Source organism: Delftia sp. NA_296.1, from assembly GCF_052692095.1.
Map to the genome: position 1 here is coordinate 171,383 of NZ_JBQZGF010000010.1, position 55,797 is coordinate 227,179.

Annotated in this window: 52 protein-coding genes and 3 tRNA genes (2 of these 55 only partly in view); 31 read left to right on the plus strand and 24 right to left on the minus strand. The window is 65.6% G+C overall.

The genetic code is table 11. The features are described 5' to 3' along the window. Together ACUTR7_RS23200 and ACUTR7_RS23205 are read left to right on the plus strand one after the other, a co-directional pair. Positions 1–746, plus strand: partial view of an RsmB/NOP family class I SAM-dependent RNA methyltransferase gene (locus tag ACUTR7_RS23200; protein ID WP_313234491.1) — the 3' portion only. Its footprint begins 583 nt before the window's first position; the window shows 746 of its 1,329 coding nt (coding positions 584–1,329); the start codon falls outside the window, past its left edge; it ends in the stop codon at positions 744–746. A gap of 115 nt (positions 747–861) precedes the next feature. After that, on the plus strand, positions 862–2,085 hold the full coding sequence (locus ACUTR7_RS23205; RefSeq protein ID WP_319072651.1) for a DesA family fatty acid desaturase: 1,224 nt from the start codon (positions 862–864) through the stop codon (positions 2,083–2,085). On the opposite strand, the gene ACUTR7_RS23210 is transcribed toward ACUTR7_RS23205, so the two are convergent. Then, positions 2,060–2,428, minus strand: a complete 369-nt coding sequence (locus ACUTR7_RS23210; RefSeq protein WP_319072649.1) for a hypothetical protein — start codon at positions 2,426–2,428, stop codon at positions 2,060–2,062. The genes ACUTR7_RS23205 and ACUTR7_RS23210 overlap by 26 nt on opposite strands. Positions 2,429–2,640: 212 nt before the next feature. Here ACUTR7_RS23210 and ACUTR7_RS23215 point away from each other — a divergent pair, with 212 nt between their 5' ends. Then, entirely contained in the window at positions 2,641–4,125 is a 1,485-nt protein-coding gene (locus tag ACUTR7_RS23215; protein WP_445609914.1) for an aminotransferase-like domain-containing protein, read from the plus strand. 131 nt (positions 4,126–4,256) lie between these two features. On the opposite strand, the gene rpmG is transcribed toward ACUTR7_RS23215, so the two are convergent. The 3 genes from rpmG to trxB form a co-directional block, all read right to left on the minus strand. Continuing rightward, positions 4,257–4,427 (minus strand): 50S ribosomal protein L33, encoded by a 171-nt coding sequence (gene rpmG, locus ACUTR7_RS23220; RefSeq protein ID WP_012207164.1) that lies wholly within the window; start codon positions 4,425–4,427, stop codon positions 4,257–4,259. Positions 4,428–4,447: 20 nt separating this feature from the next. Further along, positions 4,448–4,681 carry a 50S ribosomal protein L28 gene (gene rpmB, locus ACUTR7_RS23225; protein WP_012207163.1) on the minus strand — a complete coding sequence of 78 codons (234 nt, stop codon included), beginning with the start codon at positions 4,679–4,681 and terminating at the stop codon, positions 4,448–4,450. A gap of 267 nt (positions 4,682–4,948) precedes the next feature. Beyond that, complete coding sequence (gene trxB, locus ACUTR7_RS23230; RefSeq protein ID WP_034396780.1) at positions 4,949–5,902, minus strand: thioredoxin-disulfide reductase; 954 nt, start codon at positions 5,900–5,902, stop codon at positions 4,949–4,951. A 261-nt stretch (positions 5,903–6,163) separates the two neighbouring features. Here trxB and ACUTR7_RS23235 point away from each other — a divergent pair, with 261 nt between their 5' ends. From ACUTR7_RS23235 to ACUTR7_RS23245, 3 genes are all read left to right on the plus strand, one after another. Next, entirely contained in the window at positions 6,164–8,527 is a 2,364-nt protein-coding gene (locus ACUTR7_RS23235; RefSeq protein ID WP_099732939.1) for a DNA translocase FtsK, read from the plus strand. A 29-nt stretch (positions 8,528–8,556) separates the two neighbouring features. Then, positions 8,557–9,192 (plus strand): outer membrane lipoprotein chaperone LolA, encoded by a 636-nt coding sequence (gene lolA / locus ACUTR7_RS23240; RefSeq protein ID WP_013800917.1) that lies wholly within the window; start codon positions 8,557–8,559, stop codon positions 9,190–9,192. Positions 9,193–9,361: 169 nt separating this feature from the next. After that, entirely contained in the window at positions 9,362–10,888 is a 1,527-nt protein-coding gene (locus tag ACUTR7_RS23245; protein ID WP_013800918.1) for a methyl-accepting chemotaxis protein, read from the plus strand. On the opposite strand, the gene brnQ is transcribed toward ACUTR7_RS23245, so the two are convergent. Next, on the minus strand, positions 10,875–12,188 hold the full coding sequence (gene brnQ / locus ACUTR7_RS23250; RefSeq protein ID WP_445609915.1) for a branched-chain amino acid transport system II carrier protein: 1,314 nt from the start codon (positions 12,186–12,188) through the stop codon (positions 10,875–10,877). The genes ACUTR7_RS23245 and brnQ overlap by 14 nt on opposite strands. Before the next feature lie 442 nt (positions 12,189–12,630). On the opposite strand from brnQ, the gene ACUTR7_RS23255 reads away from it, so the two are divergent. Next, the gene (locus tag ACUTR7_RS23255; RefSeq protein ID WP_012207157.1) at positions 12,631–13,935 is read left to right on the plus strand and encodes a replication-associated recombination protein A; all 1,305 of its coding nucleotides are present in this window, start codon (positions 12,631–12,633) and stop codon (positions 13,933–13,935) included. Positions 13,936–13,967: 32 nt separating this feature from the next. Here ACUTR7_RS23255 and ACUTR7_RS23260 read toward each other — a convergent pair whose 3' ends face one another. After that, positions 13,968–14,417 (minus strand): winged helix-turn-helix transcriptional regulator, encoded by a 450-nt coding sequence (locus ACUTR7_RS23260; protein ID WP_043825062.1) that lies wholly within the window; start codon positions 14,415–14,417, stop codon positions 13,968–13,970. 90 nt (positions 14,418–14,507) lie between these two features. Here ACUTR7_RS23260 and ACUTR7_RS23265 point away from each other — a divergent pair, with 90 nt between their 5' ends. Together ACUTR7_RS23265 and ACUTR7_RS23270 are read left to right on the plus strand one after the other, a co-directional pair. Further along, entirely contained in the window at positions 14,508–15,236 is a 729-nt protein-coding gene (locus ACUTR7_RS23265) for an SDR family oxidoreductase (protein WP_034396773.1), read from the plus strand. Between the two features lie 80 nt (positions 15,237–15,316). Further along, positions 15,317–15,952: a 2-hydroxychromene-2-carboxylate isomerase gene (locus tag ACUTR7_RS23270; protein WP_239972199.1), complete on the plus strand. Its 636-nt coding sequence runs from the start codon at positions 15,317–15,319 to the stop codon at positions 15,950–15,952. Here ACUTR7_RS23270 and ACUTR7_RS23275 read toward each other — a convergent pair. Beyond that, a complete protein-coding gene (locus tag ACUTR7_RS23275; RefSeq protein ID WP_445609916.1) occupies positions 15,931–16,278 on the minus strand; it encodes a GFA family protein in 348 nt (115 codons plus the stop codon). The genes ACUTR7_RS23270 and ACUTR7_RS23275 overlap by 22 nt on opposite strands. Before the next feature lie 305 nt (positions 16,279–16,583). Here ACUTR7_RS23275 and ACUTR7_RS23280 point away from each other — a divergent pair, with 305 nt between their 5' ends. The 7 genes from ACUTR7_RS23280 to ACUTR7_RS23310 all read left to right on the plus strand — a co-directional run bounded on the left by ACUTR7_RS23280 (position 16,584) and on the right by ACUTR7_RS23310 (position 22,603). Next, complete coding sequence (locus ACUTR7_RS23280) at positions 16,584–17,513, plus strand: branched-chain amino acid ABC transporter permease (RefSeq protein WP_012207152.1); 930 nt, start codon at positions 16,584–16,586, stop codon at positions 17,511–17,513. A 10-nt stretch (positions 17,514–17,523) separates the two neighbouring features. Further along, positions 17,524–18,603, plus strand: coding sequence for an ABC transporter permease subunit (locus ACUTR7_RS23285; RefSeq protein WP_013800924.1), 1,080 nt, complete (start codon positions 17,524–17,526; stop codon positions 18,601–18,603). A gap of 17 nt (positions 18,604–18,620) precedes the next feature. Beyond that, positions 18,621–19,415, plus strand: coding sequence for an ABC transporter ATP-binding protein (locus ACUTR7_RS23290; protein WP_445609917.1), 795 nt, complete (start codon positions 18,621–18,623; stop codon positions 19,413–19,415). Positions 19,416–19,418: 3 nt separating this feature from the next. Beyond that, positions 19,419–20,165, plus strand: a complete 747-nt coding sequence (locus tag ACUTR7_RS23295; RefSeq protein WP_012207149.1) for an ABC transporter ATP-binding protein — start codon at positions 19,419–19,421, stop codon at positions 20,163–20,165. 252 nt (positions 20,166–20,417) lie between these two features. After that, positions 20,418–20,780, plus strand: coding sequence for a DMT family protein (locus ACUTR7_RS23300; protein ID WP_012207148.1), 363 nt, complete (start codon positions 20,418–20,420; stop codon positions 20,778–20,780). A 142-nt stretch (positions 20,781–20,922) separates the two neighbouring features. Continuing rightward, positions 20,923–21,570 (plus strand): DUF47 domain-containing protein, encoded by a 648-nt coding sequence (locus ACUTR7_RS23305; RefSeq protein WP_012207147.1) that lies wholly within the window; start codon positions 20,923–20,925, stop codon positions 21,568–21,570. A gap of 22 nt (positions 21,571–21,592) precedes the next feature. Then, the gene (locus tag ACUTR7_RS23310; RefSeq protein WP_012207146.1) at positions 21,593–22,603 is read left to right on the plus strand and encodes an inorganic phosphate transporter; all 1,011 of its coding nucleotides are present in this window, start codon (positions 21,593–21,595) and stop codon (positions 22,601–22,603) included. An 89-nt stretch (positions 22,604–22,692) separates the two neighbouring features. Here the strand turns inward: ACUTR7_RS23310 and ACUTR7_RS23315 are convergent, their stop codons facing one another. Then, a complete protein-coding gene (locus ACUTR7_RS23315; protein WP_071956677.1) occupies positions 22,693–23,199 on the minus strand; it encodes a TM2 domain-containing protein in 507 nt (168 codons plus the stop codon). A gap of 7 nt (positions 23,200–23,206) precedes the next feature. Next, positions 23,207–23,731 (minus strand): GNAT family N-acetyltransferase, encoded by a 525-nt coding sequence (locus ACUTR7_RS23320; RefSeq protein WP_013800927.1) that lies wholly within the window; start codon positions 23,729–23,731, stop codon positions 23,207–23,209. Positions 23,732–23,877: 146 nt separating this feature from the next. Here ACUTR7_RS23320 and rpsP point away from each other — a divergent pair, with 146 nt between their 5' ends. The 6 genes from rpsP (at position 23,878) to ACUTR7_RS23350 (ending at position 27,982) form a co-directional block, all read left to right on the plus strand. Continuing rightward, the gene (gene rpsP / locus ACUTR7_RS23325; protein WP_012207143.1) at positions 23,878–24,132 is read left to right on the plus strand and encodes a 30S ribosomal protein S16; all 255 of its coding nucleotides are present in this window, start codon (positions 23,878–23,880) and stop codon (positions 24,130–24,132) included. 132 nt (positions 24,133–24,264) lie between these two features. Beyond that, a complete protein-coding gene (gene rimM, locus ACUTR7_RS23330) occupies positions 24,265–24,834 on the plus strand; it encodes a ribosome maturation factor RimM (RefSeq protein ID WP_013800928.1) in 570 nt (189 codons plus the stop codon). A 12-nt stretch (positions 24,835–24,846) separates the two neighbouring features. After that, positions 24,847–25,617: a tRNA (guanosine(37)-N1)-methyltransferase TrmD gene (gene trmD / locus ACUTR7_RS23335; RefSeq protein ID WP_034396764.1), complete on the plus strand. Its 771-nt coding sequence runs from the start codon at positions 24,847–24,849 to the stop codon at positions 25,615–25,617. A 110-nt stretch (positions 25,618–25,727) separates the two neighbouring features. Continuing rightward, a complete protein-coding gene (rplS, locus tag ACUTR7_RS23340) occupies positions 25,728–26,108 on the plus strand; it encodes a 50S ribosomal protein L19 (protein WP_013800930.1) in 381 nt (126 codons plus the stop codon). 87 nt (positions 26,109–26,195) lie between these two features. Continuing rightward, positions 26,196–26,924: a CoA pyrophosphatase gene (locus ACUTR7_RS23345; protein ID WP_012207139.1), complete on the plus strand. Its 729-nt coding sequence runs from the start codon at positions 26,196–26,198 to the stop codon at positions 26,922–26,924. 68 nt (positions 26,925–26,992) lie between these two features. Beyond that, the gene (locus tag ACUTR7_RS23350) at positions 26,993–27,982 is read left to right on the plus strand and encodes a CobD/CbiB family protein (protein WP_034398910.1); all 990 of its coding nucleotides are present in this window, start codon (positions 26,993–26,995) and stop codon (positions 27,980–27,982) included. An 88-nt stretch (positions 27,983–28,070) separates the two neighbouring features. Here ACUTR7_RS23350 and rsgA read toward each other — a convergent pair whose 3' ends face one another. The 3 genes from rsgA to ACUTR7_RS23365 are packed head-to-tail and all read right to left on the minus strand — an operon-like array spanning position 28,071 to position 30,708. After that, complete coding sequence (gene rsgA, locus ACUTR7_RS23355) at positions 28,071–29,039, minus strand: ribosome small subunit-dependent GTPase A (protein WP_013800931.1); 969 nt, start codon at positions 29,037–29,039, stop codon at positions 28,071–28,073. A gap of 18 nt (positions 29,040–29,057) precedes the next feature. Beyond that, positions 29,058–29,390, minus strand: a complete 333-nt coding sequence (locus ACUTR7_RS23360) for a 4a-hydroxytetrahydrobiopterin dehydratase (RefSeq protein ID WP_013800932.1) — start codon at positions 29,388–29,390, stop codon at positions 29,058–29,060. A gap of 16 nt (positions 29,391–29,406) precedes the next feature. Then, a complete protein-coding gene (locus tag ACUTR7_RS23365; RefSeq protein WP_238001976.1) occupies positions 29,407–30,708 on the minus strand; it encodes a M48 family metallopeptidase in 1,302 nt (433 codons plus the stop codon). A gap of 30 nt (positions 30,709–30,738) precedes the next feature. On the opposite strand from ACUTR7_RS23365, the gene orn reads away from it, so the two are divergent. From orn to ACUTR7_RS23380, 3 genes are all read left to right on the plus strand, one after another. Further along, the gene (gene orn, locus ACUTR7_RS23370; RefSeq protein ID WP_043825074.1) at positions 30,739–31,353 is read left to right on the plus strand and encodes an oligoribonuclease; all 615 of its coding nucleotides are present in this window, start codon (positions 30,739–30,741) and stop codon (positions 31,351–31,353) included. 324 nt (positions 31,354–31,677) lie between these two features. Then, complete coding sequence (locus ACUTR7_RS23375; RefSeq protein WP_445609918.1) at positions 31,678–33,726, plus strand: DEAD/DEAH box helicase; 2,049 nt, start codon at positions 31,678–31,680, stop codon at positions 33,724–33,726. Between the two features lie 151 nt (positions 33,727–33,877). After that, positions 33,878–35,347 (plus strand): sensor domain-containing diguanylate cyclase, encoded by a 1,470-nt coding sequence (locus ACUTR7_RS23380; protein ID WP_328511957.1) that lies wholly within the window; start codon positions 33,878–33,880, stop codon positions 35,345–35,347. A 22-nt stretch (positions 35,348–35,369) separates the two neighbouring features. Here the strand turns inward: ACUTR7_RS23380 and ACUTR7_RS23385 are convergent, their stop codons facing one another. Next, positions 35,370–36,602 (minus strand): multidrug effflux MFS transporter, encoded by a 1,233-nt coding sequence (locus ACUTR7_RS23385; RefSeq protein WP_043825077.1) that lies wholly within the window; start codon positions 36,600–36,602, stop codon positions 35,370–35,372. 266 nt (positions 36,603–36,868) lie between these two features. Between ACUTR7_RS23385 and ACUTR7_RS23390 the strand changes: the two genes are divergently transcribed. Beyond that, positions 36,869–37,867, plus strand: a complete 999-nt coding sequence (locus tag ACUTR7_RS23390) for a TRAP transporter substrate-binding protein (protein WP_445609919.1) — start codon at positions 36,869–36,871, stop codon at positions 37,865–37,867. Between the two features lie 36 nt (positions 37,868–37,903). Here ACUTR7_RS23390 and ACUTR7_RS23395 read toward each other — a convergent pair. From ACUTR7_RS23395 to ACUTR7_RS23410, 4 genes are all read right to left on the minus strand, one after another. Beyond that, positions 37,904–37,979, minus strand: a tRNA-Lys gene (locus ACUTR7_RS23395). Between the two features lie 46 nt (positions 37,980–38,025). Beyond that, a tRNA-Lys gene (locus ACUTR7_RS23400) sits at positions 38,026–38,101 on the minus strand. A gap of 55 nt (positions 38,102–38,156) precedes the next feature. Beyond that, positions 38,157–38,232: transfer RNA gene (locus tag ACUTR7_RS23405), tRNA-Lys, on the minus strand. 184 nt (positions 38,233–38,416) lie between these two features. Then, a complete protein-coding gene (locus ACUTR7_RS23410) occupies positions 38,417–39,394 on the minus strand; it encodes a GMP reductase (protein ID WP_013800939.1) in 978 nt (325 codons plus the stop codon). 352 nt (positions 39,395–39,746) lie between these two features. Here ACUTR7_RS23410 and ACUTR7_RS23415 point away from each other — a divergent pair, with 352 nt between their 5' ends. After that, positions 39,747–42,215: a UvrD-helicase domain-containing protein gene (locus ACUTR7_RS23415; RefSeq protein WP_071956674.1), complete on the plus strand. Its 2,469-nt coding sequence runs from the start codon at positions 39,747–39,749 to the stop codon at positions 42,213–42,215. A gap of 24 nt (positions 42,216–42,239) precedes the next feature. Here the strand turns inward: ACUTR7_RS23415 and ACUTR7_RS23420 are convergent, their stop codons facing one another. The 5 genes from ACUTR7_RS23420 to ACUTR7_RS23440 form a co-directional block, all read right to left on the minus strand. Further along, the gene (locus ACUTR7_RS23420; protein ID WP_445609920.1) at positions 42,240–42,875 is read right to left on the minus strand and encodes a hypothetical protein; all 636 of its coding nucleotides are present in this window, start codon (positions 42,873–42,875) and stop codon (positions 42,240–42,242) included. 283 nt (positions 42,876–43,158) lie between these two features. Then, complete coding sequence (locus ACUTR7_RS23425) at positions 43,159–45,111, minus strand: PhoX family protein (RefSeq protein ID WP_445609921.1); 1,953 nt, start codon at positions 45,109–45,111, stop codon at positions 43,159–43,161. A gap of 307 nt (positions 45,112–45,418) precedes the next feature. Then, positions 45,419–46,252 carry a BPSS1780 family membrane protein gene (locus ACUTR7_RS23430; protein WP_012207126.1) on the minus strand — a complete coding sequence of 278 codons (834 nt, stop codon included), beginning with the start codon at positions 46,250–46,252 and terminating at the stop codon, positions 45,419–45,421. Between the two features lie 146 nt (positions 46,253–46,398). Continuing rightward, positions 46,399–47,355 carry a homoserine kinase gene (locus tag ACUTR7_RS23435; RefSeq protein WP_445609922.1) on the minus strand — a complete coding sequence of 319 codons (957 nt, stop codon included), beginning with the start codon at positions 47,353–47,355 and terminating at the stop codon, positions 46,399–46,401. A gap of 126 nt (positions 47,356–47,481) precedes the next feature. Beyond that, positions 47,482–47,853, minus strand: a complete 372-nt coding sequence (locus ACUTR7_RS23440; protein ID WP_013800945.1) for a hypothetical protein — start codon at positions 47,851–47,853, stop codon at positions 47,482–47,484. Between the two features lie 72 nt (positions 47,854–47,925). Here ACUTR7_RS23440 and polA point away from each other — a divergent pair, with 72 nt between their 5' ends. The 3 genes from polA (at position 47,926) to ACUTR7_RS23455 (ending at position 52,860) form a co-directional block, all read left to right on the plus strand. Then, a complete protein-coding gene (polA, locus tag ACUTR7_RS23445) occupies positions 47,926–50,769 on the plus strand; it encodes a DNA polymerase I (RefSeq protein WP_063328164.1) in 2,844 nt (947 codons plus the stop codon). A 57-nt stretch (positions 50,770–50,826) separates the two neighbouring features. Continuing rightward, positions 50,827–51,723, plus strand: a complete 897-nt coding sequence (locus ACUTR7_RS23450; RefSeq protein WP_043825097.1) for a dienelactone hydrolase family protein — start codon at positions 50,827–50,829, stop codon at positions 51,721–51,723. A 303-nt stretch (positions 51,724–52,026) separates the two neighbouring features. Beyond that, positions 52,027–52,860, plus strand: coding sequence for a ZIP family metal transporter (locus ACUTR7_RS23455; protein WP_445609923.1), 834 nt, complete (start codon positions 52,027–52,029; stop codon positions 52,858–52,860). A gap of 28 nt (positions 52,861–52,888) precedes the next feature. On the opposite strand, the gene ACUTR7_RS23460 is transcribed toward ACUTR7_RS23455, so the two are convergent. Then, positions 52,889–53,551 (minus strand): response regulator, encoded by a 663-nt coding sequence (locus tag ACUTR7_RS23460; RefSeq protein ID WP_097201526.1) that lies wholly within the window; start codon positions 53,549–53,551, stop codon positions 52,889–52,891. Then, a complete protein-coding gene (locus ACUTR7_RS23465) occupies positions 53,548–54,960 on the minus strand; it encodes a cache domain-containing protein (protein WP_071956669.1) in 1,413 nt (470 codons plus the stop codon). The genes ACUTR7_RS23460 and ACUTR7_RS23465 overlap by 4 nt, the downstream gene beginning before the upstream one ends. 647 nt (positions 54,961–55,607) lie before the next feature. Between ACUTR7_RS23465 and ACUTR7_RS23470 the strand changes: the two genes are divergently transcribed. Continuing rightward, positions 55,608–55,797: the 5' end (the start) of a Rid family detoxifying hydrolase gene (locus tag ACUTR7_RS23470; RefSeq protein WP_012207118.1), read on the plus strand. The gene runs 281 nt beyond the window's last position; 190 of the gene's 471 nt are visible here — the first part of the coding sequence; its start codon is at positions 55,608–55,610; its stop codon lies beyond the right edge, outside the window.

Sequence of the window (55,797 nt, forward strand, 5' to 3'; positions counted from 1 at the left end):
ACTCGCCCTGGGGCCTGCGCGTGCAGGGCAAGCCTGCTCTGGCCCGGCTGGACGCCTTCACGCGCGGCGCCATCGAGGTGCAGGATGAAGGCTCCCAGCTGCTGGCGCTGATGCTGGACGCCAAGCGCGGCGAAATGGTGGTCGATTTCTGCGCCGGCGCAGGCGGCAAGACCCTGGCCATTGGCGCGTCCATGCGCAGCACGGGGCGCCTGTACGCCTTCGATGTGTCCGGCCACCGGCTCGAAGCCCTGAAGCCGCGCCTGGCGCGCTCGGGCCTGTCGAATGTGCACCCTGCGGCCATCGCCCATGAGCGCGACGACCGCGTCAAGCGCCTGGCCGGCAAGATCGACCGCGTGCTGGTCGATGCGCCCTGCTCGGGCCTGGGCACGCTGCGCCGCAATCCCGACCTCAAGTGGCGCCAGTCGGCCAAGGCCATCGAGGAGCTCACGCAAAAGCAGGCGGCCATCCTGGCCAGTGCAGCGCGCCTGGTCAAGCCGGGTGGGCGCCTGGTCTATGCCACCTGTTCGGTCCTGCCGCAGGAAAACGAGGCCATTGCCGAAGCCTTTGCAGCGGAGCACTCTGACTTCGTGGCCATGGATGCCGGCGAACTGCTGGCCCAGCTCAAGGTGGAGCAGGGTGATGCGCTGTGCAGCGGCGGCGAGACCGGCACGCAGTACCTGCGCCTGTGGCCGCAGCGCCATGAGACGGATGGCTTTTTTGCCGCCGTTTGGACCCGGAAGCCGTAACTTGCAGACGCAATAAGCTGTAAATCGCAGGAGATTGCCGAATGCCTTTGTAGGCGCATCGCCTAAAATTGAGGCATCGGTGCCACTGGGCGCCGCCTTGCCAAAGGCTTCGGTTATGTCGCTGGATTTCGGATCGGTTTGGAACCTCGCCGTGGATTGGATGGCCCATGGCCTGTGGCAGCTGTCGTGGTGGCAGCTGCTGCTGTACGCCCTGGTCACCACCCACATCACCATTGCGGGCGTCACCATCTTCCTGCACCGCTGCCAGGCCCACCGCTCGCTGGACCTGGGGCCGATTCCTTCTCACTTCTTCCGTTTCTGGCTGTGGCTGGGCACGGGCATGGTCACCAGGGAGTGGGTGGCCATCCACCGCAAGCACCACGCTAAGTGCGAAACCGAGGACGACCCCCACAGCCCGCAGACACGTGGCCTGGACACCGTGATGCGCCAGGGTGCGGAGCTGTACCGCGAAGAGGCGGCGAACGCCGAGACACTCAGAAAGTTCGGCCACGGCACGCCCGACGACTGGATCGAGCGCCATCTCTACAGCCGGTATTCGATCTGGGGCCCTTCGCTGATGCTGATCATCAACGTGCTGCTGTTCGGCGCCATCGGACTGACGATCTGGGCCGTGCAGATGGCCTGGATTCCGTTCTGGGCTGCCGGCGTGGTCAACGGCCTGGGCCATTTCTGGGGCTACCGCAACTTCGAGGCCCAGGATGCCAGCACCAACCTCGTGCCCTGGGGCCTGATCATTGGCGGCGAGGAACTGCACAACAACCACCATACCTACCCGACCTCGGCCAAGTTCTCGGTCAAGCGCTATGAGTTCGACGTGGGCTGGGTCTACATCAGCGCCATGCAGAAGCTGGGCTGGGCCAAGGTCAAGAAGACGGCGCCGCGGCTGGTCATGGGCGCCGTCAAGCCCGTGGCCGACGAAAAGACGCTGGAGGCCGTGATCGCCAACCGCTACGAGGTCATGGCCCGCTATGCGCGCGGCGTGCGCGCCGCCGTGCAGATCGAGCTCGATGCGCTCAAGCAGCGCAAGGCCCGGCAGGCCGACCTGTCCCTGCTCAAGACGGCGCGCCGCTGGCTGCACCGCGATGCCGACAAGGTGCCCGCCCAGGCACAGGGGCAACTGGCCCAGGCGCGCGCAGCCCACCCCGTGCTCGACCAGATGCTGGTCATGCGCGAGGAGCTGCGCCAGCTGTGGCTGAACACCTCGCTGTCGCGCGAGCAACTGACGGCCCATCTGCAGGCCTGGTGCCATCGCGCCGAGGCCAGCGGCATTGCCGCGCTCAAGGAGTTCTCCGTCAAGCTGCGCGCTGCCCACGCCTGAAGCCGCGAAGCCAGCCGGCAACCGACCATGCCCGGGGCCGCATCCCCTCTTCGGAGGCGATGCGGCTTTTTGCTGTGGGGCTCTGCCGCAGTTCCAGGCTTGCCATGGCCTGGGACAAGGAGCGGACCCGTATCTGCAGATCGGCGCCCGCACGCCAGCCCTGGCCCGGCTGCAGCCTGAGGGCCGGCGCGGGCACCCCATCCGCCCAGGCCTGTTGCGGGGCGGTGATTTCCAGCGGGCCGTGGCGGCAGAACAGTTCACTGCCCTCCAGCACATGCAGGTGAAGATCGTTGCCGGGGGCAAGATGGCGCAGTTCGAAGGAGCGGGTGTCGGCGTTGTGCATGGTCTGTGTCCTGTGATTCCAGGCCCTCAAGCGTAGGCAGGCAGCCTTCATCGGCACAGGCACAGCCCGCGCCTTGTTGCATAGCAGCAGTGCAGATGGCGGTGGATCTGTTCTGCTTTGTGGTCGATGGATCTGTATCTGTTGCGTAACAGCGCCTTGGGGCAAGATCGCGGGCAAGTGCTCTCGTCCCCGATTCGTTCTCGACCTGTTCCATGACCCTTGCTAGCGCCTCTCCGACCCTGTACCGCCGCCTGGCGGCCGACTACAGCCTGGCCATGGAGCTGGGCACGCTCAAGGCGGGCGAGCGCATGCCTTCCGTGCGCGAGCTGATGCGCCGCCATGAGGTCAGCCTGTCCACGGCGCTGCAGACGCTGCGGCATCTGGAGGACCTGGGCCAGCTCGAAGCCCGCCCGCGCGTGGGCTACTTTGTGCGCGATGCCCGGCCTGCAGGCCTGGCCCCGGCCAGCGAGCCCGACCTGAGTCAGCCGGTGCAACCGCTGCCGCAGCCGCACTTCGCAGGCATCAATGAACACATTTCCCTGATGCTGGAGCGCGGCCGCCAGGCCGACGTGCGCGTGGACCTGGGCGGTGCCACGCCGCCGCCCGAACTGTTCGATCGCGGCTACCTGAACCAGATCGCCGCCCGGCTGCTGCGCGAGCAGCCTGACCTGTTGGTGCTGGGGCGCTCCATGATGGGCAGCCACCCTGATTTCCAGCGCGCCATGGCGCGGCGCGCGCTGGCGGCGGGCATCCATGTGGCACCGGCCGATGTGCTGGCGACCACGGGCAACTCCGAGGCCGTGAGCCTGGCGCTGGCCGCCGTGGCCTCGCCAGGCGACATGGTGGCCGTGGAGTCGCCGACCTACTACGGCCTGCTGCAGGTGGTGGAGTCCTTGCAGATGCAGGCTCTGGAGATTCCCTGCAGCCCGCGCACCGGCCTGTCCATCGAGGCGCTGGAGCTGGCCCTGCAGACCCAGCCGCGCCTGAAGGCCGTGGTGGTCGTGCCCGAGCTGCAGATGCCGCTGGGTACGCGCATTCCCGATGAGCACAAGGCCAGGCTGGTCGATCTGTGCGGCGCCCACGGCGTGGCATTGATCGAGGACGACTCCTATGGACTGTTCGTGGAAAGCAGCCAGCCCGTGCGCCCCATCAAGGCCTGGGATCGCCTGCCGGGCCATGTCATCTATTGCGAGGCCTTCAACAAGAGCATGGCGCCGGGCCTGCGCCAGGGCTGGATGAACGCTGGCCAGTGGCATGGGCGGGTGCAGATGCTCAAGTTCGCGCGCAGCCGCGGCACCCAGACCCTGGCCCAGTTGCTGGCGGCCGCCTGCGTGGGCTCGCCCGCACATCTGCGCAATCTGCAGCGCCTCAAGCAGCAGTTGCGGCGCCAGCGTGAAGGCATGGCGCAGCTGGTGGCGCGGTTTTTCCCGCTGGGCACGCGGCTGAGCCTGCCGCCCGGCGGGCTCAGCCTATGGCTGGAGTTTCCGGCTGGCGTGTCCACGTCCGCGCTGTTCACGCAGGCGCTGGCGCGCGGCATCCGCACGGCGCCGGGCAGCATGTTCTCGAACTCGGGGCGCTACGAGCACTGCATGCGCCTGGGCTGCACCCTGCCGGTGGATGCCGTGATCGAGCAGGCCTGCCGCGAGCTGGGTGCCATGGCCTGTGCGCAGCTGGGTCAGCCGGCGCGCAGTGGGTGACAGGCGAAAAACAGACGAAAAACAGACGAAAAACGGACGCAAAGCGGGCACAAAGCCAACACAAAGCGGACGCAAAAAAACCGCCGGGCTTGCGCCGGGCGGTTTTTTGTCGGTACCGGGAACAGGCTGAATTACTTCAGCTTGATTTCCTTGTACGTGACGTGCTTGCGAGCCTTGGGATCAAACTTCATGATCGCCATCTTCTCGGGCATTGTCTTCTTGTTCTTGGTCGTGGTGTAGAAGTGGCCGGTTCCTGCAGTGGATTCCAGCTTGATCTTTTCGCGTCCGCCTTTAGCAGCCATGGTGTTTCTCCTTGAGGGATTTAGGCTTGGCCACGGGCACGCAGGTCTGCGAGCACGGAGTCGATACCGTTCTTGTCGATCAGGCGCAGAGCAGCGCTGGAAACGCGCAGGCGCACCCAACGGTTTTCGCTCTCAACCCAGAAACGGCGGTATTGCAGGTTGGGCAGGAAACGACGCTTGGTCTTGTTGTTGGCGTGGGAAACGTTGTTTCCCACCATGGGCTTCTTGCCCGTTACTTCACATACGCGTGCCATGAGGACACTCCGATAGTTGTACAGCCGCCGACGCTGATGCCCTGCATTTGCTGCATGGCTTGCCGGCAACCTCACCTCGCCATAAAGGGTGGCGGTAACCCCATGCTGAAAGTGTCCTGGCCATGCAAGCAAGGCGTGCTTCAAATTCAGCAAAGCCACGGATTATAGCGTCTCCATGAGAAAAGCCCCTGGGCCAGCCAAACACGGCTGCAGCCAGGGGCTTTTGCCGCCCTGCGGGAGAGCAGGGCGGGCAGGGTGGCGTCCTGCTTATTCCTGTTCGAGGAAGCGCTGGGCGTCCAGCGCGGCCATGCAGCCCGTGCCGGCGCTGGTGATGGCCTGGCGGTAGACATGGTCCTGCACGTCGCCGGCCGCGAACACGCCGGGCACGCTGGTCTGCGTGGCAAAGCCCTTGAGGCCGCCCTGGGTGATGATGTAGCCGGTCTCGTCCATCTCCAGGTGGCCCTTGAAGATCTCGGTATTGGGCGCATGGCCGATGGCGATGAAGCAGCCCTGCAGCTGGATGTCCTCGGCGTGGCCGTCCTGGGTGCTCTTGATGCGGATGCCGGTCACGCCGGACTGGTCGCCCAGCACCTCTTCGAGCACGAAGTGGGTCTTGAGCTCGATCTTGCCGGCCCGGACCTTGTCCATGAGCTTGTCCACGAGGATGGGCTCGGCCTTGAACTTGTCGCGGCGGTGCACCAGGGTGACCTTGCTGGCGATGTTGGACAGGTACAGGGCTTCCTCGACGGCCGTGTTGCCGCCGCCGACCACGCACACGGGCTGCTCACGGTAGAAGAAACCGTCGCAGGTGGCGCAGCCGGAGACGCCGCGGCCCATGAAGGCCTCTTCGGAGGGCAGGCCCAGGTACTTGGCCGAGGCGCCGGTGGCGATGATCAGGCTGTCGCAGGTATAGGTGCCGGAGTCGCCGGTCAGCGTGAAGGGGCGCTTGGAGAAATCGACGCTGTGGATGTGGTCGAACACCACCTGGGTCTTGAAGCGCTCTGCGTGCTCCAGAAAACGCTGCATCAGCTCGGGGCCCTGCACGCCGTTCACGTCTGCAGGCCAGTTGTCCACCTCGGTCGTCGTCATCAGCTGGCCGCCCTGGGCCATGCCGGTCACCAGCAGCGGGTTGAGGTTGGCGCGCGCGGCATAGATGGCGGCCGTGTAGCCGGCAGGGCCGGAGCCGAGGATCAGGACTTTGGCGTGTTGGGTAGAAGACATGGATGCAGTTCTTGAAAAAGGCGCACGCCGGCAGTCGGCGTGCAGAAAAAAAGATACATCGGGAACAGCAGTGGAGTATCGCTCCGCAGTCAGGTTCCCGTTGCCATATGGATCAATGGCCCGGATTGTCAAAAATGATCGACGTGGCGCCGTCATGCGGCGGTGTCATGCTCTGTTGCAAGTGCTTGCATTACGCTTGCGGGTCGCCCTGGCTGTTTTTGCGGCCAGTCCGAGGGGGCTGGGGTAAGCTCCCGCCTGCGTATGACTTACTCATTGAACGCTCTGAACGCTTCCACATCCGCCAAGGGCAAATCCAGGTCTGCGGCGCGCCCCGGCATGGTGGCGCGCTTCGGCCACGAAATGCTGCTGCTGGCGGGGCTGCTGGCCCTGGTGTTCTGGCTTGCCTCCATGCTCAGCTACTCTCCCCAGGATCCAGCGTGGTCCACCTCCGGGGCGGGACACGCGCGCCTGGTCGCCAACTGGATGGGCCGCGTCGGAGCCTGGCTGGCCGACGCCTGCTATTTCGGTTTCGGCATGTCGGTCTGGTGGCTGGTGCTGGCCTCGCTGCAGACCTGGCTGTCTTCCTTTGCGCGCTGGCTGCGCGGCGGCGTGCCGCGCGACGGTGTGCCACTGCCGCCCCTGTGGCGCCGGCGCCTGCGCTTTTGGGGCGGGCTGCTGCTGCTGCTGGGTGCGAGCTGCGCACTGGAGTGGACGCGCCTGTACCGCTTCGAGAGCGTGCTGCCCGGCCCGGCCGGCGGCGTCTTCGGCTACATGCTGGGGTACCACAGCCTGCAGTGGCTGGGCTTCATGGGCTCGGGCCTGATCGGCATCTGCGTGGCCGTGATCGGCCTGGCCATGGTGTTCCGCTTTTCCTGGGGTCATCTGGCCGAATCCATGGGCGCACGCCTGGACGGCTGGGTGCTCTTTCTTTTTGCGCGCCGTGAAAAGGCCCGGGACGAAGCCGCAGGCCGCCGCGCTGCGCGCGAGCGCGAGGAAGTGGTGCAGGAAGAGCGCACGGAAAGCGCCGTGCAGCACCCGCAGCCCGTGCAGATCATCGAACCCGTGCTCCAGGAGGCTGCGATACCCAGCGTGCGCGTGGTCAAGGAGCGCCAGAAGCCCCTGTTCTCCGAACTGCCCGACAGCAAGCTGCCCCAGGTGGATCTGCTCGATGCGGCGCAGCAGCGCCAGGAAAGCGTCTCGCCCGAAACGCTGGAGATGACCAGCCGGCTGATCGAAAAGCGCCTCAAGGACTTTGGTGTCGATGTGCATGTGGTCGCCGCCATGCCCGGCCCCGTGATCACCCGCTACGAGATCGAGCCGGCCACGGGCGTCAAGGGCTCGCAGATCGTGAACCTGGCCAAGGATCTGGCGCGCTCGCTGTCCCTGGTGTCCATCCGCGTGATCGAGACGATTCCCGGCAAGAATTTCATGGCGCTGGAGCTGCCCAATGCCAAGCGCCAGTCCATCCGCCTGTCCGAGGTGCTGGGCTCGCAGGTCTACCACGACGCCAAGAGCATGCTGACCATGGGCCTGGGCAAGGACATCGTGGGCAATCCGGTCGTGGCCGATCTGGCCAAGATGCCGCACGTGCTGGTGGCCGGCACCACGGGTTCAGGCAAGTCGGTGGGGATCAACGCCATGATCCTGTCGCTGCTGTACAAGGCCGAGGCCCGCGATGTGCGCCTGCTGATGATCGACCCCAAGATGCTGGAAATGTCGGTCTACGAAGGCATTCCTCACCTGCTGTGCCCCGTGGTCACCGACATGAAGCAGGCTGCCAATGGCCTGAACTGGTGCGTGGCCGAGATGGAGCGCCGCTACAAGCTCATGAGCAAGCTGGGCGTGCGCAATCTGGCGGGCTACAACGCCAAGATCGACGAGGCCAAGGCGCGCGAGGAATCCATTCCCAACCCCTTCAGCCTCACGCCCGAGGAGCCCGAGCCGCTGCAGCGCCTGCCGCACATCGTCATCGTCATCGACGAGCTGGCCGACCTGATGATGGTGGTCGGCAAGAAGATCGAGGAGCTGATCGCGCGCCTGGCCCAGAAGGCCCGCGCGGCCGGCATCCACCTGATCCTGGCCACCCAGCGCCCCAGCGTGGACGTGATCACCGGCCTGATCAAGGCCAACATCCCCACGCGCATCGCCTTCCAGGTCAGCAGCAAGATCGACAGCCGCACCGTGCTTGATCAGATGGGCGCCGAATCCCTGCTGGGCATGGGCGACATGCTCTACATGGCCAGCGGCACGGGCCTGCCCGTGCGCGTGCACGGCGCCTTCGTGTCGGACGAGGAAGTGCACCGCGTGGTGGGCTACCTCAAGGAGCAGGGCGAGGCAGACTACATCGAAGGCGTGCTCGAAGGCGGCACGGCCGAGGGCGACAGCGAGTTCGGCTCGGAGTCCGGCGACGGCGGCAACGGCGAGAAGGACCCCATGTACGACCAGGCCGTGGAAGTGGTCCTCAAGGACCGCAAGGCCAGCATCTCGTATGTGCAGCGCAAGCTCAGGATTGGTTACAACCGCTCGGCGCGCCTGCTGGAAGATATGGAAAAGGCGGGCCTCGTCAGCGGTCTCACGGCCAGCGGGCAGCGCGAAGTGCTGGTGCCCGCGCGCGCCGGGGAATGAGCCCGCTTCCCCGCAATCATGGAGAAAGAATGAAACGTCTGTTGACTGCAGTTGTGATCGCGGCAAGCGCGACGGCCTCGTGGGCCGATGGCCTCAAAAGCCTGGAAGCCTTCATGAAGAATTCCCAGGCCGGCCGCGCCGAATTCACCCAGGCCGTGACGGCCCCATCCAAGGATGGCCAGCCGCCGCGCACCAAGAACTCCAGCGGCCAGTTCGAATTCCAGCGTCCCGGCAAGTTCAGGTTCGTCTACACCAAGCCGTTCGAGCAGACCATCGTCGCCGACGGCAAGACGCTGTGGCTCTATGACGCCGACCTCAACCAGGTCACGCAGCGCCCCCAGGCCCAGGCCCTGGGCAGCACGCCGGCCGCCATCCTGGCGTCGGCCAACGATCTCAAGGCGTTGAGTGCCGACTTCGATCTGCAATCCGCGCCCGAGCAGGATGGCCTGCAATGGGTCCAGGCCAGTCCCAAGGACAAGAACGGCCAGCTCAAGAGCGTGCGCGTGGGCTTTGCGGCCGATGGCCAGCTTTCGGCGCTGGACATCCTCGACAGCTTTGGCCAGCGTTCGCTGATCCGCTTCAGCCAGCTGCAGACCCAGGCGTCTTTGCCAGCCTCGACTTTCGAGTTCAAGGTGCCAGCGGGCGCCGACGTGCTCAAGCAGTAAGCCGCGCTGCCGCGCGGGGCAACCTTTCAGGCCGGTCACAGGCTGCGGTGCGCAGTTTGTGAGGTTTTGTAATGGTTTTGCCTAATATCGTCGAGACAATGGCGGCCTGCGGCCAGCGATTGTTTCGACGTCCCTCCGAGGACATGCTGGCCGGCTCTCGCATGCCTTTATGAACCTCAGTCGCAAGTTGCCGCTCGCCATTGCCATGGCGCTGCTATTCACCCTCGCTGCCGGATTCTTCGGACTCTGGTCGGCCCATCGATCCCTAGGCGTCTTTCACGGCGATGTCCAGCGCCACATGGCGGCGGAACGCCTTGCCGCCGAGGTGGAAGGCCACTTCAAAACCCAGGTCCAGGAATGGAAGAACGTGCTGCTGCGCGGCTCGGACAACGCGCTGCGCGAGCAGCACTGGAAGGGCTTTCTGGCCGATGAGCGCGCCGTGCAGGACAAGACCGCGGCCTTGCTGGCCCTGGTGGACGATGCCTCCCTGCGCGAGATCGCCCAGGGCTTTGTGGCGCAGCACCGCAAGATGGCCGAAGGCTACCGCGTGGGGCTGGACAAATTCGAGGCCACGGGCTTCGACCCCTCGGTGGGCGACATGGCCGTGCGCGGCGTGGACCGCGAGCCGGCCGAGCTGCTTTCCCAGCTCAAGGCCGGCATTGCGGCGCAGAGCAAGGCGGTGGCCGACGATGCCTACAGCAGCGGCAAGCACGCCACTGAGCTGAGCCTGGTGCTGATGCTGGTGGCGGCCGTGGCCGGCGTGGCCATTGGCTGGCTCATCACCCGTGCCGTGGTGGCACCGCTGCGCAGCGCGGTCCAGCTGGCCGAGAAGGTGGCCCAGGGCCATCTGACCAATGCCATAGCGAGCGGCGGGCCAGACGAACTGGGCCAGCTGCTGCGGGCGCTGGGCGCCATGCAGGAGCAGCTGCGCAGCATCGTCGTGGAAGTGCGCGGCAATGCGGAGCAGGTGGCATCCGCCAGCTCGCAGATCGCGGCCGGCAACAGCGACCTGGCCCAGCGCACCGAGCAGCAGGCATCGGCCCTGCAGATGACGGCTTCGTCCATGGACCAGCTCGACTCCACCGTGCGCGGCAATGCCGATCACGCAGAGAAGGCCAACCTGCTGGCTTCGTCCGCCAGCGACATCGCCACGCGCGGTGGCGATGCCATCTCGGCCGTCGTGGGCACCATGCGCAGCATCCAGGATGCGTCCGAGCGCGTGGTCAGCATCATCGAGGTGATCGACGGCATCGCGTTCCAGACCAATATTCTTGCGCTCAATGCGGCCGTGGAGGCCGCGCGGGCCGGTGAACAGGGCCGGGGCTTTGCCGTGGTCGCCGCCGAGGTCCGCACGCTGGCCCAGCGCAGCTCGGGCGCGGCGCGGGAAATCCGTGACCTGATCCAGGCCAACGCCCAGCGCGTGGCCCTGGGGGCCGAGGAGGTGGACAGCGCGGGTGCGACCATGGCCTCGGTGCAGGAGGTGATTGCCAAGGTCTCGCGCATGATCGGCGCCATCAGCCACTCCAGCGGCGAACAGAGCGCTGGCGTGAGCCACGTCAACAGCGCCATCGTCCGCATCGAGGAGGGGACCCAGCAGAACGCCGCGCTGGTGGAACAGACCAGTTCGGCCGCCGAGAGCCTGCGCAAGCAGGCCCATCAGCTGGTCGAACTCATGGCGCGTTTCAGGACGGCCTGAACGCGGTGGCCGGGGCCGGGCGCAGCCGGTCGTGGAGCGCCGCCAGCGCCAGGGTGGCTGCCACGGGCAGGGCCCAGCCCATGCCGTTGCCCGGCAGGCTGTTCAGGAAGGCCGGCAGCCAGTCCTGCCAGCCGGCCGCCTTGGCGGCATCGACAAGACCGAACACCAGCGCCACGACCAGCACCGGCGCGAACACGCGCTGGGCATTGCGCCACAGGCCTGACAGCAGGCTCAACACCACCAGGGCGATGGCCAGCGGATAAATGCCCACCAGCACGGGGCCGGACAGGGCGATCAGCTGGGCCAGGCCCTGGTTGGACACCAGGATGCACGCCAGGCCAATGGCCACCACCACCGCGCGGTAGGGCAGGCGCAGCATCTCGCTGAAGTAGGCGCCACAGGCGCTGACCAGGCCCACGGCCGTGGTCAGGCAGGCCAGGGAAATCACCACGGCCAGCAGCAGGCTGCCGATGGGGCCGAAGGTGTGATCCACATAGCGCGTGAGGATGAGCACGCCGGTCTGCGCCTGCGGGGCGATGGACTGGCTGGTGGCGCCCAGATGGATCAGCGACAGATACACCAGGCCCAGGCCCACGGCCGCGATCACGCCCGCGATGATGGCGTAGCGCGTCTGCAGCCCGGTGTGGGAGATGCCCCGGTCCCGGATGGCGTTGACGATGACGATGCCGAAGGCCAGGGCGCCCAGCGCGTCCATGGTCTGGTAGCCCTCCAGGAACCCTTCGGTCAGGGGCGCGACCAGGTAGTCGCCGCTGGCGCTGGTGGCGGCACCGGCCGGCAGCAGCACGGCGGCGGCACCCAGCACCACCAGGGCCAGGATCAGCACGGGCGTGATCAGCTTGCCGATGGTGTCGATCAGCTTGCCGGGGAACAGGGACAGGCCCATGACCAGCACGAAGTACACCGCCGAGTAGATGAACAGCGCAGTGCTGCTGTGGCCCACGAAGGGCGCAAAGCCCATCTCGAACGACACGGTGGCCGTGCGCGGCGTGGCAAACAGCGGGCCGAGGATGAGATAGATCAGCAGGCCCAGCACCATGCCGGCCTTGCGGCCCACGGGCGAGGTCAGCGCATCGAGCCCGCCGCCCACGCGCGCCAGCGCCACCACGGTGAGCAGCGGCAGGCCCACGCCCGTGAGCAGAAAGCCCGTGGCCGCAGTGGCCGCGTGCTCGCCGGCGCCCTGGCCGACCATGGGCGGAAAGATGATGTTGCCCGCGCCGAGGAACAGCGCAAAGGTCATGAAGCCTAGGGCGATAAGGTCCCGGGTCTTGAGTGTTTGCATGGATGCAGAAATGAAAAGGTCCCGCCTTGCCGCATGGCAGGCAGTTCCGGAAACGGTGGGAGGCGCGGAGCGATGGGGCAGCAATGGCGCAGGCCCGATGGCCGCGCATGCCGCGCGGCCGGCTCCGCAAAGGGCAGCATTTTAGGGCGGCGGCCCGAAGCGGGTGAAAAATGTCAGTGATTGCTCTTGATGAGATGCATGCAAACCATTCATGTCATGTGAGTGACATGCCTGCAGGCGATGGCCAGGATCCCAGCTGGCGATCCATGGCTTCATCCCCCGCGGCCAGGTACAGGCATCAGGGGCTGGCGCACCCGCTGCCGCCATGGCGTGGACAATGGCGTCATGGTTTTGCAACTGCATCTGTTCCCCTCGGCAGCGAATTCGGCACATGGGCTGCCGAACGCCTTCTGCGCGGCGCTGCCTGCGACGGAGCTGGCCCATGGCTGATCTGTTCACCCAGGAGCCCTCCGCACCACTGGCCGAAGCCCTGCGGCCCAAGACCCTGGACGAGGTCGTGGGCCAGTCCCATCTGCTGGGCGAGGGCAAGCCGCTGCGCCTGGCCTTCCAGTCAGGCAAGCCGCACTCCATGATCTTCTGGGGGCCGCCCGGCGTGGGCAAGACCACGCTGGCCCGGCTCACGGCCACGGCCTTCAAGTGCGAGTTCATTGCGCTGTCTGCGGTGTTCTCCGGGGTCAAGGACATCCGCGCGGCCATGGAGCAGGCGCAGCAGAACCTGGCCATGGGCCGGCACACCATCCTCTTCGTGGACGAGATCCACCGCTTCAACAAGTCCCAGCAGGATGCGCTGCTGCCCTATGCGGAAAGCGGGCTGGTCACCTTCATCGGCGCCACCACGGAGAACCCTTCCTTCGAGGTGAACTCGGCCCTGCTGTCACGCGCGCAGGTCTATGTGCTGCAGTCCCTGACCGACGATGAACTCAGGCAACTGCTGCTGCGGGCGCAGGAAAAGGCCCTGGGCGGCCTGGAGTTCGACGACCTGGCGCGGGACACCATCGTCGGCTATGCCGATGGCGATGCCCGGCGCTTCCTGAACCTGCTGGAGCAATGCCAGACGGCGGCCGGCGCTGCGGGCGTCACGCGGATCGATGCCGAGTTCGTGCAGAACGCGCTGACCTTGAATGCCCGGCGCTTCGACAAGGGCGGCGACAACTTCTACGACCAGATCTCGGCCCTGCACAAGTCCGTGCGCGGCTCCCATCCGGATGCTGCGCTCTACTGGCTCACGCGCATGCTCGATGGCGGCGCCGATGCGCGCTACCTGTCGCGGCGCATCGTGCGCATGGCCTGGGAGGATATCGGCCTGGCCGATCCGCGCGCCATGCAGATCGCCAACGACGCGGCCCTGACCTATGAGCGCCTGGGCAGCCCCGAGGGCGAGCTGGCGCTGGGCCAGGCCGTCATCTACCTGGCCATGGCCGCCAAGAGCAACGCCGGCTACAACGCCTACAACAAGGCCCGGGCCTTCGTGAAGCAGGACAGGAGCCGCGAGGTGCCCGTGCACCTGCGCAACGCGCCCACCAAGCTCATGAAGGAGCTGGGCTATGGCCATGAATACCGTTACGCGCACGATGAGCCCAACGCCTACGCGGCGGGCGAGACCTATCTGCCCGAAGGCATTGCGGAGCCGGGCTGGTACCAGCCCGTGCCCCGGGGCCTGGAGATCAAGATCGGCGAGAAGCTGGCCGTGCTGCGCAAGTGGGACGAAGAGGCTGGCGGCGCATAGCCGAAGCCGGTGAGGGCAAGCCGGTGCCGGGGCTAGGCGCCCGGGCCGGGCTCCACCGCCACGTCCCGCGCGTGCAGGGGGGCGTGGCACTCCGAGCAGACGACCAGGGGGTCGAACGTGTGGCCGCACACCGTATGCCGGTGCAGCAAGGGCCGGCCTTCCTCGCCGGACATGTGTACATCACCCCAGTGCACGATGGCCATGACCACCGGATGCAGGTCCAGCCCCTTGGGCGTGAGGCGGTACTCGTGCCGTACCGGCGCCTCCTGGTAGGCCACCTTCTTGAGCACGCCTGCCTCGACCAGCCTGGCCAGCCTGTCCGACAGCATGGGGCGTGAAATGCCTAGGCGCCCCAGGAATTCATCAAAACGGCGTACGCCCAGAAAGCAGTCGCGCAGCACCAGCAGTGTCCAGCGGTCGCCGATGACCGAGACCGTGCGTGCGATGGAGCAGCGCTCCTCTTCCAGTTCGTTCCATTTCATTGGGCAGTTCCCCGCTTGACGGGTTCTGATTTTAAACCTACCGTGTATTTAGTTCAAAAAATGAACTGACAAATCATCCACGGAGATCCCATGACCGACAAGAAAGCCATTCTCGTGATCGGCGCTGGCGACGCCACGGGCGGCGCCATCGCCCGGCGTTTTGCGCGCGAAGGCTATATCGCCTGCGTCACGCGCCGCGACGCGGACAAGCTCCAGCCCCTGGTCGAACAGATCCGCGCCGCCGGCGGCCAGGCACATGGTTTTGGCAGCGACGCGCGCAAGGAAGAGGAAATGGTGGCCTTGGTGCAGAAGATCGAGGCCGAGATCGCACCCATCGAGGTCGCCGTCTTCAACATCGGCGCCAACGTGCGCTTTGGCATCACCGAAACCACGGCGCGCGTCTACTTCAAGGTCTGGGAGATGGCGTGCTTCGCCGGCTTCCTGATGGGGCGGGAGGCGGCCAGGGTGATGCTGCCGCGCGGCCGGGGCACCATCATCTTCACGGGCGCCACCGCCAGCCTGCGCGGGCGCGAAGGCTTTGCCGCGTTTGCCGGTGCCAAGCACGGCCTGCGCGCCCTGGCCCAGAGCATGGCGCGCGAGCTCTGGCCCAAGGGCATCCATGTGGCCCACCCCGTGATCGACGGCGCCATCGACACGGAGTTCATCCGGACCAACTTTCCCGAGCGCTATGCCCTCAAGCAGCAGGACGGCATCCTCAATCCCGACCACATCGCCGACCTCTACTGGCAACTGCACCAGCAGCCGCGCGATGCCTGGACGCATGAAACCGAAATCCGCCCCTGGATGGAGTCCTGGTAGGCCCTTCAGCCATTTCCGCCCCTTCAGCCGCTTCAACCCCTTCGCTTCGATGTTCCATCCCATTTGATGCAGGCCGTGCCATGAAACCCAACGTGCAATTCCTCTTCGACTTCGGCAGCCCCAACGCCTATCTCTGCCACCAGGTCATCCCCGCAATCGAGGCGCGCAGCGGCATCCGCTTCGACTATGTGCCGGTCCTGCTGGGCGGCCTGTTCAAGCTGGCCAACAACCGCTCACCGGCCGAGGCGAATGCCGACATTCCCAACAAGCGCGCCTATGAGGCGCTGGAACTGCAGCGTTTCGTGCAAAGGCATGGGCTCACGCGCTTCCGGATGAATCCGCACTTTCCCGTTAACACCCTGCAAATCATGCGCGGGGCCGTGGCGGCGCAGGGCGTGGGCTGCTTCGAGCGTTATGTGGATGCGGTGTTCTCCAGCATGTGGGAGAGGGGCTGCAAGATGGACGATGCCCAGGTGATCGGCACCGAGCTGTCCGGGGCGGGCCTGGACGCCCCAGCCCTGATCGCCGCAAGCCAGACGCCCGAAGTCAAGGCCCGGCTGCTGGCAAATACCGAGCAGGCCTTCCACCGTGGCGCTTTCGGATCGCCCACCTTTTTTGTTGGCGACGAGATCTACTTCGGCAAGGACCGCCTGCGCGATGTGGAGGAACAAGCGCTGCGGGCCTGCAGCCAACCTCAGGCCGATCGCCCGTCGTAGCGCGTGATGCGCAGCGCTTCGGGGTCCACGCCTTCCAGGCAGCGCACGTTGACGGCCGCCATGTGCCGGCCCTGGGGATCGATGGCCTCGCCGAATGGGTGGATGCCGCAGGTCGGGCAGAAGCGGTGCTGGATCAGGTGCCGGTGGAAGGTGTAGGTGCGCATCTGCTCCTCGGGCGTGCTCAGTTGCAGTTGTTCGCGGGGCACGAACCACATGAGGACACCCTTGCGCGAGCAGATGGAACAGTTGCAGGCCATGACCTGGGTGAGTTCGCCTTCCACATCGAAAGCGATGCCGCCGCAGTGGCAGCTGCCGTGGTATTTCATCGGGGTTCTCCGTGGCCACCGCGGGCTGGCGGCACTGCCGTTGATGGTAGGAGTTCATGCTGGCTACGGCAAATTGCTGCAGTGCTACATAAGAGCGTTTGGCTTGTAAAGCCTCGGAAAACCCCCCTGCAACAAGGCGTTGCAGGCCACCGGGGGGTGCCTAGAATCGCCAATCCCCTGCGGTTTCCGGGCCACAAGCCAGGATGCGGCGGGAGAGCTTCCACCACCATGGCATTGCTGGCTCCGTTCGTTTGGATGCGAGGCACGCTGAATGTCTCCATCCTGGACTAAAGGGGAGAGCGCATATGGACATACTGCTTCAGCAGGTCATCAACGGATTGGTCCTGGGCAGCATGTATGCCCTGATCGCCCTGGGCTACACCATGGTGTACGGCATCATCCAGCTCATCAACTTCGCCCATGGCGAGGTGCTCATGGTCGGCGCGCTGACCAGCTGGAGCTGCATAGGCCTGATGCAGGAGGCCATGCCCGGTGCGCCGGGCTGGCTGATCCTGCTGCTGGCGACCGTGATCGCCTGCGTGGTGGCTGCGGCACTGAATTTCGTGATCGAAAAAGTGGCCTACCGCCGCCTGCGCAGCAGCCCGCGCCTGGCGCCGCTGATCACGGCCATCGGCGTCTCGCTGCTGCTGCAGACGCTGGCCATGATCATCTGGAAGCCCAACTACAAGGCCTATCCCACGCTGCTGCCGAGCACGCCCTTCGAGATCGGCACGGCGGTGATCACGCCCACCCAGATCCTGGTGCTGGTGGTCACGGCGATCGCGCTGGCATCGCTGACCTATCTGGTCAACTACACCAAGCTCGGGCGCGCCATGCGGGCCACGGCCGAGAATCCGCGCGTGGCGGCCTTGATGGGCGTCAAGCCTGACGTGGTGATCTCGGCCACCTTCATCATCGGCGCCGTGCTGGCGGCCATCGCGGGCATCATGTACGCCTCCAACTACGGCACGGCCCACCACACCATGGGCTTTCTGCCGGGGCTCAAGGCCTTCACGGCGGCCGTGTTCGGCGGCATCGGCAACCTGGCCGGCGCCGTGGTCGGCGCCATGCTGCTGGGGCTGATCGAGTCCATAGGCTCGGGCTACATCGGCGACCTCACGGGCGGCGTATTGGGCAGTCACTACACCGACATCTTCGCCTTCATCGTGCTCATCATCATCCTGACGCTGCGCCCCTCGGGCCTGCTGGGTGAGCGTGTGGCCGACCGCGCCTGAGGAGACCCGCATGAACAGCAAGAAGACCGTGCAATGGATTCTGGGCGGCCTGGCGCTGATGGTGCTGCCGCTGGTGCTGCAGTACTTCGGCAATGCCTGGGTGCGCATCGCCGACCTGGCCCTGCTCTATGTGCTGCTGGCACTGGGCCTGAACGTGGTGGTGGGCTATGCAGGCCTGCTGGACCTGGGCTACGTGGCCTTCTACGCCGTGGGCGCCTACATGTTTGCGCTGATGGCCTCGCCGCATCTGGCGGAGACCTTCGAGGGCTTTGCCGCCATGTTCCCTGACGGGCTGCATACCTCCATCTGGCTGGTGATACCGCTGGCGGCGCTGCTGGCGGGCATCACGGGAATACTGCTGGGCATCCCCGTGCTCAAGCTGCGCGGGGACTACCTGGCCATCGTCACGCTGGGCTTCGGCGAGATCATCCGCATCTTCATGAACAACCTGGACCAGCCGGTCAACATCACCAACGGCCCCAAGGGCATAGGCCAGATCGACTCGGTGAAGATTCTGGGCCTGGACCTGGCCAAGCGCCAGGAGATCTTCGGCTACGACATCAGCTCGGTCACGCTGTACTACTACCTGTTCCTCTTCCTGGTGCTCGTCAGCATCGTGATCTGCTGGCGCCTGCAGGACTCGCGCATCGGCCGCGCCTGGATGGCCATCCGCGAGGACGAGATCGCCGCCAAGGCCATGGGCATCAACACGCGCAACATGAAGCTGCTGGCCTTCGGCATGGGCGCTTCCTTCGGTGGTGTATCGGGCGCCATGTTCGCGGCCTTCCAGGGCTTCGTCTCGCCCGAGTCGTTCAGCCTCATGGAGTCCATCATGATCGTGGCCATGGTGGTGCTGGGCGGCCTGGGCCATTTGCCGGGCGTGATCCTGGGGGCGGTGCTGCTGTCGGCCCTGCCCGAGGTGCTGCGCTATGTGGCCGGGCCTCTGCAGCAGATGACCGACGGGCGGCTTGACGCCTCCATCCTGCGCCAGTTGCTGATCGCGCTGGCCATGATCGTCATCATGCTGATGCGTCCGCGCGGCCTGTGGCCGTCGCCCGAGCATGGCAAGAACCTGCCGCACCAGTCCTGAGCATGGAGACAACGCAGATGGCGAACACGGCAGACAACGGCTCCTCCTCCCCGGTGCTCAGGGTTTCGGGCATTTCCAAGCGCTTTGGCGGACTGCAGGCCCTGTCCGATGTGGGCATGACCATTGGCCGTGGCCAGGTCTACGGCCTGATCGGTCCCAACGGCGCGGGCAAGACCACTTTCTTCAACGTGATCACGGGCCTGTACACGCCCGACAGCGGCAGCTTCGAGCTGGCCGGCAAGGCCTACGAGCCCTCGGCCGTGCACAAGGTGGCCAAGGCCGGCATTGCGCGCACCTTCCAGAACATCCGGCTGTTTGCCGAGATGACGGCGCTGGAGAACGTGATGGTCGGGCGCCATGTGCGCACGCATTCGGGCCTGATCGGCGCGGTGTTCCGCACGCCCGGCTTCAAGGCCGAGGAAGCCGCGATACGCGCGCGGGCCCGCGAACTGCTGGACTACGTGGGGATTTCCAAATACGCCGACTTCAAGGCCCGCACGCTGAGCTACGGCGACCAGCGCCGCCTGGAGATCGCGCGGGCGCTGGCCACCGACCCGCAACTGATCGCGCTGGACGAGCCTGCCGCCGGCATGAACGCCACCGAGAAAGTGCAGCTGCGCGAGCTGATCGACCGCATCCGCCGGGACCAGCGCACCATCTTGCTGATCGAGCACGACGTGAAGCTGGTCATGGGCCTGTGCGATCGCGTCACCGTGCTGGACTATGGCAAGCCCATCGCCGAAGGCACGCCGGCCGAGGTGCAGAAGAACGACAAGGTGATCGAAGCCTATCTGGGCACCGGAGGACACTGAACCATGGGTGAGCAAGTGCAAGACAAGGGCGTGTCCGCGCCGGTGCTGTTGAAGGTCCAGGGACTGAAGGTGGCCTATGGGGGCATACAGGCCGTCAAGGGCGTGGACTTCGAGGTCCGCCAGGGCGAGCTGGTCTCGCTGATCGGCTCCAACGGTGCCGGCAAGACCACGACCATGAAGGCCGTCACGCGCAGCCTGCAGATGGCGGATGGCGACGTGCACTACCTGGGCCGCAGCATCCGCAACGTGGGCGCCTGGGATCTGGTGGCCCAGGGCCTGGTCATGGTGCCGGAGGGGCGCGGCGTGTTCGCGCGCATGACCATCACCGAGAACCTGCTCATGGGCGCCTACACGCGCAACGACAAGGCCGGCATTGCCGCCGACATCGAGCGCATGTTCGGCATCTTTCCGCGCCTGAAGGAGCGCCGCGACCAGCTGGCCGGCACCATGTCGGGTGGCGAGCAGCAGATGCTGGCCATGGCGCGCGCGCTGATGAGCCAGCCCAAGGTGCTGCTGCTGGACGAGCCCTCCATGGGCCTGTCGCCCATCATGGTGGACAAGATCTTCGAGGTGGTGCGCGATGTGCATGCGCTGGGCGTGACGCTGGTGCTGGTCGAGCAGAACGCCAGCCGTGCGCTGGCGCTGGCCGATCGCGGCTATGTGATGGAATCCGGCCTGATCACCATGACCGGGCCAGGCCAGACCCTGCTCAGCGATCCGCGCGTGCGGGCCGCCTACCTGGGCGAGTGAACTCCGGTGCAGCCGCCTGCGCACAGGTTGCTGGAATGTCCCGTGCCATCGACGGGATATGGCAAAAATATGACGATTTGATGAAGATTCATCGAATGCCCATCGATGCGGGATGTTGCGTATCTGTGCGATGAAGCAGGTTTTTCAAGAAAATTCGCGCAAAAAAGCAATTTTTAGAAAGAAATCGAAAACCCAGCTTCTGGCACTGCGGGCGCGATAATTCAGGCCTTCCAGCACCCGGGCGCACCTCACATGAACTGGCTCCAACACATCCCCGTCGGGCTGCAGACCGTGGTCCTGCTGGCCATGAGCAATGTCTTCATGACGTTTGCCTGGTATGGGCACCTGAAGAACCACGCCTCGTCGCCCTGGTACGTGGCAGCCCTTGTCAGCTGGGGCATTGCGCTGTTCGAGTACCTGTTGCAGGTGCCCGCCAACCGCATAGGCCACACGCAGTTCAGCGTGGCGCAGCTCAAGATCATCCAGGAGGTGATCACGTTGTCGGTGTTCGCGCCTTTTGCCGTGCTCTACCTGAACCAGCCCCTCAAATGGGACTTCCTCTGGGCCGGCCTGTGCATGGTGGGCGCGGTGTATTTTATTTTTCGCAGCGGCTGACAAGGCGGCGCGCCGGCGCGCAAAAACGCGCTTGGGACTCAAGGGTACACTTCGCCCCGTTCAAGCCGGGAAGCCATGCCAAGCATCCGCAATGTGACGCAGTGAGTCGCCTGGTTCCCACTTTTCCCGGTAAGGAGCATTCATGCTTTTTGGCAAACTATTGCCACGCGAAGGCAATTTCTTCGAGATGTTCAACCAGCATGCCGACCGCATCGTCGATGCCGCGCATGCCTTCTCGCAGCTTGTCGCCAACTACAACGATCCTCATCTTCGCGAGAAGTACAACGAGGACGTGAACAACGCCGAGCGTGCCGCCGACCGCGTGACGCATGACGTCACCAAGGCGCTGCACAAGACCTTCATCACGCCGCTGGACCGCGAGCACATCCACTCGCTGATCAACACCATGGACGACGTGGCCGACCTGATCCAGGACTCGGCCGAGACCATGGCGCTGTACGACGTGCGCCACATGACGGATGAGATCACGCGCCTGACCGACCTGTGCGTGCGCTGCTGCGAGCGGCTGCGCGATGCGGTCAAGCTGCTGTCGCGCATCTCCGATCCATCGGTGGTGGACGCGGCGATGAAGACCTGCGAGGAAATCGACCGCCTCGAATCGGACGCCGACCGCGTGATGCGCTCGGCCATGAGCAAGCTGTTCCGCGAAGAGCCCGATGTGCGCGAAGTCATCAAGCTCAAGGCCATCTACGAGCTGCTGGAGACGGTGACCGACCGCTGCGAGGACGTGGCCAACCTGATCGAGGGCATCGTCCTCGAGAATTCCTGAGCCCTCGCGGAGTCGTTTCGTTATGGAATCCGTACAAGCGGCCCTGTGGGTCGTGATCCTGCTGGTGGTGCTGGCCTTGCTGTTCGACTTCATGAACGGCTTCCACGATGCTGCCAACTCGATCGCCACCGTGGTCTCCACGGGCGTGCTCAAGCCCACGCAGGCCGTGGCCTTCGCGGCCTTCTTCAACGTGGTGGCGGTCTTTGTCTTCCACCTCAGCGTGGCGGCCACCGTGGGCAAGGGGATCGTCCAGCCCGGCATCGTGGACACACACGTGGTATTCGGCGCCCTGGTCGGCGCCATTGCCTGGAACGTGATCACCTGGCACTACGGCATCCCCAGCAGCTCCTCGCATGCGCTGATCGGCGGCATCGTGGGCGCCGTGATCGCCAAGGCTGGCGCGGGCGCACTGATCGCCAGTGGCATCTGGAAGACCGTGGCCTTCATCTTCGTCTCGCCGCTGCTGGGCTACCTGCTGGGCTCGCTGATGATGGTGCTGGTGGCCTGGATCTGCCGCCGCGCTGCTCCCAACCGGGTGGACCGCTGGTTCCGCCGGCTGCAGCTGGTCTCCGCCGGCGCCTACAGCCTGGGCCACGGCGGCAATGATGCGCAAAAGACCATCGGCATCATCTGGCTGCTGCTGATCGCCACCGGCTATGCCAATGCCGGCGACGCGGAGCCGCCGCTGTGGACCATCGTCAGCTGCTACCTGGCCATCGGCCTGGGCACCATGTTCGGCGGATGGCGCATCGTCAAGACCATGGGCCAGAAGATCACCAAGCTCAAGCCCGTGGGAGGCTTTTGCGCCGAAAGCGGTGGCGCGCTGACGCTGTTCTTCGCGACCTTCCTGGGCGTGCCGGTCTCGACCACGCACACCATCACGGGTGCCATCGTCGGCGTGGGCTCCACCCAGCGTGCCAGCGCCGTGCGCTGGGGCGTGGCGGGCAACATCGTCTGGGCCTGGGTGCTGACGATCCCTGCCAGCGCCTTCGTGGCTTCCATTGCCTACTGGATCAGTCTCCAGCTGTACTGAGCTGCGACAACTGCCCCAAAAAGAAAGACCGCCAATGGCGGTCTTTCTTTTTGGGTGGAGGTACGCGCTGGCGCACCACAGCGAAAACTTCACTGCGAAATCTTGCGCGCTTCCTCCACCTGGTGCTCGAAGTAGTGCTGGAAGCTGTAGGCAATGCTGGCCATGAGCACGGCGGCGCCCAGCATCAGGGACAGCGCAATGGCAAAGATGGTGGACCAGCCCGTGCGCCCGGCCTGCGCCTGCACGTCAACGCCGGGGTTGTGGCGCCGGTTCCAGGCTTCGGTGTCGGTCAGCCCGTAGAGGATGGCGCGCAGCGCGCAGCCGGCGATGGTGAAGCCCAGCAGCGGAATCAGCAGCCAGCTGAGCTGGTCGTCCTGCCCCAGTTGCTGGACGCGCTCGATGCCATACACGCCCAGCGCCGTGGGCACGGGCAGCAGCCAGCCCAGCCAGTCGCCGAAGCCATGCAGGTAGAAGCGGTGCAGCCCCAGCGGCCCGCCGACGAAGGCCAGCCAGGTCGTCAGGGTCTTGCTTTTGGAGCGCGCAGCCCCCTGCTGTGCTTGAGCGGGCTGAGGCAAAGGCGTGCTGGGTCGGTTCATGCACCCATTATTCGGGCGAACTGCGGTTGCCGTCTCCCAGGGTCTTCTCCATGAGAACGATGTCCAGCCAGCGGCCAAACTTCCATCCCATGGAGCTCAGCGTGCCCGCCGGGGTGAAGCCCGCGGCGCGGTGCACGCCGATGGAGCCGGCATTGGCCGAGTCACCGATCACCGCCAGCAGCTTGCGCACGCCGGCCGCCTCGCATTCGCGCGACAGCGCATCGAGCAGCAGTCGGCCCACGCCCTGGCCGCGCGCTGCGTCATGCACGTAGATGGAATCCTCGGCGGAGAAGCGATAGGCCGGGCGCGGCTTGAACCAGTTGGCGTAGGCAAAGCCCAGCACCTGGCCCTGTTCGTCCACGGCGACCAGATAGGGCAGGCCCTTGGCCAGCACGTCCGCGCGGCGCGTGGCCATGTCCGATTCGGCAGGGGGATCGGTCTCGAACGTGCCCGTGCCGTGCAGCACGTGGTGGCGGTAAATGGAGGTGATGGCGGCGAGATCGCCGTCCAGGCTTGAGCGAATGGTAGGCATGGAAAGGGAAGTTGGATATAATCGCTGGTTTTACGGCGTGTCGCTGGCCGGGTGGCCATGTCGCGTGTCTCAAACGCCGCAAAACATGTGCAGCCATTCATTGTCTAGTTAATTGTGTGGTGGCTGCGCCCACCCGAAGGAAAATCATGGTCGTCATTCGACTCTCTCGCGGCGGTTCCAAGGCCCGTCCGTTCTACAACATCGTTGCCGCCGACAAGCGCGTGCGTCGCGATGGTTCGTTCATCGAACGCCTGGGCTTCTACAACCCCAACGCCCGTGGCGGCGAAGAGGGTCTGCGCGTTGCTCTGGACCGCGTGAACTACTGGAAGGGCGTTGGCGCGCAGGCTTCCGAGACCGCAGAGCGCCTGATCAAGCAGGCCACCCAGAAGACTGCTGCCTAATTCAGCATCCCTTCTGAAATCGGGTTCCGTTGGCTTGTCTGACGGAGCCCGTTTTTGTTTTCCCCTCCGGATCGCCTTGCACGGATCTGCAACGATCTGCATCGACTGTCCATCTACTGCCTACCGACTGCCATGAGCCACATGCCTGAACTCGAAGCCAGCGTCCTGCCCGCCGATGCCGTGGAGGTCGGGCGCATCGCCGATGCCTGGGGCATCAAGGGCTGGTTCAAGGTGGCAGCCTTCAGTGCCGACCCCGAGGCCCTGTTCACCGCAAAGCAGTGGTATCTGCAGCCCCCCGAGAAGGGTGCGCGGCAGTTCACCGGTACGGTGCTGCTGCCGGTCAAGCAGGCGCGCGTCCACTCCGATTCCGTCGTCGCCACATCGCCTGTCGTGAACGACCGTAATACCGCCGAGGCCCTGCGTGGCGCGCGCATCTTCGTGGCGCGCAGCGATTTCCCGCAGCCCGAAGATGGCGAGTATTACTGGGTCGATCTGCTGGGCTTGTCCGTGGTCAACCGCGAGGGCGTGGCCCTGGGCGTCGTCCGCGACCTGCTGTCCACCGGCCCGCAGACCGTGCTGGTGCTGGCCTATGAAGAGGATGGCAAGGAGCGCGAGCGCATGATTCCCTTCGTCGATGCCTATGTGGACAAGGTGGATCTGCCGGGCAAGACCATCGTTGCCGACTGGCAGCCCGACTATTGATCGCCGACCTCCATGCGCTTCGACATCATCACGCTGTTCCCCGAGCTGTTCACGCCGTTTCTTGAAAGCGGCGTCACGCGCCGTGCCTATGCCTCGGGCCAGGTCGGCGTGCACCTGTGGAATCCGCGCGACCATGCCCAGGGCAACTACCGGCGCGTGGACGATCGCCCCTTTGGCGGCGGTCCGGGCATGGTGATGATGGCCGAGCCGCTGCAGCGCTGCCTTGAGACGGTGCAGCAGGCGCGCCGCGATGCCGGCGAGCCCGGGCCGGCTCCCGTGGTGCTGTTCTCGCCGATCGGCACCACGCTGCGCCATGCCGTGGTGGCCGACTGGGCGCAGGGGCAGGGCGCAATCTTGCTGTGCGGCCGCTACGAGGGCCTGGACCAGCGCTTCATCGATACCCATGTCACGCACCAGTTGAGCCTGGGCGACTTCGTGCTGTCTGGCGGCGAGATCGCTGCCATGGCCATGCTGGATGCCGTCGCACGGCTGCAGCCCGGCGTGCTCAATGACGAAGGCAGTTTCCAGCAGGACAGCTTCAATCCGGCGCTCGACGGCCTGCTCGATTGCCCGCACTACACCCGCCCCGAAGTCTGGGAAGGGCGGGAAGTGCCGGCGCCACTGTTGTCCGGCCACCACGCGCAGATCGAGCGCTGGCGCCGTGACCAGCGCCTGTCCATCACGGCCAGGCACCGGCCCGAGCTGATAGAGCAGGCGCGCGCCCAGGGCCTGCTCAACGCCAAGGACGAGGGGTTTTTGGCAAAAAACGTCTCCGGGCTATAATCCGCGATTCTTCGATCCTCTATCCGGCCGCTGCTACGAACAAAGCAGCCATGGCGCCAATCCCGGCGCTTGCCAATCCTGGCGCGGACAAGATCGATTGGATGTTGACCATGAATCTGATCCAGATCCTCGAGCAAGAGGAAATCGCCCGTCTGAACAAGACCATCCCCCAGTTCGCCCCCGGTGACACCGTCATCGTGAGCGTGAACGTGGTCGAAGGCAGCCGCAAGCGCGTGCAGGCTTACGAAGGCGTGGTGATCGCCAAGCGCAACCGTGGCCTGAACAGCGGCTTCACCGTTCGCAAGATCTCCAGCGGTGAAGGCGTGGAGCGTACGTTCCAGACCTACTCGCCCCTGATCGCCGGCATCGAAGTCAAGCGTCGCGGTGATGTGCGTCGTGCCAAGCTGTACTACCTGCGCGAGCGCAGCGGCAAGTCGGCCCGCATCAAGGAAAAGCTGCCGTCGCGTGTCAAGGTTTCTGCCGAAGCCTAAGCACCTGCGTCACAGCTGGAAAGCCGCTACAGTCGCCTGTAGCGGCTTTTTTGTTGTCCGGCCGTTTCCCATCACAAGCCTTCATTCGTGTCCTCTCTGCCCGATACCGCCATTCCCGTGCCGACCGGCGGGCCAGTGCCCGCAGCCGTGCCGTCGATCGCCGACCCGCGCATGGCGCAACTGATTGGCAAGGACAGCCACCTGCCTGCCGTGCCCCCCGAAGCCCGCACGCCCGAGGCCCTGCGCCAGCGCTTTGCGCTGCCGCCCCAGTGGGCTCCCGAGGTGGTGCGCGAGAAGCGCTTCAGCGATCGCCAGCCCACCGATGCCGCCGTGCTCGTGCCCATCGTGATGCGCCCCGAACCCACGGTGCTGCTGACCGAGCGCACGGCCCACCTGTCCACGCATTCGGGGCAGGTGGCATTTCCGGGCGGCAAGCGCGATCCGGAGGATGCCTCTGCCCAGGCCACGGCCCTGCGCGAGGCGCATGAGGAAGTGGGACTGGCCGCCAGCGATGTGCAAGTGCTGGGCACGCTGCCCATCTACATCACGGGCACGGCCTTCCTGATCACGCCGGTGGTGGCCCTGGTCGATCCCCGGGCGCACCTCAATCCCAATCCCTACGAAGTGGCGGATGTGTTCGAGGTGCCGCTGGCCTTCCTGCTCGATCCTGCCAACCATGAGCGCCACTCCATGGTCTGGAACGGCGTGCCGCGCGAATGGTTTGCAATGCCCTACCAGGATGGTGATCGCCAGCGCTACATCTGGGGCGCCACGGCCGGCATGCTGCGAAATCTTTACCGATTCCTGTCGGCCTGATGCCCGGATCGGGGGCCGTGCCACCCCGGGGTCACTGACCTGTCTGCATGCGCCAGTATGATGGCCGGATGAGTTTCTTTGCCATTCTGATCGCCTTGCTGATCGAGCAGGCGCGCCCGTTGACGCCGGCCAATCTCGTGCACACAGGCTACAGGGCCTGGACGGTTTCGGTGCGCCGCAACTTCGATGCCGGCCAGGCGCACCATGGCTGGCTGGCCTGGACCGTGGCGGTGGCATTGCCCTGCGTGCTGGTGACGGGCATCTACCTGCTGCTGCTGTGGGGCGTGGGCTGGCCGCTGGCCATGGTCTGGAATGTGGCCGTGCTCTATGTGACGCTGGGCTTTCGCCAGTTCAGCCACCACTTCACACGCATCCGCGATGCGCTGGATGCAGGCGATGAGTATGCCGCGCGCGAGGCGCTGGCTCACTGGCAGCAGGTCGATGCCAGCGAGGTGCCGCGCAGCGAGGTCGTGCGCCATGTGATCGAGTACTCGGTGCTGGCCGCGCATCGCCATGTGTTTGGCGTTCTGTTCTGGTTCTCTGCGCTGGCAGCGCTGGGGCTGGGCCCGCTCGGCGCCGTGTTCTACCGCATGACCGAGCACCTGTCGCGCTCCTGGTCGCGCAAGGGCCTGGTGGGCGGCACCCAGGTCAGCCCCCAGTTGCAGCACACCTCCCGGCTGGCCTGGACCGTGATCGACTGGTTGCCTGCACGGTTGACGGCGCTGTCCTTTGCCGTGGTCGGCAGCTTCGAGGAAGCCATCGAAGGCTGGCGCTTCCATGCCCAGCGCTTTCCCAACGACAACGATGGCGTGATCCTGGCCGCCACCTCGGGTGCCATCAACGTGCGCCTGGGCGGCGAGGCACTCAAGCGCCGCGAAGGCATCTCGGTGACCCGCGACGACGGCGAGGAGATCGATCTCGATGTGGACAGCGAAGCCACGCCGGGCCGCGAGCCGGAGATCGGCCATCTGCGCAGCGTGGTCGGCCTGGTCTGGCGTTCGGTCGTGGTCTGGCTGCTGCTGCTGGCCCTGCTGTCGCTGGCGCGTTTGCTGGGCTGATCGCTGCGCCGCAGAAGGCGAGCCCTGCCTGTCTTGCCAGGCAGCAGCCCGCCCTTCCTGATGCAGCCGGGTCGTTGTTTTGAAGAGGTCAGTACTTCTGCGCCTGGCTCAATTCATCGAACAGCTCGGCGTAGATGTAGTAGCGGTTGGCGCTGATGTCGTGGTCGGCATCCATTCCGGTTTCCTCGTCTTCCACGCGCGGCATGACGGCGCATCCCGGCTCGTGCAGGTGGGTGCAGTTGTAGAACTTGCATTCCTGCGCATGGGCGCCGATGTCGGGCATGCAGCGGGGCAGGTCCGTGGGCTCTATGTGGCGCAGGCCGAATTCCTGGAAGCCCGGTGAGTCGATCAGCGCCGTGGTGCGCTCTTCGTCCATCCAGTACCAGCTGGTTGTGGTGGTCGTGTGCTTGCCGGAGTTCAGCGCCTGCGAGATCTCGTTGGTGGCCGCGCGTGCGCCGGGCACCAGCAGGTTGATCAAGGTGCTTTTGCCCGAGCCGGACGGGCCCAGGACCAAGGTGGCCTTGCCCTTGAGGTGTTGCATCAGCAACTGCCGGTCGGCCTCGCCTTCGTTGGCCAGCGACAGCGACAGCACCTCGTAGTGCGGCGTTTCCTGGCCCAGGTACATCTCGCGATAGGGCTTCAGGCGTTCCCAGGCATCGGCGAAGGGCTCGGCCAGGTCACGCTTGTTCAGGGCGATCAGGGGCTTGATGTGGGTGGCTTCGGCGGTGATGAGGGCCCGGGCCAGCTGGCTTTCGGAGAACACCGGCTCGGCCGCGATCAGGATCAGCACCTGGTCGATGTTGGCCGCAAAGGACTTGGTGCGTATTTCGTCCTGGCGGTAGAACAGGTTGCGCCGTTCCAGCACCTTCTCTATGGTGCCTTCCTCGCCCTGGCCGGCGGGTGGCAATTGCCAGCGCACGCGGTCGCCGACCACGGTCTGGCTCTTCTTGCCGCGCGGATGGCAGATGTGGCGTGCGCCTTCTTCGGTCTCGACCACGCAGTGGCGGCCATGGCTGGAGACGACCAGGCCTTCTCGCAATGCGGAGCGCTCAGCCATGGGATGCCGGGGTGGGATTCATGGACGCTCCAGCAGCGCATCGATGCGCCGGGCGCACTCGATGTCGGTGGACGAGATGCCGTTCACGTCATGCGTGTTCAGGCGCACGCCGCAACGGCCGTAGCTCACGGTCAGGTCGGGGTGGTGGTCCTGCTGGTGGGCGATCAGGGCCAGCGCGTTCACGAAGGCCATGGTCTCGTAGTAATTGGCAAAGGCGTAGCTCTTGGCGATGGCATCGCCATCGAGCTGCCATCCTGGCAGGTCCGCCAGTGCGGTGCGCAATTCGTCCGGCGTCAGCGCGCGGCGCTGTTGGGTGGACCAGTCCTGTTGTTGCAAGCGTTGTGTGCTCATGGTGGATGTGAAAGGGTCAGGTCGGAGAAGGCATGCGCGCCAGCCGGGCGAGGGCGGGCGGATGCGAGTAGTAAAAGCCCACGTACCAGGGATCGGGCGTGAGCGTTGAAGCATTGTCCTCGTACAGCTTGAGCAGTGCCGAGGCCAGATGGGCGCCGTTGGCCTGTTGCATGGCATAGGCATCGGCTTCGAACTCGTCGCGGCGCGACAGGGCCGAGAACAACGGGGTGACAAAGAAGCTGAATACCGGCACGGCCAGCAGGAACAGCAGCAGTGCCACGGCTTCGTTGCCGGCGCCTATCCCGCCATGGCCCAGCGCAAGGTCCAGACCGGGGCGAACGCCCAGGCCCAGGTAGAACCACAGCTGCTGCGACAGCCAGCCCAGCAGTGCGAAGCCGGCCAGGCTGGCGGCGAACATCAGCAGCATGCGCTTGAGGATGTGGCGGTGCTTGAAGTGGCCCAGTTCGTGCGCGAGCACGGCCTCCACCTCGTCGGCGTCGAGCTGCTTGAGCAAGGTGTCGAAGAACACCACGCGCTTGGAATGGCCGAAGCCCGTGAAATAGGCATTGGCATGGGCCGAGCGGCGGCTGCCATCCATCACGAACAGGCCTTTGGCCGTGAAGCCGCAGCGCTGCATCAGCGCGCTCACGCGCTCCTTGAGCGTGCCTTCGGCCAGCGGTTCGAACTTGTTGAACAGCGGTGCGATGAAGGTCGGAAAGATCCACATCAGCAGCAGGTTGAATGCCGTCCACACGGCCCAGGCCCACAGCCACCACAGGTCGCCGGCCGAGCCCATGAGCCACAGGATCAGCGCCGCCAGGGGAAGGCCGATGGCCGCGCCCATGGCGGTGGACTTGATGGCATCGGTCAGCCACAGCCGCAGCGTCATCTGGTTGAATCCAAAGCGCTGCTCCAGCACAAAGGTCTGGTAGAGCGACAGCGGCAGCTCCACCAGCCCGGAGATCAGGGCAAAGCCGGCCAGCAGTGCCAGTTGCTGCCACAGGCCGGCACCCATCAGTTCCAGCAGCCACTGGTTGAGTGCGTCGAGCCCGCCCAGCAGCGTCCATGCGAGCAGCACCACGGCGCCCAGCGTCATCTCGATCAGGGCGATGCGGGCCTTGGCCAGCGTGTAGTCGGCGGCCTTTTGATGGGCCGCGAGGCTGATGCGTTGCGCAAAGGCCTCAGGCACCTCGGCCCGATGGCGGGCCACATGGCGGACCTGGCGCGAGGCCAGCCAGGCGCGCAGCAGCCACTGGGCCAGCACGGCTGCGGCAAACAGCAGGGACAGCGTCGAGGAAAAATCGGGGTTGAAGGCCATGTGGCCGCAGTGTAGGCGACAATTTGGGCCATGTCCGAAGCCTCCGAAGCCGCCAGCGCTTGCATTCCCGTCCCCGCCGAACCCGGCACGTCCATCACCCTGGCCAAATCCGATCTCAACCTCGTCTGGCTCGACTGCGAGATGACCGGGCTGCAGCCCGATACCGATCGCATCATCGAGATCGCCGTGGTCGTCACCAGTCCGGACCTGGCCATTCGCATCGAAGGGCCGGTATTTGCCATCCATCAGGCAGATGCGCTGCTCGATGGCATGGATGCCTGGAACAAGGGCACGCATGGCAGGAGCGGCCTGATCGATCGCGTCAAGGCATCGACCACCAGCGAGGCCGACGCGGAGGCAGCGCTGATCAAGTTCCTCTCGCAGTACGTTCCCAAGGCCAAGGCCCCGCTGTGCGGCAACAGCATCGGGCAGGACAGGCGCTTCATGGAACGCTACATGCCCAAGCTCAACAACTTCTTCCACTACCGCAATGTCGATGTCAGCACCCTCAAGGAACTGGCCAGGCGCTGGAAGCCCGACGCCTACGCCTCCTTCAAGAAGGCCCAGCGCCACACCGCACTGGCCGATGTGCACGAGTCCATCGATGAGCTGGCGCACTACCGCGCGCGCCTGCTGAACGTCTGAATCTGGCGGCCCCGGCCATTTTTTATGCCAGGGGCTTGCGGGAAAACCCGGGGAGTGCGACAATCTACAGCTTGCCCCCATCAACAAGGGGCAATTTGCACATCTCCATCACACAAGGGCCCCTGCGCTGTGTGTCTGTGGTCGGTGTCCATAGACCACCATGAAGGATTTCATGGATGGCGGGACCACCGGTTTCGGACCAGCCGAAAATGCCCATCCGCCCTTTTGCGAAGGGCCGGTTAAGTCTGACGGTGGATGTTGACCCAACCGTCGAGAAAAGCGTGCCAGATCGCTGACTGCGCGTGCTTTTCGTTAGAGCCATTCATGAACGATATCTCTCAAGAGCAGGGCATCATTGCCGCTGCCGATTCCTCTTTTGCTTCCGCCGCTGAAGCATCTTCCGTGCTGAACGCCGCCGTTGCCAGCGCCGAGCAGGCCGCCGAATCCCTGGCCGCCGCCGAAGTCGTGGAAATCACCGAAGGCGCCGAGGCTGTTGAAGCAGCCCCCGAACTGCCCAATGCCTTCATCGAGCTGGGCCTGGCTGAAGAGCTGGTCCGTGCCGTTGCCGATCTGGGCTACACCCAGCCCACGGCCGTGCAGGCGCAAGCCATTCCCCTGGCCATGGGCAGTGATGACCAGGCCTTCATCGACCTGATGGTGTCCAGCCAGACCGGCTCGGGCAAGACCGCTGCCTTCCTGCTGCCCGTGCTGCACACGCTGATCCAGCAAAAGGCTGACGAAGAAGCCGCCATCCGCGCCGAATATGACCGCCAGTGCGCCGAAGCAACGGCCAGCGGCCAGCCCACGCCCAAGCGCAACAAGCGCAAGGACCCCACGAATCCCCGCAACTTCAAGGCAGCCGTTCCCGGCGCCCTGATCCTGTGCCCCACGCGCGAGCTGGCACAGCAGGTGGCGCATGACGCCATCGAGCTGGTCAAGCACTGCCGCGGCATCCGCATCGCCAACGTGGTGGGCGGCATGCCCTACCAGCTGCAGATCGCCAAGCTGCAGAACGCCAACCTCGTGGTGGCCACTCCCGGCCGTCTGCTGGACCTGCAGCGCTCGATGCAGATCAAGCTCGACCAGGTTCAGTTCCTGGTGGTGGACGAAGCCGACCGCATGCTGGACCTGGGCTTCTCGGATGACCTGGCCGAAGTCAACGACCTGACGGCACAGCGCAAGCAGACCATGATGTTCAGCGCCACCTTCGCGCCCCGCATCCAGCAACTGGCCATGCGCGTGATGCATGACGGCGGCTCCGGCGTGAAGAAGGTCACCATCGACACGCCTCAGGAAAAGCACGCCAGCATCAAGCAAGTGCTGTTCTGGGCCGACAACTCCCAGCACAAGCGCAAGCTGCTGGACCACTGGCTGCGCGACACCACGATCAACCAGGCCATCGTTTTCGCATCGACCCAGGTCGAGTGCGACGGCCTGGCCAATGACCTGCAGCAAGACGGCTTCTCCGCCGTGGCACTGCACGGCGCCCTGAGCCAGGGCCTGCGCAACCGCCGCCTGATGGCGCTGCGCAGCGGTCAGGTGCAGGTGCTGGTGGCTACCGATGTGGCGGCACGCGGCATTGACGTGCCCACCATCACCCACGTCTTCAACTACGGCCTGCCCATGAAGGCCGAGGACTACACCCACCGTATCGGCCGCACGGGCCGTGCCGGTCGCGAAGGTGTGGCCGTCACGTTCGCGGAATTCCGTGACCGTCGTCGCATTTTCGATATCGAGGCCTACAGCCGCCAGCAATTCAAGGCCGAAGTGATTCCTGGCCTGGAACCTGCACAGCGCGCACCCAGCAGCAACGAAGGCCGTGGCGGCCGTCGTGGCGGCGGTGGTTTTGAAAGCCGTGGCGGCGATCGCCGCGGTGCCGGTGGCCGTGGCGGTTTCGGTGGTGATCGTGGCTTTGGCGGCGATCGCGAGCGCAGCTTCGGTGATCGCGGTGGCGATCGTGGCTTCGGCGCACGCCGTGATTCCGAAGGCTATGGCCGCAAGGCTGGCTTCGGTGGCTTCGGCGGTGGCCAGCGCGAAGGCGGCTTCGGCCAGGGCCAAGGTCAGCGTGAAGGCGGCTATAGCCAGGCTCCGCGTGAAGGCGGCTACAGCCAGGCCCCGCGCGAAGGCGGCTTTGGCCGTGGCGGTGAAGGCCGTGGCTTCAGCGGCGACCGTGGTGCTCCGCGTGGCGGCGATCGCCGTGATGGCGCTCCCCGCGAAGGCGGCTTCCGTGGCGCATCCGGCGAGTCGCGCGGCTTTGGCGGTGGCGAATCCCGTGGCGGCTTCGGCGGCGGCGAGCGCCGTCCTGCCTTCGGCAAGAGCGCTCCCAAGCCTTACTCGCCCCAGGGCGGTGATCGCAAGCGCGTCGTGCGCTGATCGATCTCGGCATTGCATGCAGACCGGCCCTTCGGGGCCGGTTTTTTTTCGGCCATCTGCGTCCTCGCGTGGTACGGCCTGTCCTTGATGGTGCAGAACCTGCTGTCTGGCGGGCTCTGTGACTGCCATAATCGCGGCGCGGAGGTGCCCTGTGGAGTCTTTGATCGCGTCCAGTGTGGATTTTGAACACATGTTCGAACTGGCCCCCGTCTCGCTATGGCTGGAGGACTACAGCGCGCTCAAGCAGCTGCTCGACCAGTGGCGTGCACAGGGCGTGACCGATCTGCAGGCGCATTTCCTGGCCCACCCTCAGGCGCTGCAGCAGTGCAGCGCGGCGCTCAAGGTGGTGCGCGTCAACCAGCGCACGCTGGACCTGTTCGGCGCCAGTGACCAGCAGACCTTTCTTGCCAGCCTGGGCCAGGTGTTCCGCGATGACATGCATGCGGGTCTGGCCTGCGAGCTGGAGGATCTGTGGCAGGGCTCTCTGAGCTTTGCCAACCGCACCGCCAACTACACGCTGGACGGGCGACGGCTCGATGTGCAAATCCGTGGCCGCATCCTGCCCGGTCATGAAGCGCTTTGGGACTGCGTGCTGGTGTCGCTGGAAGACGTGACGGCCGAGATGCGCAGCGCGCGCCAACTGCACCGCAGCGAACAGTACTCGCGCGACCTGTTCGAGTACTCGCCCGTGTCGCTGTGGGTCGAGGATTTCAGCGCCATCAAGCGCCTGCTCGACGATGTGCGCGCCCAGGGCATCAGCGACTTCGCCACCTTCCTCAAGGTGCACCCGGAATTCGTCTCGCGCTGCATGCAGGAGATTCGCGTCGTGGACGTGAACCGCCAGACGCTGCGCATGTTCGGCGCCACCGACAAGCTGCAACTGCTGAGCCGGCTGGGCCGCATCTTCCGTGACGAGATGATCGACTCCTTTGCCGATCAGTTGCAGGACCTTTGGAGCGGCAAGCTCGTGCAGCACCGAGAAGTGGTGAACTACGCCCTGTCAGGCGACGCTCTGCACATCCACATGCAGCTGGCCGTGCTCGATGGCCATGCCGATGACTGGGGGCTGGTGCTGCTGTCGCTGGTGGACATCACGGCGCGCAAGAAGGCCGAGGCCTACCTCGAATACCTGGGCAAGCACGATGTGCTGACCCAGCTGCGCAATCGCGCCTTCTATATCGAGGAACTCAATCGCCTGGCACGCAAGGGTCCCTGGCCGCTGGCGGTGATTGCCATCGACATGAATGGCCTCAAGGAGGCCAATGACGAGCATGGCCATGCCGCAGGCGACGACATGCTGCGCCGCGTGGGCGAAGTGCTGACCAAGGCCGTGGATGCGCCTGCCTGCGCGGCGCGCATAGGCGGCGACGAATTCATGGTGCTTTTGCCGGCTTCGGACGAGCGCGGCGCCGAGGCGGTCAAGGAGCGCATCCTCTCGCTGCTGGAGCTCAACAACCAGTTCTATCCGGGCCAGGCGGTCAGCCTGTCCATGGGGGTGGCCTGCTGCGATTCGGGCAGCCAGGTCGAGGCCACCGTCTCGCGCGCCGACCAGGCCATGTATGCCGAAAAGGCGCGCTACTACAAGGAAAGAATGCTGGACCGCCGCGCGGGCCGCGCTTAGCGGTCTTGCACCGCAGTGCCTGTCAGGTCTCCGAGGCGTGCCGCCCGATTTCGGGCCAGCGGTGGTGCAGGTAGATCCATGATGCCAGCCCGATCAGCATCATGCTGATCGAGCCCAGGGCCAGCAGTACGGTCGAATGCATCACCAGCGGTGCAATCATGCCGGCCACGATGCCATTGGCTGTGGAGCCGACCACGGCCTGCAGCGATGAGGCCAGGCCGCGCCGCTCCGGGTGGATGTCCAGCACCAGCAGCGTGACCACGGGCACCATCATGGCCCAGCCGAAGGCGAACACCCCCACGGGAATCAGCGCCCAGCTCACGTGGGCGGGCCAGATCAGGTTGGCGACCAGGTTGACGATGGACACGACGAACATGATCAGAAAGCCATGTCGGATCTGGTGCTTGGGCGGAATGCGCCCGGCCAGACGACCGCTCACCCATGCGCCACCCATGATTCCCGAGATCGAGATCACGAAGAACCAGAAGAACTGCTGCGGCTGCAGGTGCAGCAGGTCGCCCAGGAAGGCGGGCGCCGACAGCACATACAGAAACATGCCGTTGAACGGCACGCCGCTGGCAAAGGCCAGCAGCACAAAGCGCGGATCGCTGCACAGCTCCTTGTAGCCGTGCATCAGAGGCTTGAAGCGGAAGGGCTGGCGCTGCGCCTGTGGCAGGGATTCCGGCAGGAATCGCCAGTTGATGCCCCACAGCAGCACGCCCACCAGGGTCAGGAACCAGAACACTGCCGCCCAGCCCAGGTGTATGAACAGCCAGCCGCCCATCACAGGGGCCAGGGCTGGCGCGATGCCAAAGAAGATGGTGATCTGCGCCATCACGCGCTGGGCCTGGGCGGGTGGAAACAGGTCGCGCACCACGGCGCGCGACACCACGATGCCGGCACCCGTGGACAGGCCCTGTAACGCGCGAAACAGCACCAGCTGCGTGATGTTCTGCGACAGCGCACAGCCCGCCGATGCCAGCGTGAATACGGCCAGCCCCCACAGAACCACGGGGCGGCGGCCAAAGCTGTCGGCCATGGCGCCGTGGAAAAGGTTCATGAAGGCAAAGCCGAACAGATAGGCCGACAGCGTCTGCTGCATCTGCAGCGGCGTGGCGTTCAGGGCCTGGGCGATGCCGGAGAAGGCGGGGATGTAGGTATCGATCGAGAACGGCCCCAGCATGCCCAGAATGGCAAGCAGGACGGCCAGGGCCCAGCGCGGGCCCTGCCATAGCGGGGAAACATTTTGTGGCATGCAGGCGAGGCGGTTGTGCGCTGCGGAAGACCGCAGGCGCAGAAAAAGGCCGCGCGCTCTTGCGCCTGCGGCAGGGTGACACTGTAGCGGCTTGGCTGGAATCCGGTGTGACGGATGGCTTGGCGAATGACCTGGGCGATGGAATGGATCGATAGTTTGTATCTAAATGATGTAAATATCGATAGAATTTATCTTTTGCGCCAGCATGCACAGGTCCGCCGTGGGGTGGCTGGCATGGTTCTGGGCGCTTTCGCCAAGGATCTTTCATGACTGTTTCTCGCCGCACGTTGATATCGGGTCTGGCCCCGGCTGCGTTGCAACTGACCGCCGGCGCTGCCTGGTCCAAGGGCCGCCGACTGCAGCTGTCGGCGGCCTATGGCGATGGCATCTTCCACACGCAGAACCTGCGCAACTTCGCGGCGCGCGTAGGTGCCGATACCCAGCAGGCGCTGGAGATCGATGTGGTGTCCAACTCTGCGCTCAAGCCCATGGCGCAGGTGCTTCCTGCGCTCAAGCGCAATGAAATCCAGTTCGGCGAAGTTCTCATGTCGTCCTGTGCGGATATCCACCCGCTGCTGGCCATGGACTCGCTGCCTTTCATGGTGCGTGGCTTTGACGAGGCCGCGCGCCTGTGGCAGTTGACCCGTCCCGTGCTGCAGGAGTTCTTGCTGGCCCAGCAGGGCGCGCGCCTGCTGTTTGCCGCGCCCTGGCCGGCGCAGGGTCTCCTGAGCCGGCGCCCGGTCCACAGCATCGCGGATCTCAAGGGCCTCAGGCTGCGCGTGCAAAGCGATGCGACCAAGCGGTTGGCCGAGCTCTGGGGGGCGCAGCCGGTGGTGATTGCCGCAGGCGATCTGGGTGCCGTTGTGGAGCAAGGTGGCATCGATGCCATGATTACCTCCAGCGCCACGGGCGCCGACATCCAGGCCTGGAAGGCCATGAAGGTGTTTCTGGATATCAAGGCCTGGATTCCCAAGAACATGCTTTGCGTCAGCGAACTTGCCTGGAGGGGCTTCACCGAGCCTGAGCGCCAGGCCATCGGCCGCGCTGCCGAGTCGGCTGAAAAAGAGGGCTGGGCGCTGGCCCAGCAGGCCGATGAGCTGGGCAAGAAGATCCTTGCCGACAACAAGGTATCCGTGGCCGCGCCTTCGGCGGATCTGCGCCACATGCTGGATTTGATGGGGGAGCGCTTTGGCCGGGAGTGGGTGGCCAAGGCTGGCAGCAGCAATATGTCTGTGCTGATGGAATACAACAAGAAAAGGCACTGAGCGCTGTCGCGCCGAGTGCCTTGTTCTGGGTATTGGTGGTGGGCCCTGAGTGATTCGAACACTCGACCAACGGATTAAGAGTCCGCTGCTCTACCAGCTGAGCTAAGAGCCCACGTATTTCTGCGTGGATGCCTGATGAGATCAGGCAAAAAAAATCTTGGTGGGCCCTGAGTGATTCGAACACTCGACCAACGGATTAAGAGTCCGCTGCTCTACCAGCTGAGCTAAGAGCCCCCTCGGGTATTCCGAAGGAATCAGCCTGGATGAATCCAGGCTGAAAAGGAATTTTTGGTGGGCCCTGAGTGATTCGAACACTCGACCAACGGATTAAGAGTCCGCTGCTCTACCAGCTGAGCTAAGAGCCCCAAAAACAAGTCTGCGCTGCAAACGAGACCGCAATTATGCGGCATTTTTTGTGCGCTTGCAGGAAGACGCGCCAAATTTTTAGTTCATGGCATGGTGGCGCTGAGCCGGGCCCGCGTGCCACCCGGTGCGCAGCCGCAAAAAAGGCGGCCGAGGCCGCCTTTGGGGTGCTGGCGCGCAGCGCGCTTACATCAGCAGATGTTCGCCTGCGTTGTCACCGCCCAGGATCACGTAGTTGACCTTGCGGATGTCCATCAGCTTCTTGCCGCCGGAGTAGCTGATCGAGCTTTGCACGTCCTGCTCCATCTCGATCAGGGTGTTGGCCAGAAGGCCCTTGACGGGCTCGAGGATGCGCTTGCCCTCCACGTGCTTGTACTCGCCCTTGTTGAAGTCCGAGGCCGAGCCGTAGTACTCCTTGAAGCGTTGGCCGTTTTCCTCGACGGTCTGGCCCGGCGATTCCTCGTGGCCCGCGAACAGCGAGCCGATCATCACCATGGTGGCGCCAAAGCGCACGCTCTTGGCGATGTCGCCGTGGCTGCGGATGCCGCCATCGGCAATGATGGGCTTGGTCGCCACGCGCGCGCACCACTTGAGCGCCGACAGCTGCCAGCCCCCCGTGCCAAAGCCCGTCTTGAGCTTGGTGATGCAGACCTTGCCGGGGCCGATGCCGACCTTGGTGGCGTCAGCGCCCCAGTTCTCCAGGTCGATCACGGCTTCGGGCGTGCCCACGTTGCCGGCGATCACGAAGGACTTGGGCAGCTTTTCCTTGAGGTAGCCGATCATGTTCTTCACGCTGTCGGCATGGCCGTGGGCGATGTCGATGGTGATGTATTCGGGGCACAGGCCTTCGGCGACGAAGCGGTCCACGGTGTCGTAGTCGGGCTTCTTGACGCCCAGCGAAATGGAGGCGAAGCAGCCCTTGCCCTGCATCTCGCGCACGAACTGCACGTTGTCCAGGTCAAAGCGGTGCATCACATAGAAGTAGCCGTTCTGGGCCAGCCAGGTGCAGATGCTCTCATCCACCACCGTCTTCATGTTGGCCGGCACGGCCGGGATGCGGAAGGACCGACCGCCCAGCTCCACGCTGGCATCACACTCCGAGCGGCTTTCCACGCGGCACTTGCGCGGCAGCAGCAGGATGTTGTCGTAGTCGAAGATTTCCATTTGATTCCAAGCTCCATGAAAGGTCGCGGCAGGAACATCCCTCCGCGATGGGGCGCTTGGCTTGGAGGCCGGTCTTGCGGGCGGCGCGGGCGGGCCGCGTCGCCAGGGCGGCTGTGGCCCGGGCACAAAAAACCGGACCGCAAGAAACTTGGGCCCGGTGATTGATTCTATACGTTGCCGGCGACGGGCCTGGGCACCCTGTCGATATAGCGGTTATAGGGATGGCGTTATGAACCTGCAAGGGCGCGCTGCGCGGGCCTATTGCGGCCAGATCGCGGGTAGATTTCGGGCCGATTGCGGGAAATGCGGCATCGGTTTCCCTGGGGAGCGAGGTGCTTTCTACAATGCCAGGATGTTCCCGATCGATCTGCTCGACGGCGCCTCCGGTGCCGCGCCCGCCCCCAACTCCCCTTTGCTGACCCACCTCAATGAGGAGCAGCTCGCTGCCGTCACGCTTCCGGCCGGCCACGCGCTGATCCTGGCCGGCGCGGGCTCGGGCAAGACGCGGGTGCTGACCACGCGCATCGCCTGGCTGCTGCAGACGGGCCAGGCCACGCCGGGCTCCATCCTGGCCGTGACCTTCACCAACAAGGCGGCCAAGGAAATGCTGGCCCGCCTGTCGGCCATGCTGCCCTACAACGTGCGCGGCATGTGGATCGGCACCTTCCACGGCCTGTGCAACCGGCTGCTGCGCGCCCACCACCAGGCGGCAAAGCTGTCGTCCACCTTCCAGATCCTGGACACGCAGGACCAGCTGTCGGCCGTCAAGCGCCTGTGCAAGCAGTTCAACGTGGACGACGAGCGCTTTCCGCCCAAGCAGCTGCAGTACTTCATTGCCGGCTGCAAGGAAGAGGGCATGCGCCCCGGCGACGTGGTGGCCAATGACCCGGACACGCGCAAGAAGGTCGAGATCTACCAGCTCTACGAGGAGCAGTGCCAGCGCGAGGGCGTGGTCGATTTCGGCGAGCTGATGCTGCGCTCCTATGAGCTGCTGCGCGACGACGCCGCGCTGCGCGCCCACTACCAGCGGCGCTTTCGCCACATCATGGTCGACGAGTTCCAGGACACCAACAAGCTGCAGTACCAGTGGCTCAAGCAGCTGGCGGGCGACATGGTGGATGGCCGCCTGCAGGCCACGGGCAGCGTGATCGCAGTGGGCGACGACGACCAGAGCATCTACGCCTTTCGCGGTGCGCGCGTGGGCAACATGCAGGACTTCGTGCGCGAGTTCGACGTGCGCCAGCAGATCAAGCTGGAGCAGAACTACCGCTCCTACAGCAACATCCTCGACTGCGCCAACGCGCTCATCAGCCACAACAGCCAGCGCCTGGGCAAGAACCTGCGCACCACCCAGGGCCCGGGCGAGCCCGTGCGCATCTACGAAGCGCCCACGGACATGGCCGAGGCGCAGTGGATGGTCGAGGAAATCCAGCAGCTCGTGAAAAAGGACGGCTGGCAGCGCCAGGAAATCGCCGTGCTCTACCGCAGCAATGCGCAAAGCCGGGTGATCGAATCGCAGCTGTTCAATGCCGCCATTCCCTACCGCGTGTACGGCGGGCTGCGCTTTTTCGAGCGCGCCGAAATCAAGCATGCGCTGGCCTACCTGCGCCTGCTGGAGAACCCGCACGACGACACCAGCTTTCTGCGCGTGGTGAACTTCCCGCCGCGCGGCATCGGCGCGCGCAGCGTGGAGACGCTGCAGGACGCGGCGCGCAGCGCGGGCTGCTCGCTGCACGATGCCGTCTCGGCGGTGCCGGGCGCGCCGGGCACCAAGCTCGCAGGCTTTGTCGCCAAGATCGACGTGCTGCGCGAGCAGACCCAGGGCCGCACGCTGCGCGAGATCATCGAGGCCATCGAGGAAGAAAGCGGCCTGCTCGAGCACTACCGCAACGAAAAGGAAGGCGCCGACCGCATCGAGAACCTGCAGGAACTCGTGAACGCGGCCGAGAGCTTTGTCACCCAGGAAGGCTTTGGCCGCGATGCCGTGGCCCTGCCGCTGGACGAGCACGACGGCGCCAGGGCGCTGACGCAAAGCCCGGCCAGCCAGGGCCTGGACCCTGCGCTGCCGCTGCTGGACACGCCGCTCACGCCGCCGGCCGGCACCGTGGCCGGCATGGTCGATGCCGATACCGGCGAGACACTGTCGCCGCTGGCCGCCTTCCTGACGCACGCGGCGCTGGAGGCTGGCGACAACCAGGCCCAGGCCGGCCAGGACGCCGTGCAACTGATGACCGTGCATGCCTCCAAGGGGCTGGAGTTCGACGCCGTCTTCATCGGCGGCGTGGAAGAGGGCCTGTTCCCACATGAGAACGCCATGATGGACCGCGGCGGCCTGGAGGAAGAGCGCCGCCTGGCCTATGTGGCCATCACCCGCGCGCGCAAGCGCCTGTACCTGAGCCATTCGCAGACGCGCATGCTGCACGGGCAGACGCGCTACAACGTCAAGAGCCGCTTCTTCGATGAGCTGCCCGATGAGGCGCTCAAGTGGATCACCCCCAAGCAGGGCGGCTTTGGCAGCTACGCGCCCCGCCCCGGTGGCGGCGGTGGTGGCGGCTATGGTTCACGCGATCGCGGCGGCTTCGGCAACAAGGCCGAAGGCTGGCGCAGCGAGGTCTTCGCCAGCCCTCCCGTGCCGCCGCAAAAGGCCGCTCCGGGCCACGGCCTGCGCGTGGGCCTGAACGTGTTCCACAACAAGTTCGGCGAAGGCAAGGTGCTGGCCCTGGAAGGCACGGGCGACGACGCGCGCGCCCAGGTCAGCTTTGGCCGCCACGGCACGAAGTGGCTGGCGCTGTCCATTGCCAAGCTCACGGTCGTGGAGTGAGGCGCGGGCTGCCGCGCCCGGCGCTCAGGGCTTGACTTCGAAGCTCAGCGTCGTGGTGTGGCGCACGTCGGTGTACTTCTTGCCGTCCAGCGTGACCGAGCCGTTGTCCACGCGCGCCGTCACCTCCAGCACGTACAGGCCCGGGAAATAGGGCTTGAAGCTCACCGTGCCGTCCTGCGATGGCGTGAGCGTGCGGTACCAGCCCTCGCTGGTCTGCACGTTGACCTGGCTGGCCGCGACCTTGCGGCCCTTGAACACCAGCTGGAACGTATCGCCTCCCGCCGTGGTGGGCACCAGCTCCAGGTCGTTCACGGCCTTGGTGTCGTTGCGGCCGAAACGGGCCTGGTAATAGGTCAGCACGCCATTGGCGCCGGGGCGCGTGGCGGCGATGCGCACATCGCCCTGGCCTGCGTCCGCGGTGAAATGATTGGCGTCGGCCTTCAGGGGAAGGCTCTTGCCGTCGGGCAGGACCTGCTTGGCGTCTTCCAGGGCCGGCAGCTGTTGCAGCGGCTTGCGCAGCTCTCCGGCATAGGCCCGGGCCTGTCCTGCGTCCTGCTGCAGCCAGAGATAGTCGGCATGCGCGGCCGGCACCGCCAGTGCGGCGGCGGCGGCCAGCCATGCGGCGGCGGTGCTGCGAAGGATGCGGGAAGGTTCGGTCATGGAGTCTCTCCTGTGGTGTGGCTCTGCGTGCGCCTGCCGGGCCTTGAGGGGCGTGATCCGGCGGGGCTGAAGATGGTGCGATGGCGGGCGAGCGACGCCGCAATGCATCAGAAATTATAGCGATCAGGTGAGAATGACTCTTGTTTTGCACGCCAGGAGTCGGATTCATGACATCCATGCAATTGCGGCGCAGACATGCAAAAAGGCCATGGAAATCCATGGCCTTTGTGTGGCGGCGCCACGCGCCGCAGGGCGGCGGGGCGACGGGGCGCTATGGCGGCGGTCAGGCCGACAGCTTGGGCTGGGCAGCGGTGCCCGTCAGGTAGCCGACGGCGGCGCCGAACTTGCCGCGATAGTTGGCGCTGATCAGCGGGTCCAGCGTGGGCTTGACCACGTTGTGGATGGCGCCCCAGTCACCGGCGTGCTGGAAGTTGCTCATGATGTAGGTCCAGCCGTTGATCTCGTCCACGGCATGCAGGCCGGTGGATTCGCCGCCGGCGGGAATCGACATCAGGCGCGACAGCTGCTTGGTGTCGATGTTGTAGGCCCACAGGAAGTTGTTCACGTGCTGGCCGCTGTCCTCGCCGATGAACAGGGTGCGCATCTTCTCCGAGAACTTGAGGTTGTCGGGGTTGCAGATCTTGTTCGGGTTGCCGGTGTTGCCCAGCGCGTCGGCGCTGATGTCCTCGCCGGCCAGCAGGGCCTTGGTGTCCACGGGCATCCATTCGCTGTTGATGGCGGCGCCTGCCGTGTCCTTCTGGCCGCCGCGCAGGTTCAGTGCCATCACGGCGCCGGCCTTGAGCTGCTTGGGGATGGACACGCCGTTGCCGGCCACGTTCAGCGCATCACCGGCCACCATGGACTTTTCGCAGTTCTGCAGGGCCGAGTAGGCCACCTTGTCCTTGGCGTTGACGGTCGTGCCTTCCATCTTGGTGAAGCCCATGCTTGCGCCCTTGAAGGCGGCGTAGCGGTGGGTTTCCAGGAAGGCGGCAGCCTTGTCCATGCCGGGGTTGATCTTGATCCACTCGACCTTGCCGTTGGCCGTGATCTTGGTGTAGCTGGCGTCGCCCGGATCGGTCTTGGCCACGGTCATGATGTCCGTGGGCTTGAGCGTGTTGGCCAGCTGCTCGATCTCGGCGCTGGTGGCCGAGCCCAGCTTGATCCAGGTCAGCGCGGCGGCGCTGCCCGATGCGGGGTCGATGGAGAAGCCCGCGCCCACCTTGGCCACGTACAGCGAACCCGAGGACAGGTCCTTTTCCTTGTCGGCCACGAAGACGAAGTAGCCGCTGTTGGTGGCGTCGTCGCCCATCAGCGCCGTGCGCTGGTCGGGCATGACCTGGACCAGCTCGTGCGAGATGCGGCCCATGCAGAAATGCTTCTTGATGCTGGCCGTGCCGTCCACGTTGACCGTCACTTCGGGCATGTGGCCGTAGTGGTAGGGGTTGGCCTTGTTCTGGTCGCCATACAGGTTCTGGCTGAAGGCCAGCAGCTGGGCATTGCCGGTGGCGAAGGCGTCGGGCTCGTACTCTTCGCTGGACAGATGGGTGCCCCAGGGCGACAGGCTGGCGCCGCAGGTGATCCACAGGCCGTGCACCTTGGAGGTGTCCACGTTGTGGTACTTGACCAGGCTGAGCTTGCCGGTGGTCTGGTCCTGGTCCAGCGTCAGCACGGCGATGGGCGAGGGCAGCTTGCCGTACATGTCGGTCTTGCCGTCCTGCGCCCAGGTGGTGTATTCGAACTGCACCACGGCGAACACGGGCTTGCCCTTGACGCCGTCCACCTTGGCATTGGGCACGGTCAGCAGCGAGGTGCCGTCGGGCGAATCGGAGAAGAAGTGGCGCTCGCTGCCGGCCACGGTGCGGTCGATGATCTTGTTGTTGTTGATGTCGTAGTAGCCGCCGGCCAAGATCTTGCCGCCCTTGCCGTCCGGCACTTCATCGCCGGTCACGAAGAAGGGCTGGTAGCCCAGGTCGAAGCTCTGCTCGCTGTTGTCGCTGAACTGCACCTTGAGCTGCGAGGCCACGGTCATCTTGGCCATGGCCTGGGGGTTGGCCAGCGTGGGCGCTGCCATGGAGGTGAAGCTGGCTGCCACATAGTTCTTCGCAGGGCCGTCGTCACCGCCGCCGCAGGCGGTCAGCAGGCCGGTGGCGGACACGGCGGAGCCGAGCGGCAGCAGGGGGGCGCCGGTCAGGAATTGCAGCGCCTTGCGGCGGGAGAGCATCGTGGATTGGGACATGGGGCTTCCGTTATGGGTTTGTCAGCGTCAACCCATCGGGGGCGGGATGGGCCGGGATGCCGCCGCGCACTCGCTGGCTTGACATCCGCACGGCATGCTAGGCAGCCGGTGTGACAGAGCAATGGCATCCGCATGACGGAACCGTGACAGCGTCATATGACAGCCGCCAGGCGAGGGGTGCCAGGCGATACGGCCCGTCAAAAAAGCCAAAGAAGAGGCGCGGAGAAGGGTCCGAAGAAGGGCCCGAAGAAAGGTCCAAAGAAAAAGCCCCTTGAAAGGGGCTTGTGGGGGTGCAGTGGCGAAGCGCTCAGCCGGACAGTCCGGGCGGCGCAGGCGGCTCGGTGCCGATGGCGTCGCTGCCATCGCTTTCATCGGGCGCTGCAAAGCAGTCACGGAAGGTGAAGACGATGGAGGTGAAGAACATGGCGGCCAGCAGCATGGCCGTGCCGATCATCAGGCCATTGGCAATGCTGCCCAGCACCTGGGCCAGCACGGCCGAGATCAGTGCCATCACGATGCCGGCCACGATGAACACGCCCATCCAGCTCAGGCCGAAGACCACCAGCGCGCCGATGTTGCGCACGCAGGCCACCAGGCTGAAGAACACGGCCTTGACCGGGGGCACGTTGTGCCAGTGCACCAGCCCCGGCGCGTGCCAGAACAGCAGGGACAGCGGCAGGTACAGGCCCATGCTCAGCCACATGGCGGCCTGGAAGTCGGGCGACTCGGCGATCTCGCGCGTCAGCGGCTCGCCGCCCAGGTAGACGTTGGCAAACTGGCCGTCGTCCACCAGCATGGACAGGCCCATGATCAGCAGGAAGCCTGCCGCATACATGGCGCCCAGCGTGAGCATGGAGTTCAGGCGCTGGCGCCCGGTGCGAAAGGCCACCAGCAGCAGGGCCGGCGTGGGCGCACGCCCGTGCGATGCCTCGGCCGCCGCCACCATCATGGCCAGCGAGGTGGCAGGCAGCAGGCCCAACGCGATCACGGGGCCGATCAGCGGCAGCACCGTGACCAGCGACATGGCCGCCATCGACAGAAAGAACAGCGCCGCCAGTGCCAGCGGCTGCTGGCGGAAGGTGCGGATGCCCTGCTGCACCCATTGCAGGCCGGTACGGGCGGGAACGATGAGAAGTTTCATGGGGTGAGGAAGTCGGGGCGCCTGGATGGGGCATGGCCTCTGGCATGGGCCGCGCCGCTGGCGCCCGAACGGGGACTGTACCCGAGGACGCGCGGCCCGTGGACCGCAAAGCCCTCTGTCGGCCGCGCTGTGGCGGCCTTCGGACGTCAGTCCAGCGCCACCGGGTGGGCCAGGCGCTGGCGCAGCACGCGCTCGAAATGGGTGGGGTCGTGGGGAACGAGCATGGAGGCCTCGCGCGGCAGGTGAAAATCCCACAGGCGGGAAATCCAAAAGCGCAGCGCACCCGCGCGCAGCATGGGGTTGAACAGCTCGCGCTCGGCGGCGGTCAGGGGGTGTACCGACTGGTAGGCATCAATCATGGCCCTGGCCTTGGTGGCGTCATGGGCGCCGGTGGCGTGTTCGATGCACCAGTCGTTGAGGCACACGGCCAGGTCGAACAGCCAGCTGTCCACGCCTGCGAAGTAGAAGTCGAAGAAGCCGGTCAGGCGCTCGCCATCGAACATCACGTTGTCGCGGAACAGGTCGGCGTGCACGGGGCCGCGCGGCAGCGCCGCATAGGCGGGCGAGGCGGCCACATGGTTCTGGAAGGCCAGCTCGGAGCGCAGCAGGTCGGCCGTGGGGGCGTCTATGTGCGGGATGACCGTGGGCACGGTCTCGTTCCACCAGGGCAGGCTGCGCAGATTGGGCTGCTGGCGATCGTAGTCGCGTCCGGCCAGGTGCATGCGCGCCAGCATCTCGCCCACGGCGGCGCAGTGCGCGGGCTGGGGCGCCAGCTCGCTCTTGCCGGGCAGGCGGTTGACGATGGAGGCCGGCTTGCCGCACACGCTCAGCAGGATGTCGCCGCTGCGGGTCTCGGCCTGCGGGTCGGGCACGGGAATGCCGGCCTGCGCCAGGTGCTTCATCAGGTACAGGTAGAAGGGCAGTTGCTCGGCCGTCAGGCGCTCGAACAGCGTCAGCACCCACTCGCCCTGTTCAGTGGTGAGAAAGTAGTTGGTGTTCTCTATGCCGCCCTGGATGCCGCGCAGCTCCTTGAAGGAACCCAGGGACATGCGGCGCAGGAGCTCGCGCGCATCTTTGTCGGAGACTTCGGTGAAAACGGCCATGTTTGCATTGCCGGCCAGCACGGCTCGGCGGAAATCGTTGTCGTCAGATATGGAAAGAGGGCAGCGCCGTCAGGTGCTGCCCCCTGGGATGCCGCCGGGCCGGGGGCCCGGACAGTCCGGTGAGGATCAGAACTTCTTGAGGTTCCAGACGCGCGTGCCGTTGGTGCCGTCGCCATCGCCGCGGTTGCGCGAGGAACGGGCGCCATCGTTGGACTGCACTTCATACGAAGGCATGTCGCCGACCTTGGGCTGCACGGTGATGCTGCGGGTCTGGCCGCCCACGCGCAGCTCGTCAACGCGGCTGCCGCCATCTTCCACATGGATGTGTTCCACGCGCTGATTGGTTCGGTCGCGGCCCTCGGGCTTGGCCGTGTCCGGCGCGGTCTGCTCGGTCGCCGCCGCAGGAGCGGTGGAGGCAGCCGGGGCAGGCGTGGGGTTCTGGGCCAGCACGGAGCTGGCGGCCAGGGTCAGGAAGATGAAAAGTGGAGCGGCGCGCATAGGCTCCATTGTAGAACTTGCAGCGGGCGCTGTCCCGCCCTGTCACCCTGCCGGCGCGTGCACAATCGGCGCATGAGCAATTCCAAGACCCTGGTGCTGATCGACGGCTCCAGCTACCTCTACCGCGCCTACCACGCCATGCCGGACCTGCGCGCCGAGCCCGGCAACCCGGAAAGCCCCGCCACGGGCGCCATCCGCGGCATGATCAACATGCTCCAGGCGATCAGGAAGGAAGTGGCGGCCGACTACGCCGTCTGCGTGTTCGATACCAGCGGACCCACCTTCCGCGACACGCTCTACCCCGAATACAAGGCGCACCGCTCGCCCATGCCCGACGATCTGCGCTCGCAGATCGAGCCCATCCATGAAGTGGTCCGCCTGCTGGGCTGGCCCGTGCTGGCCATCCAGGGCGTGGAGGCCGACGACGTGATCGGCACCCTGGCCAAGACGGCCGCCGCCCAGGGCGTGAACGTGGTCATCTCCAGTGGCGACAAGGACCTGTCCCAGCTGGTGGACTCCCACATCATGGTGATGGACACCATGAGCGGCAAGCGCCGCGACGTGGCCGGCGTGACGGCCGAGTTCGGCGTGCCGCCCACGCAGATGATCGACTACCAGGCCCTGGTCGGCGATGCCGTGGACAACGTGCCCGGCGTGTCCAAGGTGGGCCCCAAGACGGCCGTCAAGTGGCTGGCCGAACACGGCTCGCTCGACGGCCTGATTGCTGCGGCCGACGGCATCAAGGGCGTGGCCGGCCAGAACCTGCGCGATGCCATCGCCTCGGGCCAGCTGGCGCTGAGCCGCCAGTTGGTCACCATGAAGACCGACTGCGACCTGAGCGCCGAAGTGCCCACCCTGCCGGTGCTCGACGCGCTGGCGCCGCGCGAGCCCGATACCGCGCCGCTGCGCGACTTCTATGAGCGTTACGGCTTCAAGGGCCTGGCGCGCATGCTCGGCGGTGCCGCGCCCGAGCCCGATGCGCTGGAAGCCGTCAAGGCCGGCCGCAAGCCAGCGGCCAAGCCGCGTGCCGACCAGTCCACGGGCGACATGTTTGCCCAGGAGCAGGCCGAATCCGACGACGCCACCACCGAGGCCGAGGCCGTCCAGCAGCGCCCGCTGGACTATGACGTGGTGCTGACCTGGGAAGCGTTCGACCAGTGGCTGGCCAAGATCAACGCCGCCGAACTCACGGCCCTGGATACCGAAACCACCTCGCTGGACGAGATGCGTGCCGAGATCGTGGGCATCTCGCTGAGCGTGGAGCCCGGCGCCGCTGCCTACATCCCCCTGCGCCATGCCGGCCCCGACGCGCCCGAGCAACTGCCGGCCGACGAAGTGCTGCAGCGCCTCAAGCCCTGGCTGGAGGATGCGGCCCGGCCCAAGCTGGGCCAGCACGTCAAGTACGACCGCCATGTCTTCGCCAATGCCGGCATCGAGGTGCAGGGCTATGTGCACGACACCATGCTGCAAAGCTATGTGCTGGAAGTGCACCGCCCGCACGGGCTGGCCAGCCTGGCGCTGCGCCACACCAACCGCACGGGCATCAGCTATGAAGACCTGTGCGGCAAGGGCGCCCACCAGATCCCGTTCGCCCAGGTGCCCGTGGACAAGGCTGCCGCCTATGCCTGCGAGGATGCCGACCAGACCCTGGACGTGCACCGCGTGCTGTGGCCGCAGCTGCAGGCCAACGACGGCCTGCGCGGCGTCTACGAGCTGGAGATCGCCACCAGCGAGGCCCTGTTCCGCATAGAGCGCAACGGCGTGCTCATCGATGCCGCCACGCTGGCCAGGCAGAGCAACGACCTGGGCCAGCGCATCGTGCAGCTGGAGCAGGAGGCCTACGACATCGCGGGCCAGCCCTTCAACCTGGCCAGCCCCAAGCAGCTGGGCGAAATCTTCTTCGACAAGCTGGGCATGCCCGTGGTCAAGAAGACGGCCACCGGCGCACGCAGCACCGACGAAGAGGTGCTGGAGAAGCTGGCCGAGGACTATCCGCTGCCCGCCAAGCTGCTGGAACACCGCAGCCTGTCCAAGCTCAAGGGCACCTATACCGACAAGCTGGCCCAGCTGGCGCTGCCGCGCACGGGCCGCGTGCACACGCACTACGCCCAGGCCGTGGCCGTGACGGGGCGCCTGTCCAGCAACGACCCCAACCTGCAGAACATCCCCATCCGCACGCCCGAAGGCCGGCGCGTGCGCGAGGCCTTCATTGCCGCGCCCGGCCATGTGATCGCCAGCGCCGACTACTCGCAGATCGAGCTGCGCATCATGGCCCACCTGTCGGGTGACGAGTCCCTGCTGCGCGCCTTCCACGAAGGCCGCGACGTGCACCGTGCCACGGCATCGGAAGTCTTCAACGTGGAGCTGGAGCAGGTCAGCAGCGAGCAGCGCCGCTATGCCAAGGTCATCAACTTCGGGCTGATCTACGGCATGAGCAGCTTTGGCCTGGCCAAGAACCTGGGCATAGAGACCAAGGCCGCCGCCGCCTACATCGACCGCTATTTCCAGCGCTATCCGGGCGTCAAGCGCTACATGGACGAGACGGTGGAATTCGCGCGCGACCACGGCTACGTGGAAACCGTCTTCGGCCGCCGCCTGTACCTGGTGGACATCAACGGCGGCAGCGGCCCGCGCAAGAAGGCGGCCGAACGCCAGGCCATCAACGCGCCCATGCAGGGCACGGCGGCCGACCTGATCAAGAAGGCCATGGTGGCGGTGCAGGCCGAGCTCGATGCCAGACAGTCCGAGGTCCGCGTCATCATGCAGGTGCACGATGAACTGGTGTTCGAGCTGCCCGAAGGCGAGTCGGACTGGGTACGCACCGAGATCCCGCGCCTGATGGCCGGCGTGGCCGACCTGAAGGTGCCGCTGCTCGCCGAGGTGGGCCTGGGACCCAACTGGGACAAGGCGCATTGAGCTTCACGCAGGCATCGTAGACTTGGCCGGTTCTCAACCACCACCAAGGAGAGATGCATGCGTGATGATCAGCAGCAAGACCTGAAGGCCCTGGTTCCGGGGCGCAGCAGCGAAGAGGGGCCCACGCGGCGCCTGGCATTGCAGACGGCCCTGGGCCTGGGCTATGCCGCAGCGGCCACGCCGCTCATGGCGCAGACCGCCATCTCCACGCCGGCCGACGGCCTGACGGCCGGCGAGGTGCATTTCACCGTGAACGGCTTCAAGGTGCCGGCCTACCGCGCCGCGCCCGCGGGCAAGAAGAATGTGCCCGTGGTGCTGGTGATCTCCGAGATCTTCGGCGTGCACGAATACATTGCCGACACCTGCCGCCGCCTGGCGCGTGCCGGCTACCTGGCCATTGCCCCCGATCTGTACGCGCGCCAGGGCGACCCCAAGACCTATACCGACATCGCCAAGCTCATGAGCGAGCTGGTCTCCAAGGTGCCCGACGAGCAGGTCATGGCCGACCTGGACGGCGCCGTGCAATGGGCCGGCACCCAGGGCGGCGATACGGCGCGCGTGGCCATCACGGGCTTTTGCTGGGGTGGCCGCATCACCTGGCTGTATGCGGCCCATGGCCCGGTCAAGGCCGGCGTGGCCTGGTACGGCCGGCTGGAAGGCGCCAAGACCGCGCTGCAGCCACGCCATCCGCTGGAGCTGGTCTCCAGCCTCAAGGCGCCGGTGCTGGGCCTGTATGGCGGGCAGGACACGGGCATTCCGCTGGAATCCGTGGAGCGCATGCGCGAGGCGCTCAAGCAGGGCTCTGCAGCGGCCAAGGCCTCGGAGTTCGTGATCTACCCGGAGGCACCACACGCCTTCCATGCCGACTACCGGCCCAGCTACCGCGAGCAGGCTGCGCGCGACGGTTGGCAAAAAATGCTGGCCTGGTTCAATAAGCATGGGGTGACCCCCTGAGCGGCTGCGCCGCTTCCCCCTCTCTCGCTTCGCGGGAGGGGGACGACACCCTCGGTGCGGGGCGGCCCTTCCTCGGTGTCCCTGGTGTGAGGACGCGCCAGTTTTTAAGGTATTGCTGACTAGCTTTCAACTTTATTCGCGCAGGGGGGGCTTGACAGCTTCTGTAGGCTGAAACCGAGGGCGCCCGACACCGTGGCCTGCTTCCTTCATGGGATCGCAGGCCACGGCTGCGATGGGGCCTGTCTTTCTGCGAGAATTCGCGGGTTTCGCCTGCAAGGGCATACGGTTGAAGCACAAATCGCTATGACATTGGTAGCAATCATTCTGGCCACCCTGGCCGCCGGTATTGGCAGCGTCTGGGTGGCCGCGTTGTTGATGGGGCTGGGAGGTAATCGCTCGCCGGGCATGATGCCGCAGCGGCTGTTGAGCCTGGCGGCGGGCGCGCTGCTGGCCACGGCCTTCATGCACCTCTTGCCCGAGGCCTTCGAGAGCGAGGCCGGGGCGCATGACCTGTTCGTGACGCTGCTGGTGGGCCTGGTGTTCTTTTTCCTGCTGTCCAAGGCCGAGCTGTGGCACCACGGGCACGAGCACGGCGCGCCGCCGGCCCATGAGCACGATCACCACGATCATCACGATCACCAGGGCCACGCCCATGACCATTCCCATGATCACCATCACGGCCACCGCCACGGCGGCTGGGCGGTGCTGACCGGCGACAGCGTGCACTGCTTCGGCGATGGCGTGCTGATCGCCTCCGCCTTCATGGCCGACATGCGTCTGGGGCTGATCGCGGCGGTGTCGGTGCTGGCCCACGAGGTGCCGCACCACATGGGCGACATCGTGGTGCTGCGCCAGTCCAGCTCCAACCGGCGCGTGGCGCTGATCAAGGTGTCCATGGCCGGGGCCGTGACCACGCTGGGCGGCATTGGCGGCTATTTCCTGGTGGGACAGCTGCAGGAACTGCTGCCGTACTTCCTGGCCGTGGCCTCCAGCAGCTTCATCTACGTGGCGCTGGCCGACCTGATTCCCCAGCTGCAAAAGCGCCTGAGCGCGCGTGAGACCGTGGCCCAGGTGGGCTGGCTGATGCTGGGCATCGTGCTGGTCACCGTGGTCAGCCGCGCGGCGCACGCGCACTGAGGCTGATGTTGAGGCTGAGGCGCGGGTCCTAGCCTGCGCGGGCCTCCTGGGGTGCCGTCCCCAGCAGGTCGGCGTAATCCACCGCGTACTTGATGAAGGCCGCATGGCCGTCGATGCGCAGCTTGCGGCGCAGGTGCAGGCGGTGGGTTTCCACGGTGCGCACCGAGGTGCCCATGAGCGCGGCGATTTCCTTGTTGGAGCGGCCCTCCGAGATCCACTGCAGCACGCTGGCCTCGCGCGGCGTGAGGGCGCGCCGGGGCCCGGACGCGCTGCCGTCTTCCTCGGCCACGGGCTGCAGGCCGGGGCTGAAATACAGGCCGCCGGCGTAGACCCGGTCTATGGCCTCGATGAGCTGCTGCGCAGGTGCGTCCTTGAGCACATAGCCGCGTGCGCCCAGCGCCACGGCGCGGCGCACGTATTCGGGGTCTTCGTGCATGGACAGCACCAGCACGCGCACCAGCGGGAACTGATCGCGGAACAGCGCGGCCAGGTCGATGCCGCTGGCGCCCGGCATGCGGATGTCGGTGACCACCAGGTCGGGCGACAGCTCGCGGGCCAGCGGCAGGGCCTGGTCCACGCTGGCGGCCTCGCCCACCACACGGATATGGTCCGTGGCCTGCAGGCGCATGGACACGCCGTCGCGCACGAGAGGGTGGTCGTCCACCAGGAGGATGCGGATCATGGGGTTCATGCAGCGGCCCGTGGGAGTTCGAATTCCGGTGAGGGAGACAGCGGCATGCCGCCATCGCGGTAGAGCACGGCGACCAGCCGGGTGCCGCGGCGCCCCGAACTGATGGACAGGTGGCCGCCCAGGCCTTCGATGCGCTCGCGCATGTTGCGCAGGCCGATGCCGCCCTGGCGGTCGCGCTGCACGCGGCGCATGTCGAAGCCCTGGCCGTCGTCGCTGACCTGCAGCACCACGCGGCGGCGCTGAAAGTGCAGGCTGACATCGATGCGCGTGGCCTGGGCATGGTTTTGCGCATTCGTCACGGCCTCCTGGGCCACGCGGAACAGGGCCGTGGCATGGCTGGGCGGCAGAAAGCGCGTCTCGCCGCGGCAGCCGAATTGCATGCGCAGGCCGTCCTCGGCCTGCATTTGCTGGCTCATCAGCGCCAGGGCAGGGGCCAGGCCCAGGTCGTCCAGCAGGGCGGGGCGCAGGCCGTGAGAGACACGCCGTATCTCCACCAGCGCGTGATTGAGCTGCTCCAGGCCCTGGTCCACCATGCGCTGGGCCGTGGCCGGGTCCTGCGCGGCCAGCCGCCTGAGCTGTGCCTGGGCCGTCTCCAGCAGGAACTTGGAGGAGACCAGCACCTGCACCACGCCGTCATGCAGGTCGCGCGCAACGCGCGTGCGTTCCTCTTCCTGCGAATGCACCACGCGCTGGGCCAGCCGCTGCAGCTTGTTGCTGGACACGCGGTGATCGCTGAGATTGAAGACCAACCCGGCCACGCCGATGAGCACGATGCACAGCGCTGCAATGCCGAAGATGCGCCAGCGCGTGGCCGCGATGTTGGCCTGGGCGCTTTCGTCGATCTGGCGCAGCGCCTGCTCCACATCGTCCAGGTACAGGCCCGTGCCCAGCGACCAGCCCCATTCGGGCACCGTGGCCACATAGGCGAGCTTGGCTTCGGTACGCAGCGATGACGGTTTTTGCCACTGGTAGCGCACCAGGCCGCCGCCGCTGCGCGCGGCGTCCAGGATGATCCTGGCGGGTCCTGCGCCGCCGGGGCTGTTGGGATCGCACAGGTCCACGCCCGACAGGCCCATCTGGCGCGCATCCAGCAGCACGTTGCCGTGTTCGTCGTAGACAAAGAAGTAGCCGTCCTCGCCGAACTGCATGCGCGCCAGCGTATCCAGCGCCTGGCGCCGCTGCACGGATTGCTCCTCGCCGCTGGACTTGATGCGCGTCAGCGCCGTGGTCGCCAGCTGGACGTAGTGGCGCAGCTCCGTCTCCTTGCTGTGCAGGTAGGCGGTCTCGACCAGTTCGCGTTCCTGGTGGGCCAGCTCCAGGGTCTGGTGCTGCACGGTCGCCGCGACCAGGCCCAGGGCGAGCGCGATGGCGGCAATCGACAGAAGTGCAAGTTTCAGCGGAAGTTGCATGGGAGCCTGTGTGGGGTGCACCGACGATCTTTTCCGCCCAGTGGCCGGGCCTTGTCAACAGGGCTTGCGCGCATGCCGCCAGCGCCAGGGCGGCGGCCTTTGAATGGCAGGCGCTGTATTTTCCAATGGCCTGCGCGCCCCGTATATCCACGCAGATTCACGTGCGCGTGAAAAGGCGTTTGAATATCCCAAGGGAAACACCATGGAAAATGGTTTTTGGGCGCGAAACAATATCCCATGGATACTGGAAATCCGAGATGCATTTTCTTGGTGCGTACTCCCCTTTTTGGGGTTTTGGATAATCGTTTTGCCGTATTGTGGTGCGCCGTCCCTCTGATGCCTGATGTGCTGCTTGTTGTTGAGCAGATTCCGTGCCAAACCATTGTTTTCAAAGAGTGTTGAAGGGCTGCGTAGCACTGCGTGGGTCCGTGTGCGTAGTGGTGCGTAGGGGAAAATTCATTATCGAATGCTCCAGATCTCTGCCTAGAATTTCTCCGTGAAATCACGAATTCGAATCATTTTGTATCGATGATTCAGGTCACCTCTGAGGACTGGGTTAATGGTGACAAAGTGTTTCCATAACGCCAATGCAGTAATGCGTGGCACGGCAGTGGCAGCTTGTATTTTTGTTTGAGAAGGGCAATACCATGGATATTCGAACGAACCTGGGGCGCATGGCGCTGGCATGCGGGGTGGCGGTGACGGCGGCGGCGCTGGTGGGTTGCGCTGCGCCCAACAAGCGCGAGGTGCTGTCCACCACGCAGATCTACCCGGCCATCGGCCCGTACTCGCAGATGGTGGCGCATGGCAACACCATCTACTTCTCGGGCGTGCTGC

Coding starts and splice junctions, on each gene's coding strand:
- ACUTR7_RS23365 (WP_238001976.1), bottom strand. CDS start 30,708: ATGGCCTTCAACCCCGATTTTTCCTCGACGCTGTCCCTGCTGTTTGCC.
- ACUTR7_RS23315 (WP_071956677.1), bottom strand. CDS start 23,199: ATGAACCGACCCAGCACGCCTTTGCCTCAGCCCGCTCAAGCACAGCAG.
- trmD (WP_034396764.1), top strand. CDS start 24,847: ATGCGCTTCGACATCATCACGCTGTTCCCCGAGCTGTTCACGCCGTTT.
- lolA (WP_013800917.1), top strand. CDS start 8,557: ATGAAACGTCTGTTGACTGCAGTTGTGATCGCGGCAAGCGCGACGGCC.
- rpsP (WP_012207143.1), top strand. CDS start 23,878: ATGGTCGTCATTCGACTCTCTCGCGGCGGTTCCAAGGCCCGTCCGTTC.
- rplS (WP_013800930.1), top strand. CDS start 25,728: ATGAATCTGATCCAGATCCTCGAGCAAGAGGAAATCGCCCGTCTGAAC.
- ACUTR7_RS23435 (WP_445609922.1), bottom strand. CDS start 47,355: ATGGCCGTTTTCACCGAAGTCTCCGACAAAGATGCGCGCGAGCTCCTG.
- rimM (WP_013800928.1), top strand. CDS start 24,265: ATGAGCCACATGCCTGAACTCGAAGCCAGCGTCCTGCCCGCCGATGCC.
- ACUTR7_RS23440 (WP_013800945.1), bottom strand. CDS start 47,853: ATGCGCGCCGCTCCACTTTTCATCTTCCTGACCCTGGCCGCCAGCTCC.
- ACUTR7_RS23215 (WP_445609914.1), top strand. CDS start 2,641: ATGACCCTTGCTAGCGCCTCTCCGACCCTGTACCGCCGCCTGGCGGCC.
- rpmB (WP_012207163.1), bottom strand. CDS start 4,681: ATGGCACGCGTATGTGAAGTAACGGGCAAGAAGCCCATGGTGGGAAAC.
- orn (WP_043825074.1), top strand. CDS start 30,739: ATGTCCGAAGCCTCCGAAGCCGCCAGCGCTTGCATTCCCGTCCCCGCC.
- ACUTR7_RS23290 (WP_445609917.1), top strand. CDS start 18,621: ATGGCGAACACGGCAGACAACGGCTCCTCCTCCCCGGTGCTCAGGGTT.
- ACUTR7_RS23375 (WP_445609918.1), top strand. CDS start 31,678: ATGAACGATATCTCTCAAGAGCAGGGCATCATTGCCGCTGCCGATTCC.
- ACUTR7_RS23460 (WP_097201526.1), bottom strand. CDS start 53,551: ATGAACCCCATGATCCGCATCCTCCTGGTGGACGACCACCCTCTCGTG.
- ACUTR7_RS23285 (WP_013800924.1), top strand. CDS start 17,524: ATGAACAGCAAGAAGACCGTGCAATGGATTCTGGGCGGCCTGGCGCTG.
- ACUTR7_RS23275 (WP_445609916.1), bottom strand. CDS start 16,278: ATGAAATACCACGGCAGCTGCCACTGCGGCGGCATCGCTTTCGATGTG.
- ACUTR7_RS23210 (WP_319072649.1), bottom strand. CDS start 2,428: ATGCACAACGCCGACACCCGCTCCTTCGAACTGCGCCATCTTGCCCCC.
- rpmG (WP_012207164.1), bottom strand. CDS start 4,427: ATGGCTGCTAAAGGCGGACGCGAAAAGATCAAGCTGGAATCCACTGCA.
- ACUTR7_RS23410 (WP_013800939.1), bottom strand. CDS start 39,394: ATGGAAATCTTCGACTACGACAACATCCTGCTGCTGCCGCGCAAGTGC.
- ACUTR7_RS23420 (WP_445609920.1), bottom strand. CDS start 42,875: ATGACCGAACCTTCCCGCATCCTTCGCAGCACCGCCGCCGCATGGCTG.
- ACUTR7_RS23425 (WP_445609921.1), bottom strand. CDS start 45,111: ATGTCCCAATCCACGATGCTCTCCCGCCGCAAGGCGCTGCAATTCCTG.
- ACUTR7_RS23245 (WP_013800918.1), top strand. CDS start 9,362: ATGAACCTCAGTCGCAAGTTGCCGCTCGCCATTGCCATGGCGCTGCTA.
- ACUTR7_RS23390 (WP_445609919.1), top strand. CDS start 36,869: ATGACTGTTTCTCGCCGCACGTTGATATCGGGTCTGGCCCCGGCTGCG.
- polA (WP_063328164.1), top strand. CDS start 47,926: ATGAGCAATTCCAAGACCCTGGTGCTGATCGACGGCTCCAGCTACCTC.
- rsgA (WP_013800931.1), bottom strand. CDS start 29,039: ATGGCTGAGCGCTCCGCATTGCGAGAAGGCCTGGTCGTCTCCAGCCAT.
- ACUTR7_RS23205 (WP_319072651.1), top strand. CDS start 862: ATGTCGCTGGATTTCGGATCGGTTTGGAACCTCGCCGTGGATTGGATG.
- ACUTR7_RS23270 (WP_239972199.1), top strand. CDS start 15,317: ATGAAACCCAACGTGCAATTCCTCTTCGACTTCGGCAGCCCCAACGCC.
- ACUTR7_RS23265 (WP_034396773.1), top strand. CDS start 14,508: ATGACCGACAAGAAAGCCATTCTCGTGATCGGCGCTGGCGACGCCACG.
- ACUTR7_RS23300 (WP_012207148.1), top strand. CDS start 20,418: ATGAACTGGCTCCAACACATCCCCGTCGGGCTGCAGACCGTGGTCCTG.
- ACUTR7_RS23295 (WP_012207149.1), top strand. CDS start 19,419: ATGGGTGAGCAAGTGCAAGACAAGGGCGTGTCCGCGCCGGTGCTGTTG.
- ACUTR7_RS23385 (WP_043825077.1), bottom strand. CDS start 36,602: ATGCCACAAAATGTTTCCCCGCTATGGCAGGGCCCGCGCTGGGCCCTG.
- ACUTR7_RS23430 (WP_012207126.1), bottom strand. CDS start 46,252: ATGAAACTTCTCATCGTTCCCGCCCGTACCGGCCTGCAATGGGTGCAG.
- ACUTR7_RS23320 (WP_013800927.1), bottom strand. CDS start 23,731: ATGCCTACCATTCGCTCAAGCCTGGACGGCGATCTCGCCGCCATCACC.
- ACUTR7_RS23360 (WP_013800932.1), bottom strand. CDS start 29,390: ATGAGCACACAACGCTTGCAACAACAGGACTGGTCCACCCAACAGCGC.
- ACUTR7_RS23415 (WP_071956674.1), top strand. CDS start 39,747: ATGTTCCCGATCGATCTGCTCGACGGCGCCTCCGGTGCCGCGCCCGCC.
- ACUTR7_RS23280 (WP_012207152.1), top strand. CDS start 16,584: ATGGACATACTGCTTCAGCAGGTCATCAACGGATTGGTCCTGGGCAGC.
- ACUTR7_RS23235 (WP_099732939.1), top strand. CDS start 6,164: ATGACTTACTCATTGAACGCTCTGAACGCTTCCACATCCGCCAAGGGC.
- ACUTR7_RS23450 (WP_043825097.1), top strand. CDS start 50,827: ATGCGTGATGATCAGCAGCAAGACCTGAAGGCCCTGGTTCCGGGGCGC.
- ACUTR7_RS23255 (WP_012207157.1), top strand. CDS start 12,631: ATGGCTGATCTGTTCACCCAGGAGCCCTCCGCACCACTGGCCGAAGCC.
- ACUTR7_RS23350 (WP_034398910.1), top strand. CDS start 26,993: ATGAGTTTCTTTGCCATTCTGATCGCCTTGCTGATCGAGCAGGCGCGC.
- ACUTR7_RS23260 (WP_043825062.1), bottom strand. CDS start 14,417: ATGAAATGGAACGAACTGGAAGAGGAGCGCTGCTCCATCGCACGCACG.
- ACUTR7_RS23455 (WP_445609923.1), top strand. CDS start 52,027: ATGACATTGGTAGCAATCATTCTGGCCACCCTGGCCGCCGGTATTGGC.
- trxB (WP_034396780.1), bottom strand. CDS start 5,902: ATGTCTTCTACCCAACACGCCAAAGTCCTGATCCTCGGCTCCGGCCCT.
- brnQ (WP_445609915.1), bottom strand. CDS start 12,188: ATGCAAACACTCAAGACCCGGGACCTTATCGCCCTAGGCTTCATGACC.
- ACUTR7_RS23465 (WP_071956669.1), bottom strand. CDS start 54,960: ATGCAACTTCCGCTGAAACTTGCACTTCTGTCGATTGCCGCCATCGCG.
- ACUTR7_RS23310 (WP_012207146.1), top strand. CDS start 21,593: ATGGAATCCGTACAAGCGGCCCTGTGGGTCGTGATCCTGCTGGTGGTG.
- ACUTR7_RS23305 (WP_012207147.1), top strand. CDS start 20,923: ATGCTTTTTGGCAAACTATTGCCACGCGAAGGCAATTTCTTCGAGATG.